Raw genomic sequence first — 54,098 nt, 5'->3', positions numbered from 1 at the left:
CCAAGGTAGGGTGTCTAGGGTTTAGCAACCTCACCTTTGCCACAGCGCAGGTCGCTATCCACCCTCCTCATAGGATCTTGTGGCCGTACTCGGTGTCGCGGCTGCCTTTGACGATGATATCGGCATGCGGCTCGAACAGGCTGACCAGCTTCTCGCTGGCCGGCACCGGCTCGCCGGCCAATACCCGCCGCTCGCTCTGTCTGATGATGCGTTCGACCAACGGCCGATAGTGACGGACCTGGGCCTGCCACAGTGCGATGAGCGGAGTGCTCACTGCTGCCAATCGCTGGGTCGCCTGCGTCAGATAGGCCAAGGTCGTGCGGGTGATTGCGATCAGCTCGCGGTAGAATTGGATCCGATTGGGTCGACCGCGCGTGAACTGGATCTTGCGAGCGCGCTTCTTGGCTGCGCGGCAATGATCGCGCCATGATGAGCCGGCGCCGCCGGCCAAGGTATCGGCCCGCTTCAGCAGGCGCACCATGACCCGCACCGCATCCCAAAGCAGGCTGCTGTCGCTCGGCTCGTGCATGAGTGCCGAGGTCGCGGTGCTGTCCAGCCGCACGACCGTGCCGTCTTCGAGCTTCGCCTCCCGAGCGCCCGACAGCAGTGTCCGATTGATCTGTTCCCAAGTCTCGGGCCGGATCGCGCTAATGGTCTTTTGTAGTACAGACTTCTGGGGGCTCCATGACCACGGCAGGCGGGCAAAGGCGCGAAACGAGGCGGAGTCCTCGAGGTGGAACGCCAGTTCCTGGTAGCTCAGTTGCCGGTACTGCTTGAGGATCGCGCAGCGCAATACCGCTTCGCCCGGCAAGCCCTGCCGCCCGGTGGCCTTGACGCCGACCCGAACCAAATCGCGAGCCACCAAGCCGAGCAGATCGCGATGTTCGTCCAGCCATTGCGACATCGCCTTCAACTCGTGGCCGATCTCGTGCGTGGCGAAAACATCGAATATGCTGGCTTGGACGGTGCGTTCTTGGCGCATTGTCGGGCTCCGGCGGTGACAGGTTTTGGACTCAGTAGCATGATCCAAGATACCTGAAACCGCCGGGCCTTGCTCGCGCAAAGCTACGATTCAATCAATAAAATCAAATATTTGCCCGTTTGTGGACGGAAACTAGTCTAGAACGAGATGGATTATTGTGGGCGCGCGATGGCCACCAAGCTTGGCTTCCCCTTTGGGTATCACGCCAGGTCTTGTATTTCACCGACTTGCGTCGTGCACCTGCCGGAACATTGCGAAATTGGGGCCCAATTGAAGTGCTGGACGAAACCGGCGCCGGCACCGAATCGATGATCCGTCCGGTCTCATAAGTCAGGTCGCGCCCGCCCTGGCGATTTCGCCTGCATCGGACGGCGTCGAGAATCTTTTGCGCGACATTGATAACAGCGTGCGCAACGAGTCCTTGCACTACTTTGGCAGGTTTTTAGCGGCGGGCGAGTTTTTGGAATTCCCAAGAGAGAGTTTGCGTGATTCATAGGAGGTCGGCTTGTGGAGGGCCGATCAATGGATGTGGACTGGCAAGCCGATCTCGAGCACTGGCTTCAACCGTTTTTGGCAGGTCTTTCGCATCCAGCTCGGCGCCGGATGTGTCCGCTGTACATTGCTGGTCTGATCGGGCCGGGCGACCGTAAGAGCGTACAACCGATGGCCGCGCGAGCGGGCGATGTAGGCTACGATCAACTGGGAGATCGAGCAACAATATGACGAGATGGTCAAATATGCCGTCGCCATGCATGGCGGGATAGCCGATCCCGAAGCGATCCTGCGGCGCTTTGTCCGCGCCGAGATGATGCACCCGACCTACAAGGCACCTCGCCGAGCTTGGCCGGGCTATCGAGACGATCTTCCTGTGCAGGTATTTGCGCCACGAGGCGTTTCGCCGCGAAATCCACGAAGGGCTGAACGTCGTCGAGAACTGGAACAGCGCCACCAGCTTCGTATTTTTCGGCAAGGGTGGCGAGATCGCTTCCAACCGGCTCGACGATCAGGAGATATCGGCGATGGCCCTGCATCTGCTGCAGGCGTCGCTGGTCTACGTGAACACGCGCATGATGCAGTCAGTGCTCGCCGAGCCGAACTGGTCGGCACGGCTGACGCCGGAAGACTACCGCGGCCTGACGCCGTTCATCTACGCCCATGTCAATCCTTATGGCCGCTTCGATCTCGATCTGGATCGCCGGATCGATTTCGAGCAGAAACAAGCGGCGTGACCCATCGAAGGGAATGTAGAAATGCCTGTATCGAAGAAGCCCCGAAAAGGCAGTGGCGAAATCCAAGCAGCCGGAAAATGACAATACTCTGCCTCCGATGCCGGACGGGCGCGGCATGGAGGGGTTCATGACAGGTCTTTTCGGCGGACAACGTGGGAGCGACCCGACCGACGCCGCGCAAGACGTCATGTATGAGGCCTGGGAAGCGACCAGTCGTAGCAAGCGTATCGCGCTGGCCAGGAAAGCGCTCAAAATCTCGCCGTTGTACGCCGACGCTTATGTGTTGCTCGCGGAGGAAGAGGCCAACTCCGTCGAGGAAATGCTGGATTGCTACCAGAAGGGGGTCGAGGCCGGAGAAGAGGCGCTCGGACCGGAAGGGTTCGAGGAATATGCCGGTCACTTCTGGGGTTTTCTCGAGACGCGCCCCTACATGCGGGCACGGGCAGGTCTTGCCGCCGTACTCTGGCGGCTTGGTCGGCATCAGGAGGCCATCGACCATTATCAGGCGATGCTCGAGCTCAATCCGAATGACAATCAGGGCATCCACTACGTGCTGGCCGGGCATTTGCTGGCACGCGACGACATCAAGGCCCTGAGGAAGCTGCTCAAACGGTACGAAGACGATTGCGCTGCTGCATGGCTCTACACGCGGGCCCTTCTTGCCTTTCGTGAAAGCGATCCGGATGCCGGGAAGGCTTGCCGAGGAGGCCTGGCTCGCGAACAGCCATGTGCCGGGCGTCCTGTCCGGCAAGCAGCCTCTCGTCGCCTCCACGGAGGGATACATCACCATGGGCGGTGAAGACGAGGCAGCTGACTACGTCGAGGAAAACGGCAGGGCTTGGCAGGCCACTCCCGGCGCATTCGCGTGGCTGGCGGAAGTTACCAGAAAGCTGAAACAACGAAGACGGCGTAACTGACCGCCCGAAACCGATGTATACCCGGCCTAAACATCCGCCATGAACACGTCGCGACCGGAAAAGTCCGTAGGGCTCAATCTGCGTTAATGAACAGATCGTCGCGTCGGCACACCCAAAATGAACAGTTTGCATGACCCGCATCGGATACGCCCGCACCTCCACCACCGACCAGAACCTCGCCGCGCAAATCGCCGCGCTCAAGGCCGCCGGCTGCGAGGTCATTCGGGAGGAGCAGAAGAGCGGCTCTACTCTGGAAGGCCGCCCGCAGCTCAACACCATTCTCGACTTCATTCATGCCGGCGAGACGCTTGTCGTCACCGGATCGACCGGCTGGCCAGATCGCTGCGCGACATGCCAGGTGATCGTGGACAGGCTCAAAACGAAGGGCGCGCATCTCTTCGCGACAGAACAGCCTGTTGATACGTCGACCGCCGCCGGTAAGGCCTTCTTTGACATGCTTGGTGTCTTTGCCGAGTTCGAGACCAATCTGCGGCGCGAGCGCCAAGAGAGCCGTTGCGCCCCGCTTCCTGGGCTCGTTGAGCCAGCCCCGAAGGGCTTGCTGTGCAACCTTGGTGAGTGGCGTACTTCGCTCCTTGCGGCCCTTGCCAACGCATCGCACGTGGGCACCGTGCCCCAGCATCATCGAGTCCCGGTCGAGATCGATGATCTCCAAGACCCGCAACCCGTTTGCGCGGCCAGCAAGAGCAGTGTGTGATCACGCCGTCCCAACCATGTGCTGCGATCCGGACAGGCCAGGATCGCTTCAATCTCGGGCCTGGTGAGAAACTGAAGCTGTCGCTTGTCGCATCGCTTGCTCGGGATCGCGAGCACGCGTTGAATCTGGGCGCTATGGGCCGGCTCCTCGAACGACGCATATCTGAAGAAAGACCGGAATGGCCGTGAGGCGGAGATTCCGGGTCCTCACTGAGGCGGATCGCTGTGTCTCGAGGTCCTCCAGGAATGCGCCGATGAAAGGCGCGTCCAAATCCCGCAGTGTCAACTGCGACGGAGACCTGCCAAGGCGTGTCTGCGCGAATGCAAACAGGAGCCGGAAGGTGTCGCGATAGGAGGCGATGGTGTTGGAGCTTACGCCTCGATGTCGCATGAGCCGATCGGTGAACCACCGCTCGATCAGCACGGCCAGATCGTTCGGGGCACTCATGAGCGAGCCTCCCACCGCTTATCCAGCAGTCGCGCGGCATGAGTCATTAGCTCCGGCGCGGCGGATAGATACCAGTAGGTGTCGCGAACATTGGCGTGGCCGAGAAAGGTCGAGAGGACCGGCAGTTCCCGCTCGACCAGTTGGTCAGGGCCTGGACGGCGAAACGGTGCCGCTAATTCCGAGCTCGGAATTATCGTCACACGGCCGCCGTGCACCGGGTGATTGCCTGGTCGCTCCGGTCAAGACCTGCAACGGTTGCTCCCGCAACTCGCAACCTACCTTGGCCACATCGATATATGTTCAACGCAGCGCTATTTGCACATGACGCCAGATCTCCTCGATGCAGCCAGCCAGCGCTTTGCGCAATAGTGCAATGGGGGCCGACCATGAAGGATGAGAGTCTCCTTGGTCCGTGGATCCGTCGTTTCCTGTTGGAGAACCCTGATTGCCGCACGCATTCTTTCCCGCAACACCCAAGCCAGCTACCGCGACACGCTTACACTGCTGCTGCCGTTTGTCAGCAAACAACGAGGTTGCGCTATCGATCGTATTGTGGAAGAGCGCGCCGGCAATTGTCCGCAAATTCCTGGACCAAGATCCGTGCACCAACGCCGGTACCCAGCCAGCTATTCTGACTCATTTCTACAACGACGAGCACAGTGCGAGCTTGATCCAATACAGTTATTGAGCGGCTGAGATCTTCGACTTTGGACACGATCGTCTACGACGATGGTGCCACCTCGCCGCTTTCCCGCATAGCTTCTCATGTCGCTTTGTCGGGTCCGCGACACAGGCTGTTGAACCAATCTCTTGTTGGGCCTCAGGCTAAATAGCTGAATGCGATCACAAAATGCTGTTTCTGGCTCGATCGGCCAAATTGGCACGAGGTTTGCGACGTTGGTTTCGATGCTGCGGAAGCTGCCGACTAGGGCATTCATGTTGTGGCTGGTATCGCAATCAATCGAATGAAAGGAACATGTTAGGTCAGCGACGGATCTTATTCTACGGGAAAGAGGCCATCTGCGGACCGGCAATGGCCTCCGCCCCATAACTGGCCAACCTGCGCCTGACCGCGATCTCCGTCGTGACCGCGATCCCTTCTTAAAAGCCATTCTTCGACCTATCGCAGCACATCGATCAATCCCCGTCTCTGGGACTGAGACACTGCAGTCCCTCGTTGGGGCAGTGGTCCATAGAAAGAGGAAACCTGTAGATGAGAAAAGTCGTTGCCGCAAAACTTCATGGCATCACTGTAACCGACGCGGATCTGAACTACCACGGTTCAATAACTCTGGACCCAGATCATTGCGAAGAGGTGGGTATTCTTCCGCTGGAATTCGTTGAGATCTGGAATAAGGCATCAGGCGCGCGAATCAGCACGTACGTCATTTACGGTGAGAGGGGTTCTCGTTGCTGTGTGCTGAACGGAGCCGCTGCTCGCACCTGCCAGGTCGGAGATGAGATAATCATTTGCTCCTCCGCATATATTGAGCAGCATCGGATCGTAGAGATCAAGCCGCGAGTGCTGACATTCAGCCCGGACAATTCTGTCCGCGACCGCATGTTCTACGATGGTGGGATCAATGAGGATGGAACGATGACGTTCGCGGTTCGCGACGGCTCTCCTGGCACAACGAATCACTGATAGCTCATCGGGTGCACCCACCAGACGGTGAAAGATACGAAGGGCAGAAGCGTCTCGTTTAATCCAGCTGTTTGTTCGTGGCCCAAGCGCAACAACTACCTTCGACAGGCCCAGCACATCGAGGCCGTGCGCGCCATGGCTGCAGGCCAAGCCGCAACACACTGTCCTCGACGGGAGACAAATCACAGTGGCTACATTCATCGAGATACGAGAACAGCCGGACGATTCGGATCGGAACGTCATCTTCGACGCTTTAGAGGTTTATAACTCAAGAATGGCCGGCCCTTACAATCCAGAGTCTGTTGCAGTTCTCATCAAAAACTCCGGAAACGGCCGAACGGCAGGCGGCCTTTGGGCAAGGTGCTACTATGACTGGCTGTACATCGACTTAATATTTGTCCCGGAACAATTCCGCAATCGGAAAATCGGCACACAGCTAATAGAATCTGCAGAGAAGTGGGCTCTTCGACGGGGATGTGTCGGAGTGTGGCTAAATACTTTCGAGTTTCAAGCGCCGGGATTCTACCAGTCTCTCGGATACGAGATCTTCGGTTACCTACCAAACTATCCACGCGGATTCGGACGATATTTCCTTCGAAGGTATTTTCCGTGAGCGGTTTAGTTTAGGGCCTAGGAGGGTTGCTGTGGCGAAAGTCATGGACTAATCGTTCGCCTAGGGATCGGGTGACCTGTTTCGCAATATGCAGGTATCGAGGTTTGCGTAAGCTATCCTCGCACAGAGCCTTACGCATAGAAGACGGACCATGGACGATAGCATCACGTATGTTGGTTTGGATGTTCACAAAGAGACGATCGCGGTGGCACTTGCCAATGCCGGTGGGCGCGACGGGAGTGCACGGATCATTTAGCGATCGTGGTGTAGGCGAGCTGCAATCTTAATAGCCGGCGCCGCAGCGATGCCCTTCAAGCACAATTCTTCCCGCCGCCATCGTATAGGAAAGATGAAATTCAAGGTGACGAACTGGCCCGACGGGGCTTAGCCAAGTGACGGAGTTTCGACCGAGAGGACGTGAATAGTCTTTATTGTCGGACGATCAAACTATGTACCCGAAGATTTCAAAAAAGGGACAAAGGGTAAACAACATGCAATTAGAAATCGATGGTGGTTTAACGACGTCGGAATTCCAGGCCCGAGTCTCCCGCGCTCAGAAACTGATGGGCGAATATAAACTCGACGGGCTGCTGCTCTCGTCCATGGATAACATCCGATACATCGTCGGTATCGATTCCACCTTTTGGGAGAGCTACACACGTCCATGGTTCGTGCTCGTGCCCGCAGAAGGAGATCCGACGGCGATCATTCCTGAGATCGGCCGCTCTATTATGGAAACGACCTGGGTGAAAGAGATACGGTCGTGGCCGTCGCCCCGCCCCGAAGACGAAGGTACTTCCCTTCTCGTGAATGCGATCTCCGAACTCCCACGTCGTCACGGACGCGTCGGGGCCGAGCTGGGAATCGAACTAAGGCTGGGAATGCCCGTAGCTCAGCTGTTGGATGTCATCACCAAGCTGAAGGGCATCGAGATCGTCGACGGGGCAAATGTGATCTGGCAGCTGCGCATGATTAAGAGTCAGGTAGAGGTCGCACGGATCAAGAGAGCCATAGACATCACGGGGACTGTCTTCGAGGCCGTGCCAGACTTTGTTAAAGTCGGCGATACGGAGCGAACCATTCAGCGGGAGTTTCGCGCACGTCTGAATTCCGGAGGCGCTGGTGCAATACCTGCAGTTATTTGCAGGTCCGACGTGGGAGGACCGTTTGAGATTACAGGCGGTCCTCGTGACCGTCCGATCGTCGATGGCGATCTACTGTTTATCGACACTGGCACGACATATGATGGCTATTACTGCGACTACGACCGGAATTACCGGGTTGGGAACGTGAGCGATGCGCTGCTGCAAGCACACGAGCGTGTTTGGCAGGCTAATGAGATCGGCCTCGCGGCCGCGAGGCCAGGCGTCACGGCGGCGTCGGTGTTCGAGCAAATGGCAAATGTTCTTTCTTCAGGCGATAAGAACCTTAACAGCAACGGACGGATGGGACATGGGCTCGGGCTCCGCGTAACCGAACCGCCGTCGATCCGGCTAGGCGACCAGACCGTGCTCGTGCCTGGCATGGTGCTCTGCATTGAGCCAGGCCTTGAGTATGAGGCCGGCAAGATCGTCCTTCATGAGGAGACAGTCTTGATCACTGAAGATGGGGCGCAATTGCTTACAAAGCGCGCACCTCGGCAGCTCCCGCGAATCGGCTGATACTAGTTCCTCGACACAGAGATTATGACTCGTTGAAGGTCGGCGTGGGATAGGCATTGGCCATCTTGGCGCAGGCGGTCTGAGTGGAGCCATTTGATGCGAGCACGGCGGTCGTTTCGCCGGTTTGCCAGGCGGCGAGTTCGGCGGCCAGGTGCTGGAGATTATCGATGCGGCGATCGAGGCACTGTCGCTCGAGGACGCCGATCTCGATCTCGACCATGTTGAGCCGACTGGCTTGCTTGGGCGTGTAGTGGAATTCGATGCGCTTGAGCAGGCGGCGTGTTTCCCACGGCGGGAAAGCTGTGTAGAGCGCGGCGGGCGTGTGGGTCGACAGGTTGTCGAGAACGACTCTGATGCATTCGGCCTTCGGGAAATGGCGATCGACCAGCTCGCGCATGCAGAGCGCGAAGTCGTCGGCGGTTCGCCGCTCGGTTACCTTGACGCTTCGCCAGGGGCGATGGGCATCGAGGCCGACGAAGAGATTGGCGGTGCCGTTGCGACGATACTCGTAGTCGATACGTTGCGGCTGTCGCGGTGCGGCGGGGCTCGGCTGGCGGACCTCGCCGATGAGTTGGGTCGGGCTCTCGTCGAAACAGACCACCGGTCGCTGAGGATCGGGAGCTTCGGCGTAGAGGTCGAGCACGTCCTCCATGCGCGCGACGTACTCGGCATCGACCTTGGGAACGCACCGTCGAAGCCGTCGAGTTCGCGCACGAACGGGAACTGCGCGATCTTGCTCGACATGGAGATGCTCCGCTCGTCGCGCCGTGCGATCTCGCGCGACACCAGGAAAGCCAAGGCCTCGCGCAAGGTCATCTTCGAACGGGCCGCTTCGTCCAGCAGCGTGTCGAGCTGGTCGCGGATCGCCGTCAACTTCAGCCGATCCAGGGTTGCGATCAGTACGTCATGATCGAGGGTCGTCATCACCAGCCCCCTCCGACCACCGCTTCGTACTCGGCGAGTGGCCGCAGCAAGGTGGCCGGGGCGATCTCGATGCGCTCGGCGCGCACCGGCCCTTCGAAGCCGGCAACGCCGACAAAATGCATTCGGTCCACGATGCGCTGTCGTCGCCCGTCGAAGACACCCGGCAACAAGAGGCACAGCCTTCGCTATGGCGGCGATGTTCGCGAAGCGCTGGTGGTGTTGTGGGAGGCATCGGAGCGCCTGTGTTCCAAACGGCTGCGGCCGTTGATACCTGTCTTGTTGCCAGCGCTTGAACGGCATGGCCGGCTAGAACCTCGATGCCGCGCTCCGCGGCAAGCTGCTGACGATGAGCCCGGCGACGATGGATCGGCTTTTGGCGGAGGTACGTGTTGTGGCTCGCGGCGGCCAGCGCCGGCGAGCAGGAATGAGTTCGGCGGTTCGCCGATCGGTGCCGGTGCGTACCTTCGGGGACTGGAATGATCCGCCGCCCGGTTACGTCGAGGTCGATTTCGTGGCGCATTCCGGCACATCTTCGTCCGGCAGCTTTGTGCAGACGATGGTGTTGACCGATATTGCCACGGGGTGGACCGAATGCGTTCCAGTCCGCACGCGCGACAGCGGCAATGTGATCGTGGCGATCAAGCAGGCCCGCTCGTTCTTTCCCTTCCCCCTGCTGGGCGTAGATTTCGACAACGACAGCGCCTTCATGAACGAGTTCGTCGTCTCCTGGTGCCGAAGTGAGGAACTGGAAGTGACGCGCTCTCGTGCCTATCGAAAGAATGACCAGGCGCATGTGGAGCAGAAGAATGGCGCCATCGTGCGTCGCCTGGTGGGGTATGGTCGGTTTGTCGGCGCGGAGGCAACAGCCGCTCTTGGCCAACTTTATGCTGTGGTGCGGCTTTACGGCAATCTGTTCCAGCCGTCATTCAAGCTTCAGGAGAAGACGCGGATCGGCGCTCGTGTGATCAAGCGCTATCATCCGCCAGTTCCGCCTGCAGCCCGTGTCCTTACACATCCGGGTGTGGCCGAGGCCAACAAGCAGCAGCTACAGGCGATGATGGAAACCGCCGATCCCGTGCTGCTGTTTGCTGGTCTCCGCGCCGCGCAGGCGGAGCTTGGACGGCGGGTCGATCGTCGTGGCCTGAATGCGAAGATTGAGGAGGCGGCCGTTATCGATCTCCAGCGCTTCACCGCGAATCTGAAGACGGCCTGGAAGAGTGGCGAGACCCGACCAACGCATCGGCGGCCGTATCGGCGGACCAAACCCTATCCGAAGAGGCCCAGCATGTACGAGCCGTTCGAGGCGCAGATCAAGGCATGGCTCGAGGAAGAGCCGGCGCTGTCGGCAGCAAGTGTGTTGCTACGCCTGACAAAGATCGACCCGTCGCGCTTCAAGGAGAGGAACCTGAGAATGGTGCAACGGCTTGTGAAGGCCTGGCGGATGGAATTGGCTGGGCTGATCATCCTCGATGGCGGCTGGATGAAGAGCTGGCCGCTATCTCCCTCCGCCGCGACGGAGGGAGATAGGGGCCATGTCGGCCCCATCGCGCTCGGTAACATTCCTCGCTGAGGCAATAGGGGGGTCAATTGTGCATGTCGCCTGACACCGGCTTCATCAAGCGCAGTCCGGGCGTCGCACGAAGCATCGAACTGCTGATTGATCCAGAGGACCTCCCGGTCCTACGCTAGCGCCAACTCGTCAAAACCTCTGTGTCGCAGAACTAGTTGATCGATGGGCGGGAGGCTACATCCAGCGCGTCGCATAGCCAGATGAGCGGATCAGAAATAGCTCCAGTGAACCGATTTCCCGCCGAACGGCTGGATGTTCCAGTGCTTCGCAAAAAAATGCTTTCCCTCGCGAAGAAGCTATGTTGATGGGGCGTTGGTGCACGGATCATTTAGCGATCGTGGTGTAGGCGAGCTGCGATCTCAATAGCCGGTTGCCGCAGCGATGCCTTCAAGCACAATCCTTCCCGCCGCCATCGTATAGGAAAGATGAAATTCAAGGTGACGAACTGGCCGGAATATGAGGCGGGGCTACGCGAACGCGGCAGCCTGACCCTGTGGCTGACGCCGGAAGCGGTTGCTGGTTGGGCTGCCCCACGACGCAAGACCCGCGGCGGTCAGCCGCGCCATTCCGATCTCGCGATTGAAACCGCCTTGACGCTGGGCCTGGTGTTCGGCCTACGACTGCGCCAGGCCGGTGGCGACCAGCCCGACGAAATTGAGCGCATCGATGCGACGGAAATATTCGGCGTCGCTCGATCGGCTGCAGGGTCACTTCGACGGCAAGGTCTGGGTCATAGCAGAGATCCAGGAACGAACCGGCCCGTCTGCGTGTCTCCCTATATTCCGGCAGATAGCGCCCGGCCTGACGCATCATCCAGAGCGGAGGCGGAAAATGAGCCTTGCCCTTCAGGACGTCCAGCATGATCCGGTTCTGGGGCATCGAGCGCTCGCTTCTCCTAGCCTCTTCTATAATCAAAGATTCTTATATCTAAGATTCTTCTGATTCTAAGAGTCTGTAAGGCTTCCGGCATCGCTGCTGCAATTGATGGGGCTGGCGCTCGCCGTCCCCGACCATACCGCGCTCAGCCGACGGGCGCGGACGTGGCGACGCCCAACAGACGGGTTGATCGACAGGGTCCACCAGACGCCAACCGCGATGGGATTTGGCGCTATGGTTCTCCTCCAGCACTGGGCCGCGCCATAGACTATCGCCAAGAACATGCACCGGGCCGTAAGTTGCATCTGGCACTGGACGCGGATAACGGCGAGATCATCGCCCACACGATGACCGACCAGGACACTGGCGATGCCTCGCAGGTGGGCCCACTGCTCGATCAGATCGGCGGCCCAATCGGACGGTTCAGCGCCGATGGCGCCTATGACGGGAGGCCCACCTACGACGCGATCATCGGCCATAGGGCCGATGCTGCCATCGTCATTCCGCCACGCGTCAACGCAGTCGAACCGAACGGCGATCAACCGCCCGACCAAAGGGATAAGCATATTGCGGCAATCATCAGAGACGGCCGGATGAAATGGCAAGCCTCCACCGGCTACGCAGGCGCGCGCTGGTCGAGACCGCCATCGGGCTCGGTCTGCCTCACGCTCAGCAGACGGAAGTCGCCATCGGCTGCGCCATCCTCAACCGCATGCTTGGCTGCGCACGTCCAAAATCCGTTCCCGCAAGCCAAGTCGTATAGCCAACATTATCAAAGATCGATATTCGCCATCCTTCAGATCCCTGCACCAACGCCGTATTCAACCCCAGAGAAATTATTGGTCTCCTGCATTACGCCGGTGTGACGAAGGGCGTAATGCACATGGCGCCCAACCGGCATGCAACTTGCTGCTGTAAATTTTGGGCGTCCGCGGTCTCTCGGAGATCAGTGGCTGGATGACAGCCTTGTCGAAGCTGAGACCGGCGAGCTAGCCACGGCGACTCCTTGGGATTCGAAAGACGACTAAGGGTGCTCCTTCGCAGCTACTGATCAGGTGTTGAATGGACAAATTTGGCAACGACGAGCTGCAAACGGATGATGATCAAGTACTGGACGAACCATGTTTTATGAACCGGCAGTTCTTGGCCCTCAGATTCTGAGGTGGCCTGCTTGCATCTACTCCACTCGGAGGAATATATGGACACTTTGGCCGGACAGAACGCACTTCGACAAGCCCGCAAAAAGCGGATCAAGGCGTCACATGCGCTCGACGGTGACGCCGATCGCTTGATCCAATATTATCGTGAATGGGCCGGTTCCTACGAACTGGACGTCGAGCGCGAACACTACCGCGGCCCCTTGATTGTGGCGGAACTGGCGGGCGCCGTGCAAGCGGCCTATATCGGCAGAGAGCGAGCAGCCATAGCAATCCTGGACGCTGGCTGCGGTACAGGCCTAGTTGGCGTTGAACTGGTTCATCTCGGCTTCCGCTTGATCGACGGCTTTGATCTCTGCGAGACGATGGCCGAAATGGCGAGGCAAACCGGCACCTACCGCAATGTACAAGGCGATGTTGACCTCAAGAGACCGCTCTCGGACTATTCCAGCGCGAGCTATGATATGACGGTGTGCTGCGGCGTCTTTACACTCGGACATGTCCGCCCGAATGGGCTGCGCGAGTTGGCCCGCGTGACGCGCCCGAACGGATTTGTGGTGGTAAGCACTGAAAGGAGCTATGCGGTCGCAACATCGTTTGAAAATGAGGTGCTGCGTCTCCAGGAGGCAGGCGTCCTTACACCAGTACAATATCTGCGCAACGGCAGATACATCGGGGATGAGGACGCGCACTACTGGGCTTTCCAAGTCCATCAGTCGCCCGGCGGCAAAGGCAATTATCTCGCGTAGAAGATCGGCACCCGCGCTCTTCCTTCTCTTCCTCATGAGCGCGAAGGTTCATCATGGCGTCGGGTGATCGGGTGGTCTCTCTGCATTCGGGCTGGCTTGGATAATCATAGAGCGTACCGGAAAGAACGATGACCACCGTGCTGTTGAGCCACCACCCGTCCCGTGACGTCACCTTTGTGACAGCCCTGTCCGGTTGAAGACGTCCATGTTGGGACCCGACACACCGAGGCACAAGTAATCCGCCGTAACGGCGCGAAACACATGGTGTCACGCCGCTTGTTCGCACGACCTCTCGTGGCACGCCGATTGCATGGAACACGGTGAAGCAACTGTTATGACCATAGCGGTCTCGCAGTCTCAGCCGAGGAGGTCTACATGAAGCTTGCTCGAACAATCCACATCAACACGACAGATGCTGCACTGTTGAGTGCGGTCCCGTCAATTGAAGCTTTGCCGCGTGCCCGTCGCGGCTGCCGCTGTCATTCCCCCAGCAGCGGCTTTGGTTCCTGTCACGTCCCGAGGGCGCGAGCGCGGACAATCGCCACCACCATCGCGAGCGGATCAGCAGAGAGGCCAGCGCGTCGACGACTGTGATCTACAGGCAGAGCGTCAAGCCCCCGAGGACGGCGGGTCACGCGGCCATGATGCAGGCAAGAAAGTCAAGTGCCGCAAGCATCGCGCCATGGTCGACACCGATACGCGAGCCCTGTTTCGATGATCTGGGTCTCGTCTCTTAGCGGCAAATCACATGTTAAAGAGCCTGAAGGGAGGCGATATGTCGATCCAGAATCCGACCCATTCCATCGGCCCTGCAGGAAGCAGGACGAGCAAGACTGCAGAACTCAAAAAAGCAGCAGCCGATGAAGTCTGGAAGCCCTACATGTATCACCAGACGTTCGATGGCGAAGGTACGGCCGAAAGCCTCGCCGAGGATGGGCAGCCGCCTGGGAATCATTCCGGCGAGGGTAGCGCTCTTTGCTGCGGCACATTCGGCGAGTTGCTGCAAGGCCAGTTGCCGATCGGCTCCGTTCCCCGTGACTGCCATTTCTTGGTTACGATGCCCATCGCGCTCTTTGCGCGGGCCCACTTTATGCCGATTGTAGGCACCCGATCTGTAACCGTTTATCCGCCACATAAAGTCAAAGCCAAACGATTGGGTGAAAAGCTCGTGGTCGCGCTCGGCGTCTCAGGAGGAACCCTCCTTTTGCAATCGGAACTCCCCGAAGGCAAAGGCCTGGCGAGTTCGTCTGCGGATCTTGTTGCGACTGCACGGTCAATTGCCTCATGCTTTAAACGTAGAGTCAGGACATCCTTGATCGAGAATCTCATGGCGGAAATCGAGCCATCCGACGGGGTGATGTACCCCGGCGTGGTCGCATATCAACAGCGATCGTGTAGCCTTTTCTCCTTCCTTGGGCAGATGCCGCCGCTTGCTATTGTTGGCCTCGATGAAGGCGGAACGGTCGAAACCGTAGACTATGATCAACGGCGAGGTGAAATCTCCGCTACTCACAGAACCCAGTATTACGAACTGCTCGACCGCGCGCGGATAGCAATTCCGAGGGGTGACACGGCCACAATAGGCAGAATAGCTACAGCCAGTGCGCTCCTGCATCAGGAGCGCGCTCCGAAGGAACATCTGAACGCGATGCTGAAAGCATCCCAGGACACTGGCGCGCTCGGCGTCATAGTCGCTCACAGCGGTACGATGATTGGCATCCTGCTCGATCGAATGGCGCCTGACTTCCCACGAAAGCTTCGGTCGGTGGTCGAGCATGTATCGCTGTTCGACACCTCGCCAAAAATATATCTGACCATGAATTGATGCTGATGAGCTAGTCATATGGACACCATTCGCAAACACCTACCATTCTCCGGCTATTCTGCTGCCTATGCACTCCCCCGCATTATTAGGTGTGGAACAAATCTTTATCTCGCGCAGTTCGCATTCATGAAGCTTCTCCCTGCGAAGTACATTATCGAGCAAGCATTGGCTCGAGGCACTCTGACGCCTGACGCGAAGGTTCTGGAGACGTCGAGTGGAACCTTCGCGCTGGGATTGGCTGTAGTTTGCCGGGAATTTGGGTTGCAGCTTGAGATTTTCACGGACCCAGTGATGGATAAGGGACTGGAAAACAGGCTGAAATCCCTAAATGCGGAAGTTTTCATAGTAACTGAAAAGGCAAGGGAGGGTGGGTATCAAAGAAGCCGCCTGGACGCGTTGCACACTCGAATGAGACAATTAGACCAATCCTGTTTCTTACCTCGTCAATACGAAACCCCGGACAATCCGGCAGCCTACAAGTACTTCGCCGACCAGATCTCGGAGATGCTTGGCGCCGAGGGGACATTGGTAGGCTCTGTCGGATCAGGCGGCTCTACTTGCGGAACAATAGAGCGCCTCCGCCAAAAAGCGCCTGGTGCCCGCCTGATTGGAGTGGACACCTTCAACAGCGTCATTTTTGGCCAGCCGGACGGCGAACGGAAATTGCGGGGACTGGGGAACAGTCTTGTCCCCAAGAACGTCAAGCATGAACTATATGACGAGGTGCATTTCACATCGGCTTCGCTCGCGTTTGCTGCAACGCGTGCGCTCCACGAGCGACATGGCATTTTTGCCGGTCCGACCTCCGGCGCGAGCTACGTCGTTGGGCGCTGGCGCGCTCGGCAGTTCCCAAACGAAACCGTAGTCGTCATATGTCCAGATGAAGGCCACCGCTACCTCGAAACTGTTTACGACGACGAGTGGCTCAAGCAGAACGGATGTTTTGATCAAGGTGTTCTTCTGGACGCTCCGGCTAGCGAGGAGCATCCCTCGACTGCTCTCCCGCCATGGAACCGATATTGTTGGAGCCGGAAAAGCCGGGAAGCTGTCCTAAACGCGTTGGAGGTGTTTGATGAACCGAGGTAGCTTCCTCTTCGTGGAAAGCAACACCACAGGGACAGGCGAGCTATTGCTGAAGCGGGCCAGAGTCCTAGGGTTTGAACCGTATCTCGTTACGCGCAATCCTGCCCGCTATCCCTTTCTTAAGGGGTCTGTCGGTCGAGTGGTCGAAGCTGAAACACGGAATCCGGATGAACTCATCGAGGTCGCCGCCAAGTTACCAAGACTGGCAGGAATATATTCGTCGTCGGATTATTTTGTCGAAGCAGCGTCAAGGGCCGCGAAGGCGATCGGGTTCCCAGCGGCGAGTCCGGAGGCCATAGCTACGTCCCGGAACAAATGGAAACAAGCGACCGAGTTGCAGCGACAATCAATCTCGGTCCCGGAAACTCGGCTGGCCACATCCTTCAGAGACATGGAGACCATTCTTGCCCAAGCTATTCTCCCCGTGGTCGTGAAGCCGGTCTCCGGGAGCGGCAGTAGCGGTGTAAGGCTTTGCGACAGTGCCGCAGCCGCCATCAAGGCGTTTGAAAGTGCAAAGGATGTTCTGCTTGATCAAGTAGATTGGCGCAGCCCCGACATCCTCATCCAGCAATATATAGAAGGTAAGGAATACTCTGCAGAAATTATTGCGTACGATGGGACGCTGCATTGCCTTGGAATTGTTGCCAAGCACAAGGGGTCGCCTCCCTGCTTCGTCGAGGTGGGGCACGACTTCCCGGCCCCACTTCCCGAGTCGTCCCTACACGAACTGGCTTCCTTTGCCGCAGGCGCGGTATCGGCTCTGGGCTTGGAGTTCGGACCGGCTCATGTAGAGTTCGTCATAGCGGAGTCGGGTCCTGTCGTCATTGAGGTCAATCCCAGACTGGCCGGAGGAATGATTCCAGTCATGCTCTCGCACGCGTTGGGCACGTCAATCCCTGACATGGTGCTCAAGCTTTACGCGGGTGAGGCGTTCGTGCCTCCACAAGCCAGCTCAAGGGCGGGAGCCATCCGTTTCCGACTTGCCCAGGAGTCTGGGAAGCTCAAACGTCTGGGCTTTTCTCGAACCCCGGAGCCAACCGTGCCCGACGTCGGTCTTCTGAAATCTGAGGGGGAGGAATTACAGATCAATGGCGACTTCAGAGACCGAGTAGCCTATGCCGTAGGCGTTGCTGATGAACTCGATGCCGCTGTCACGGCAGCTGAACGGATGATCGATTCCGTTGTGATCGACATCGATCCGACTGCTAGCGCATCGGACAGCAAGAAAGACCCTGGGCCCGGCGAGGGCATGTGGACCTTGCATCCCGATGCGATGAAGCTGCTCGCTCCGCCTATCGAAATCTCGCGGGACGGTCGCCTTCTGCAATTCCAAGCGGCCATAGACGAAGCTCATCTGGTGATGCTCGTCGACAAGGCCCTGGTCAGCCGATCGGTAGCTGCAGACCTGCTCACGCATATCCTGGACCTCCAAGGCGAGGGCTTTCAATCTTTGGACGGCCGTGATGCTCCGCGTGGCCTCTATCTGGCCTATGAGGCCGAACTTGTCGCCAGAGCAGGCCCGGAAAAGGCGGGCTGGCTACACCTGGCGAGGTCCCGGAACGACTTGAACGCGACCATCTCTCTCCTCGCTCTTCGAGACGCCGCGTGTTCCATCTCGCAAGAAATAGGAATTGCACAAGATGTCCTCCTTCAGCGAGCCGAAGAAACGTCAAGACTTGTGGCTCCGCTGTACAGTCAATACCAAATCGCACTTCCAGGGTCGCCAGGGCACTACCTCCTCGGAGTCTTCTTCGCTCTCGACCGCGAGCGCCAGCGGCTTCATCGCCTCCTGGAAGACGTCAGGCATTGCCCCATGGGAGCCGGTGCCGGCGGGGGCACCAGTATACCAATAGATCCCCTCGAAACAGCACGTCTTCTGGGATTCGAACTGCCGTCGTTCAACTCTCTTGATGCGGTTGCGAGCCGTGACCATCACCTGCAGGCGCTTGCACTTTTCACCGGTGTGTCAATCTTGTTAAGTCGTGTGGCCCAGGACCTGCAGGTTTGGACGACGCGCGAGTTCGCCCTCATCGACATTGCTCGCAATCTTGCCGGCGGCTCTTCCATGCTGCCTCAAAAGAAGAACCCGTTTCTGCTTGAGCATATCAAGGGATCGGCAAGCACCGTGATCGGCTTATACGTGTCTGCGGCAACGGCAACCTGCAAATCGCCTTTCAGCAACTCGATCGAAGCAAGCAATTACGGCTGCTCTCCTCTGGGCCTTGCGGAAGATGCCCTGAAACGCGCGATCACCCTCACGTCGCTCATCGTTAAGCTCATGTCGTTCAACGCGACATCGATGCGGGAAAAGCTGGAAGACGGCTTAGCGATGACGACCGTCGCCGCCGAACGAATGGCGTCGCGAGGCGTTCCTTTCAGGAAGGCTCACACACAAATTGGCGAGATCGCCGCGCGCGCGTCTCGGGATAGCTGCGTTGCGAAGCGCCGAAGCGAGCTGGCCACCCACCTCGCTGATGTGATGCCGGCGAGTCCTGAAGAGTGCAGGGAGGCTCTGCAGTTCGGCGGAGGACCCGGCACAAGATCAACCGACGCCCAGCTTTCCGCAGCAAAAACGCTCTTTCGGGACACGCAGCTGAAATGCGCGGACATACGGGAACGCTGGGCGCGCGCTGAGATGCACCGCAAACAGAGAGTGAAAGAACTCATTGACAGGCATTAAGCCACCTGACGGAGCGGATATATGGTCGACATTTATACCAAGCGGTGATCAACGCCGCGTGGGATCTGGGGAGTTCGCCAACCTCGGTCAGCACCTCGTCATCTAGGCGGTGTGGACTCTTAGGATTGAACGAAGCCGCTGACGCGGCATTTGGTGCGGGGGTTTGCGGTTGAGGCTTCTGTTTTGAAGGATTGCGGCTGTTGAAGCGCAATCTTGAGAACAGGAGATGAGCGATGGCCGATTTGAGCCCTCTGCGCCGGCGCGTGATCGAGGACATGACGATCCGCAATCTGTCGCCGGCAACGCAGCGATCCTACATCCATGCGGTGGCGAAGTTTTCCCGGTATTTCGGCCGCTCGCCGGAGCGGCTTGGTCTGGAGGACGTCCGGGCCTTCCAGGGGCATCTGGTGTCGACCGGGATATCATGGCCGGCGTTGAACCAGACAGTATGCGCGCTGCGGTTCTTCTATGGCGTGACGCTTGGCCATGCCGAGATCCCGGAGCGGATTGCCTATGCCCGCGCGCCGCGCACGCTGCCGGTGGTTCTGAGCGCCGACGAGGTTGTCCGCTTCCTGGAGGCGGTGCCGAGCCTGAGGACGCGCACAGCCTTGACCACGGCCTACGCCGCTGGCCTTCGTGCTTCGGAGGCTGTCGGCCTAAAGGTCGACAGTATCGACAGCGAACGCGGTGTCATCCGGGTCGAGCATGGCAAGGGCGGGAAAGACCATTATGTCATGCTGTCGGTGCAGCTTCTGCGGATTCTGCGGGTCTATTGGCGGTTGGCAAAGCCGAAGGACTGGCTGTTCCCCGGTCGCGACGCAACCGCGCCGATCGATGTGCAGGTCCTCTATTCGGCCTGCCGCTCGGCGCGTGCCGCCGCCGGCATCGACAAGCGCGTGACAGTCCATACGCTTCGGCACAGCTTCGCCACGCATTTGCTGGAGAACGGCACCGATATCCGGATCATCCAAGTTCTGCTCGGCCACAACAATCTGTCGAGCACGGCGCGCTACACGAAGGTCTCGAACGGCCTCATCCGGCGGACGGAAAGCCCGCTCGACCGGCTGCGGCTGGAGGTCGTGCCACCCGGCTGAGCTCGCCTCGCCATGTCGGCGAGACTGGAGGTGGCGGATATCTTTCGCCGCCACGCAGAGGCGTATCGGCAGGTCCATGACGGCCATCCGGGCGCGTCGAGCGGCGGGTGATGAGCGCGATCGAGCTTTGCCGGACGGCCGAACTCGGTGGCCATGTCCAGGGATGCCGATCCTGCGGGGCGATCAGCATCGCCTAACAACTCCTGCCGCAACCGGCATTGCCCGAAGTGCCAGGGACAGGCCTGTCGCGAATGGCTTGCCGCGCGACAGAACGAGCTTCTGCCGGCTGCCTACTGCCACGTCGTCTTCACGCTGCCGGCGCAGGTCGCGGCGATCGCCTTCCAGAACAAGGCAGCGCTCTACGCCATCCTGTTCAAGACTGCGGCCGAGACGCTGCGAGTGATTTGCCGCCGATCCAAAACATCTCGGCGCAGAGATCGGGCACATCGCGGTGCTGCACAGCTGGGGCCAGAGCCTGCACTATCATCCCCACATCCATTGCATCGTGCCGGGCGGCGGGATCTCCCTCGATGGAAAGCGTTGGGTCGCCTGCCGGCCAGGATTCTTCCTGCCGGTGCGCGTCCTGTCGCGCCTGTTTCGCCGGCTCTTTCTGCAGGAATTGCGAGCAGCTTATGACGCGGGCAAGCTGAGCTTCTTCGGCGATCTCGCCCACCTGGCGGCGCCGGCTGCGTTTAACTGCAAGCTCGCCGAGGTTCGTCGCCTCGAATGGGCCGTCTACGCCAAGCCGCCATTCGGCGGGCCAGACCAGGTGCTGGCCTATCTCGGCCGCTATACCCACCGCGTTGCCATCGCCAACTCTCGCCTGATCAGCATGGCTGACGGCAAGGTCGCGTTCCGCTGGAGGGATTATCGCCAACGCGGCAAGTCGAAGGTCATGACGCTCGATGCGCACGAGTTCATCCGACGCTTTCTGCTGCACACCCTGCCGGATGGCTTCCATCGTATCCGCCACTACGGCTTCCTCGCCAACGGCCATCGTGCCGCAAAGCTCGAATTGTGTCGCAGGTTGCTGGACGCTCCGTTGCAGAAGGATGCTGCACCTGGAGACGAAGGCGCCGTCGCCAGCGCCCTCTGTTGCGGTGGCCAGATGGTCACACTGGGCATCTGGCGGTGCGGACAAGCGCCTCCTCGCCCCTTCTGGAACGACACGTCATGATCGCGCCCAACGCGTCTAGGTCACTGCGTACAGCATCGGCCGCAATGCGCGCCGGCATGCGGGGTTTTGACCCGCCTCATGCAGGTGGACACTGCCGGCCTGATGACGGCCAGCGTTGCGATGACGCTGAGCCCAACCAACGCCAAAACTTCCTTGCCTATACGGTTGTGACCCGCCACCATCCCATCCGGGGGGACCTTCGAGAACTCATCCGTGACGATCCCGACTGCCCCTCCAGGCTACAATCCCCATAGCGCCAGATCGCCCCGCGGCTTCGCTCAATCCGGCTTGCAATGAGGTCCGCTGCCGAGCCCGCATGCCACGCTCGTGCCCACGGACCTCACAGAAGCCTTCAGATTCCCTTTTTGCTCGTAGCGTGATTCATGTGTGGACGGCCCCCGTTGAGCAAGAAGATTCTGACAATGGCAATACTGAAGCGGTCAGGTTCATTCATGTGTTCGGCCTGTTTTTGTGCGGCCTCAGGCCGCTGGCCATGATGGTGTCGGTGGATCGGGCCCTCATCAAGCTGCCGCGCTGCGATGCGCGTTGAATCTCTCAGGTTCTCCCGATCCCCGGCTTGACCGGATCTGCATCACTGATGTCGTTCTCGCCTGCCCAAACTGGATGTCATTTCGCGCGACCGTCGTTACCCTCGAGCCATTGACGGCGTCGCGCGGTAGTTTTCCTCACGCGCCATCACCGCCCAGGCGATCCGCGCTACCTTGTTGGCGACAGCGACTGTGACCAGCCGTGCCGGCTTACGCTCGAGCAACTGGTTCGCCCAGGTGCTGACGGTCGTCGCTTTTCGCCGCGTGTATCGGATGACCGCCGTGGCGCCGACGACGAGGAGATGCCGTAGATAGCGATCTCCCATCTTCGAGATTCCTCCCATTCTGTCTTTGCCACCGGAGGAATGTTGTTTTGGAACAAGGCCGAGCCAAGCAGCGAATTGACGACCGGAGCGGAAGACCTTTGCGTCGACGACGGTGGCAGCGAGGGCGGTCGCCGTGATGAACCCGATTCCGGGAATGGTTGAAAGCCGCCGGCAGACCTGGTTCGTGCGATACCACGCCAGAAGCTCGATCTCGATCTTCCGGATTTGCGCGCTAAGCCCCTCGATCGTTCGGGCGAGGAGGATAAGAACCTGTCGCGCCATCGCGGGGAGCGGCCCATCGCCCTTGTCAAGAGCTTCGATTAGACCACGGACATGGGCCCGGCCCTTCGGTGCGACGACGCCATATTCGGCCAGATGCGCCCGCATCGCGCTGATTTGCGCTGTGCGCTGCCGAACCAAGAGGTGGCGAGCCCGATGAAGCATCAGAATGCTCTGGGCATCCGCCGATTTGACAGCCACGAACCGCATTGTCGGTCGCGTCACCGCCTCGCAGATCGCTTCCGCGTCGGCCGCATCGTTCTTGTTGCGCTTGACGTAGGCCTTTACGTAAGCCGGCGGCATCAACTTGACCACATGCCCGAGTGCAATCAGCTCCCGCGCCCAATGGTGCGCCGTCGCGCAGGCCTCCATGCCGATGAGGCACGGCTGCATATCGCGAAGCAACGGGATAAGCTGATCGCGCCGAACTTTTCGACGGAGCACCGCGTTTCCAGCATTATCGACGCCGTGAACTTGAAAGACGTTCTTGGCGATATCCAATCCAATCGTGATAACTTGCATGCGGACGGTTCCTTCCCTCTGATGGTCCTTTGACAACGCCATCTTGGCACATTGCGATGCCGCTGGGTCGGGGGCCGTCCACCCCATCAAGACTGCTTTTTGGAGGCAGCCTTGGGTGTGATGGATCGGTTGGTATTGAGCGACACGGCGTGGGAGCGGATGGCGCCGCTGATCATAGGTCGGCCTGATCAGAAGGGTTCGACTGGCCGCGATAACCGGATGTTCGTCGAGGCAGTGCTATGGATTGTCCGAACGGGCTCCCCTTGGCGCGATCTTCCCGATGTATTCGGCGATTGGAACAGTGTCTTCCGCCGCTTCAGTCGGTGGAGTAGCAAAGGTGTCTGGTGGCGTATCTTCGAGGCGATGTCCGATGATCCGGACTTCGAATATCTCATCATCGATTCCACCATTGTGCGGGCCCACCAACATGCGGCCGGCGCCAAAAAAGGGGGTCTGAAGATCAAGCCCTTGGTCGTTCCCGCGGCGGTCTGAACACCAAGATACACATGGCAGTTCGCGGCTTGGGCTGCCCTGTGCGGTTCACGCTTACCGCAGGTCAAAAGGGCGATGCGCCGCAAGCCGCCGCCTTGATCGAAGGACTGCCCGCCGAAGTGGTCATGGCCGACACCGCCTATGACGCCGACCACTTACGCCAAGCCATCGCCGCCAAGGGCGCGATCGCTGTCAGACCCAACAACCCATCGCGCTCGCTTAAATATTCACTCGACAAGCACCTCTATGCCCAGCGTCATCTCGTCGAATGCTGCTTCTCCAAGCTCAAGCAGTTCCGCAGGGTCGCAACCCGTTTCGAGAAAACCGCCCGCAACTACCACGCCGTTGTCACCCTGGCGGCAATCGTCCTATGGCTTCGCTAAGTGTCCACACCGCCTAGAGCACGTCCTGTTTAATCCGGGTCATATCCTGCGGCTTCGAAGTAGTCGGCACATTCGGCTGGGGTGAAGAGGTCGGACGACCGCGCCGACCGCATCCACAGAGCCTTGATGGTTCTCTCGGCCTTTGCTCGCAGCAGCGCCTTGAGTTTGGCGAAGGCGTTCTCAATCGGATTGGACCTGGCGAAGAACGTGTTTCAGGCGCACGGCTCGGATGCGTCGGGAGCCACCCTGTTCCGCAAAAAGTTGCGCCGCGATCACGTGCTTCGGTTCCTAGCTGAGCAGCCGGCTTGCACGGTGGCGATGGAGGCGTGTGCCGGCAGCCATTATTGGGCGCGGGAGATCGCGAAGCTGGGTCATGGCGTCCGGCTGATCGCTCCGGGCTACGTCAAGCCTTTCGGTGCGCCCCGATGGCGCGTATTACCAGTGGAGGAAGGATCCACCCAGAGAGTTGTCGATTGATCTGGTAGCTGACGAGCGGTTTGGACGAGCAATCGGACGGATCGAAGCCTCGTGACAAAGGTCGCTATAGGTGGCCGAGCAATCCAGCGGGCCGTAACGTGAGTGAAGCCTGAGCACGCCTCGAAAGTTACGATGTGAACGCCGACCCGGTCGAATGGGGGGGAAGGCCGCGCAGCCAGGGAAGCAATCGACATGTGCACCTTGCTGGTTCACCGGGGTAATGGGCATGGCACGTTGGAAAGGTAATGCGGGTAATCGGGGGATACCCGTCCTGGTCGAAGGTCGCGCCTTCAGCATCGAGTACGTCGATGGACCGGACGGGAGTCGGACAGGGTTGTAGTACCGACGAAGCCGGGTAATTCCGGCGGAGGAAAGGACCCTGACTTCAGGTGTGCTTTTGAAGATGGCAAGGAAAGGGTAGATTGGCGATGAGCCTGGAAACGCCCGATAAAATCAGGAACCTTCAGAGAAAGCTCTATTGCAAGGCGAAGGCGGAGCCTGCTTTCCGCTTCTATGTGCTCTACGACAAGATCTGTCATGAAGACATTCTGAGTCACGCCTTTGCGTTGGCCCGCACAAAACGGGTGCGCCGGGAGTGGACGGAATAACTTTCGAGCAGATCGATGCGTCGGGACGAGAAGCATGGTTGGCGGGCCTGCGCGAAGAACTCGTCACGAAGACTTACCGGCCCGATCCGGTGCGGCGGGTGATGATCCCGAAGCCCGGCGGTGGCGAACGACCGCTCGGTATCCCGACAATCCGGGACCGGGTCGTCCAAGCTGCTGCAAAGATCGTACTGGAGCCAATCTTCGAGGCGGATTTTGAGGACGGCGCTTATGGGTATCGGCCGCGTCGCAGCGCGGTCGATGCAGTTAAGCAAGTACACCGCTTGTGTGCCGGGGCTACACGGACGTTGTTGACGCCGATTTGTCGAAATATTTCGACACGATCCCGCACTCGGACCTCCTTAAATCGGTGGCCCGCCGCATTGTCGACCGGAAAGTTCTGCGGCTGATCAAGCTGTGGTTGAAAGTGCCGGTGGAAGAGCGGGACGGCAAAGGGACACGGCGTATGAGGGCGGTAAGAGCAGCACGCGTGGCACTCCGCAAGGCGGTGTGATCAGCCCAATGCTTTCCGTCATCTATATGAACCGCTTCCTGCAGTACTGGCGTCTCAGCGGACGATGCGAAGCATTCCGTGCGCAAGTCGTCTCATACGCCGACGATTTCGTCATTCTCAGTCGTGGATATGCGGCGAAGGCTTTGACGTGGACGAAGGCTGTGATGACAAAACTGGGGCTGGAGCTCAATGAGGCGAAGACCTCTTTGAAAGATGCCCGGTGGGGTCATGCTCCGACGCCGATTCACACTATCTTATGGCGATGTCCTCGACGGGACGCATTCAATTGCTCTTTCTGACATAAAAGGAAATATTTCGCGGACCGTCAGCTGGAAAGCTCCGGGGACGGATTGCTCGCTGCAGGCAGCGATCAGATAGTCCTCCTTCGGCCGGAGCTGCCAGAATTTCCAACGCGTCGGCGCGTCTTCAAGTTCTTCACGCGCGCTCATCGTGATGGTGTTTGTTGGGCCGAAGTGAAAACTGAACAAGTGCAAAGGAATGGCCAGGCCAAGTCCGCGCGCTTTAATGTAAGCTTCCTTCAGGGTCCAATATTCGAAAAAGCGGCCATGTTGTTGGCTACATGGCTCCGCTGCGAGTGCTACCACCTCTTCTGGCGAGAAAAACTGATCCGCGATATCCAGCAGAGACGACCCCAGTCGTACGTTCTCGACATCGACACCGAAAAACTTTCCCCCCACGATTCCAACAACAATGAGCCCTTTCGTATGGGAAATGTTAAAATCGATATCGGGAACGCCGTTCGGCAAGTTCGCAATGCTCGGACGTCCGAACGCATTTTTTCGGAACCGCCAGTCTTGCGGTTCGACATGGACATAGCGGGACAGCACCGAACGCACTGCTGCCCGCGTCACTAGATAACGACGGCGGTGATACGAAAAATGGAACCGCGACTCCTGACCGCGTTCGTCCTCGGTGAGGACATTTCTGTAGAAGCTCAAAATGTCCGGCGCTGATATTTCGTCAAAATAAGTGAGCCACAGATCCACGCCATTTGGCTCAAGCTCAAGCAGCACAATGTCATCCTCCTTCACAAAGGCCGGTAGCACCACGCAGGATGTATTGCAACAATTTAGGCGTCCACGCCATGCCCGTTGATAGGTTCTATCGCAAACCGGACTGTGGTCACGATGAGACTCTTTAGCCTTCTGCGAGATCAGCAGATGAGGACAATTGACCCGTCCGCGATAGTTCCCTCGGTGTCTCTGCTCCAGCGCGATGATCTCCGGCGGGAGCGGGAGCTGGCGTCGGAACGGCTCGGTTTTCAATCCTGGGCACTCGCAACGCGGATCTCCGTCGTCAGTTTCTTCGATGTCTAGCCAGTGAAGAGTTTATCCCACCACGGGATCGAGGTCCCTGCTTGAATGAGTTGGCATGCAGGAGTGCGGCCTCGCCACGACGCGGCCGGAAGATTTCATAAAGGTCCTCCATCAGCGACGGCCACGCACGGACCGGCGGTGCTGGCGGCTCGGCGGTTGGCGCGAGCTGCCGGTACAGCGCGTCAAGCCTCAGGAGCTTGGCTTCGATCGCCAAAGCCCGCGCTCTGGATGCGTTCCTGGCAAATCGAAGCACGTGGGTCACGAAGCTGACCGCAGACGTCCAGGGGGACGTATTGTCGACGTTCGTGACATCGACCTCGTTGGGAGCTGTGCGAGGAATCCCATGAGGCAATGCTCAAGTGCGTCGGCGTCGGCCTCGGCGATCAGACGGTCAAGGCAGTCACTGCCACGCTGGCGCTTAACGACCTCGTACAGCCGATCCAGCGCGGCAATGTGGCGCGACATATGTGGAACGTATATGGACCCCCGCCCGATTGCAACAGGTCGGCTGGATCAGGATCGTTGGTCACAACTGCTGACGTATATCCGGCTTCCCTGATGCGGCTGGACAACGTCTTCGCCGCGAGCCCCGATGGATTTTCGCGCGCTCCACCTCATCGGCCCCTAGACATTGGCCGAAGCCAAGCCGGTCCACACACCAGGTTCGGGAAGCGACGGAATGACCGTTTCACCATCTCCTACCATTTTGCTGCAATTGCTGGGGTGAGACCTCCTTCTGTTATTCCTTCGTTTGCCGCTTCGCCTTAAGCTGCTTTCACCGATGGTGCGTGCTCGTAGACTGTGCTGCCCGAGAGCATGGCCCACACGATCCTCGCATTTTTGTTGGCGAGCGCGACAGCCGCGACATTGGGATGCCGCCTTTGCCGCAGCTTACCGAGCCAGAGGCTTCGGGGATCCTGCTTGCCGCCTGCTTTACCGAGCGCAGCGCGAGCGCCATGGATCATCAATGTGCGCAGATAGCGATCGCCGCGTTTGCTGATACCGAATAGGCAGGCTCGCCCTCCACTGGATCGTTGTTTCGGCACCAGGCCGAGCCAAGCCGCGAACTGACGGCCGTTCTTGAAGCAGGTTCTATTGCCCACGGCAGCGATCAAGGCGGTTGCCGTTACGGGGCCGATGCCTTCGATTTTTCCAAGCCGCTGGCACTGCTCGCTGGTGCGGAAGATCTCTCGTATCCGCCGGTCATAGGTTGCAATGCGATCATCGAGTTCGGCCATTTCCGCCCGCAACTCCCTCATGAGCGAACGGACCATGTCGATGAGGCCGTCAGCGTGGTTCCCGACGATGACGGCAAGGCTGCGTCGCAGCTGCGAGATGTCACGAGCAATGACAATCCCATGCTCGGAAAGGAGGCCACGAAACTGATTGATGAGTCTGACCCGGTCGGCGACCAGACGCCGACGAATGCGATGAACGGCCTGGATTGCCAGCTGATCAATCGACTTCGGCGGCACAAAGCGCATTGATGGCCGGCCGACCGCCTCGCAGATGGCTTCCGCATCGTTCCGGTCGTTCTTGTTCGACTTGACGTATGGTGTCACGAACTGAGGGCTGATCAGCTGAACCTCATGGCCGAGATCGGAAAGCACCCTTGCCCAATAATGCGCTCCGTTCGAGGCTTCCATGCCGACCAGACATCGCGGCAGATTGGCGAAGAAGCGGGCTACCGCATCGCGACGCAACGTCTTTCGCACGACGACTTTTCCGTGGCTGTCGACGCCGTGAACCTCGAAGACATACTTCGCAAGATCCAGACCTATTCGAACGCCTGCATGACATCCTCCTTCGTTGCAGTTGGCGTTCGAGATTTCACCTCGCCTGGAGGGCGGGGTCCATACCATTGGCCACGCGGGCAAGCGCTTTTTTAGACATTTCATCCAGCGGGATATGTGCGGTCATATGTCCGGTCTTTCAGCGCGGTCTAAGACCACTGGCCTCGATGACATTCGCGATGCGAGAGGCTGATCAATCTGACGCGCTGTAAGCGCATTGTCGCGCCGGCCTCTCTCGCCTCGGGATTCGTCCCGTGGGTCATCGTCTAATTGTGCACTTCGCCTCTGTCCGGCGTCGCGCCGGCCAGTCCGTCGTGGTCGCCCGTTCGGCTCAGGCTCGTGCTGCCGCTTGCCGCACCAGTATTTCGATATTTCCCGCCCTTGATGAGCAGTGCCCAGATAATCCTCGCCATCTTGTTGGCGAGCGCAATCGCGACGACCTTGAAAGACCGCCGCGCTAAAAGGGCGACTAGCCATCGCGGCGCTTTGTCGTTTCCCTTAACGCGCCGCAAGACCGGATTCGCCATATACGAGCAGCGAGCGGAGCATCGGATTGCCCATTTTCGATATGCCGCCGAGCCGCTCCTTCGAACCGATCAAAATGAGGAGGTTTTTCGAGGCCTCCACGTGACAGTTCCTCGTCGCCTCAGCCAGAACGATTGTCATAACCATTCCTCGGCGATGATCAGCGCTTCTCGGCCGTCGACCACCGCCGCCGCCGTTGCTCGCGACCGTTCAGGATCTCAATCTTCGGGCTACGATCATACACGACATTACTCCTATCCCTTATCAAGATGGAGATCGTGTCCGATTCATTCGGCGACTATTTCAGATTGTACCTATTCGTCAAGGGTCCGAAATGGCGTCAACGACCAATTTATTAAGTCGACGGCACGCTGAAGTTTCGCCTCGGTCTGAGCAAGGCTGGGTGAAACAGCCAGGATATGTCCAATGCAGTCTCGGTAATCGCCTTTCCTGACGATCGGCGTCCCGGGTTCAACATACAATTTGGCCTCGACGACACCAGATACAGCAGCAGCCTGACTGTCGCCACCAATCCAATCGAGGATGCCGTCGCGATCAGGAATCAGGAACCGCGCGGCCGCAGTGTGCGAATGCCTTCTGCGTAAATCACATTCCTCGCCGATGACAAGCTTGATGTGCTCGGCGATGAGGTCAATACCGCAAGCCAGATGGACCAGCTGGGGCTCGAGCGCGCCAGCAAGACGCGGATTGACTTCGATGACGACCGGGCCACGCTTCGTCCACCGGAGTTCAATGTTCGTTGGCCCCCAGCCAAGACCGAGAGCTCCCAAACAGCTCAGCGAAACTTCGGCGATATGTTTATGCTCGTGATCACTCAGCGAGGCCGGAAAGGTCGTCTCGCGGAACACGAAATGCGGTGGGGCGCCGAAATCAGCGGCGACAATCCCAACAACCTCATTTCCCATTATCTCGACGCTATAAAAGGGGCCTTGTGCGAATTCTTCGACCAGTATCCTCGGCGAAGATCGCCATATGTGCTTCCCGCCCAACAGATAGGTCGTGTGTTCGGCCAACTCATCGGCGTTTCGGCACAATCGGACACCACTGCTACCGCTGCCCACGGCTGGCTTGACAATCACCGGCAGCCCGATCTGCGCGGCAAAGCTTTCCGCCTCCGTCGCATCCGCCGCCAAGCGATAAGCAGGTACTGGAACGCCGGAGTGCGCGAGGAGCTGACGTTGAGTGAACTTATCGCAGCATCGTTCAATGGACGCGGGGTTCGGTCCCGGTAGTGCGAAATGCCGGCAGAGTTCAACAACTCTGGCATAGACCGACTCGTCGAAATCCGCAAAGCCAGTAATGCCGGCAATATCATAGGTCGCACGGAGCCCGGAACATTCACGAATCAGCGCATCGAGATCGTCTGTATCGACACGCACTGCCTCAACACTTTCCGCCGCAAGATAGTCGTAGAAGGCTGGATCAGCTGCCAGGGTAATTGGATGAAGCCCAAGGCGCTTGGCCGCTTGGACGTAGAGCAGGCCACTTGTCCGGTGACCTTCAAGCAGGATGAGCGCTTTTCTTGCCATTGGCTTTCCCCCGTAGTGGTCTGAGCGTAAATCCGCGTCATTTTTTTGCCGTGCCTGACCTCAGACTCTGCGGTCATCGTACCAGTGTCGGCGATTTGCGGTCATGAAGATTCTATGAATATAGTTGAAAGATCTATTGCAGCGTTTTGAAGTCAGATAACAAATTTCTCTCTCTGGCTCGATCGGCCAAGCGAGTTTGGATGCTAGGCTGCGTAAGCTGCCGACCTGGCATTAATGTTGTGGCTGACATCGCAATCAGTGGAGTGAAAGAAACATGTCAGGTCAGAGACGGATCTTCTTCTACCGGAAGAGGGCATCTGAAGACCGGCAATGGCTCCGCCGGCGATATCACGTTGTCTGGGTAAGAACGCAATAAGACCCGCTCCCGAAGGTCTTGTCGATCAATGGTCACCTGGTCCGCCGTCGCGTCTGTCGCCCGACCAGCAAGCCGACCTGGCCGCAATCGTCGAAAAGAGTCCGGACTGTACTGTTGACGGCGTCGTGCCGTCGCGGGCGTCGGAGTTGAACCCGGTCGAGAACGTCTGGCAATACCTGCGCCAGAACTGGCTCTCCACCCGTGTCTTCGACAGCTATGAGGCTATCATCAACGCCGCATGCGAGGCTTGGCACAAACTCCTCGCCGTCCCAGATGCCATCACTTCAATCGGAATGCAGGAGTGGGCCTATATCGGTCAAATCCCATGACTCCTGGCATAAGCATATTGCGGCAATCATCAGAGACGGTCGGATGAAATGGCAAGCCTCCACCGGCTACGGCAGGCGCGCTGGTCGAGACCGCCATCGGGATCCGGCGCGTTGTGTAGGCCTTAACCGGGTCGGAATGTATGGCAGTCCGGGCAAATCCGACGGAAAAGCACGTATATCTGTGCTTCGTGCTGCACGACCGCGCTCTGCAGCGCCGCCATGATCTTCTTGCCCTGCTCAAGAGAGAAGCCTATCTCACCGTCGAACAAGCGCCCCCAGCTCCTGGCAATCCGGACTTCCTCACGACAAACGTCGCCGAACTCGTTATTCCCCTCGATCGTGATCGTCCACTCCAGCGCCACCATCGCCTCCTTGAACAAAAACGATGGTTGGACCGATCGGACCTAACAAGCCGTGTTCGACCCCAGAGAAATTGCCGGTCTCGTCGTCGAGCACGGTGAGCGGATGCAGCCCCGGTCCGCAAGGCGACATAGCCCTTGAAATCCATCTGCCACAGAACGTTGGGCGCATCGTGCTCGAAGCGGATGAAGGGCTGCGTGGCGCCGCCGTCTGGGCGGCCGAGCTCCAGGCCGTTGCGGCGCAATATGCCGGTGATGGTCGAGGGCTGGCCCTTGTCCTCCCGCGCGCGTCCGCCCAGGCCGGATGCGCGCGCCGCACCGAACCGCCGCCGCCTCGATCGCTTTCTGCATCGCTTCGGGCTCATCGCGGCTGTCGCGAGCGTTCGGCAAGGCCCGCAACCCCTTCCGCCCGGAAGCGACCGATGAGCTTGTAGCCACAGGTTCGGCCGATGCCGAAAGGCTGGCACAGCGCGCTCACATTGGCGCCCTCCGCCAGCGCAAGCCGCACAAACTCCTCCTTCTGCATCATCGCGCTCCTGCCCTTGAATGGCATCCCGAACCCCCGACGCAAAACTCGCCAAACTGTTCGATGTCTTTCAGGGCATCCTTACTGCCTTAATAACAGCGTTGAAACGTCTCCTCGAGCTGGAGTGCGCCCTTTCGGGTGGACAGATTTCAGGCCGCTGATTTGCCAGTGTGTCGGATGTTTTGATCCTCGAATTGCTGCGGGCTGAGATATCCCAGCGCCGAATGGAGCCTGCGTTTGTTGTAGACCTCCTCGATGAAGTGGGGAAGTTGCGCTGTAACGTCCTCGAAGGTTTCGAGCGCCATCGGGTAGACCGCCTCGACCTTGAGGGTTTTCATAAAGCTCTCCGCCTTGGCATTGTCATAAGGGTTGCCTCTGCGGCCCATCGAGCCCGCCAGACCATGGCCGGCCAGAAGTTGCCGGTAGGCCTCGGCGGCATACTGGGAGCCACGATCGGAGTGATGAATGCAGCCGGGCGGCGGCGTTCTGCGCTCGACTGCGGCGCACAAGGCAGCCATTGTCAGGCGGGCATCGATCGATCGGCCAATGGCGTAGCCGACGATCATGCGTGACCATGCGTCGAGGACGATGGCGACATAAACGAAGCGAGCCGGCAGCGCGACATAGGTGATGTCGGCCACCCAAAGCTGGTTCGACCCCATCGGCACGACGTCCTTGGCCAGGTTGGGGAAGATCGGGCTGTCATGATCGCTGTCGGTGGTGGCGACGTATCGGTGCCTCATCCTGGGCTGCAGGTCATGCTCGACCATCAGGCGGCGGATCTTCTTGTGGTTCACGACCACGCCTTGCTGACGCAGCGCCGCACCCACACGGCGATAGCCGTAGAACTCGAACTCGTCGCAGATCGAGACCATCGCCTCGACGATGGCGGTGTCGTCGGCCGGCCGTTCGGGACGGTCATAGAAGCTCGAACGTGCCATGCCCATCAGCCGGCATCCTTCGGCGACACTGAGGCCACGGGGCCGGTGATGACGGATGTAATCCCGCTTCTCGGCCGCGGAGCGCTTTTCAGAGCCCCCTTTAGAAACTCCAGTTCCAGAGCCTGTTTGCCGACAAGTCGCTCAAGCGCGGCAATCCGCGCCTCGTATTCCGTGATCAGAGCCGCTGAGGCCACATCCTCATCCAAACCGCCAGCTTCATACTTGCCAACCCAGATCCGGATCAGGGTGCGGGTGATGTCGTGCCGTTGCGCCAAGCTGTGAAACGTATCGCCCGACAGATATTCCTGAACAACCTGACGCTTGAACGTGATGCTGTAGCTGCGGTGTCTTGCCATGGTTCTCTCTCCGAAAACCCGACAGCACGGGTAAATCCTTCAAACCCAATCTGTCCACCCGCAGGGGCGCACACCAAGCCACAGTCAGGATTTGCGACAAGCGTTGGGGCATGAACAATTATCCCGTGGCATGGTGACGACTGGATTCTAGCGCTCGTGAACAAAGGGCGTCCATAGTTTGATTGCGGCGATAGCGACAAAGCCGAGACAGGATTCCTTGGTCTTGTCATAGCGAGTAGCGACACGCCGCCAGTTTTTGAGCTTGTTGAAGAGCCGTTCGATCTGATTGCGCCATTTTGTATTTCGCCTTGTCGTGGGCAGCGGGCTCGCGGCGATTGCTCTTTGCCGGGATGACAGCCTCGATGTCGGCGTCGGCGATCTCCTTGCGAATGGCATCCGCATCGTATCCCTTGTCGGCAAGGAAAGCCCCGATGCGGTCGGTGATCATCCGGAACAAAGGCGCAAAGCCTTGCGTGTCATGGGTCTGTCCAGGCGTCAGGACGAAGCCGAGCGGCCGGCCTTTCGCATCACAGCGCGCATGGAGCTTGGTGGTGAAGCCGCCACGCGATCGGCCAAGCGCCTCGATCGTCTGAGTCCCTTTTTTATGCCGACTGCACAATGGTGTGCCCGGATGACGGTGCTGTCGATCATGTCGACGCTTCGATCCCGCTCGACCAATTCGGCCAGCGTTTCAAGCATCGCTTCGAACACGCCGGTCTCAACCCATCGCTGATATCGCCGGAAGACGGAGTTCCACTTGCCATACTCGTCCGGCAGATGTCGCCATTGTGCGCCCGTGCGCGCCATCCACATCATGCCTTCGAAGTAACATCGATTGTCTTGAGCCGGACGGCAGCCGCGCCCTCGTTCAGCAGGAAGAAACGGGCCGATCAGCGCCCATTCCTCATCCGTCAGACCAATCCGTTCGCCCAAGGCTACCTCCAAATGGAAGCCTTGAATCAAAACAGGATTCCTCAGTCAACCTTTGTCCACGAACGCTAATCACCGAATTGTCCCATGAAGGTACGAAGTTAAATGCGGTCGCACAAATGCAATATAGCTTAACAAAAGCTTTATGGAATTAACCTTGATCGAAACAAGGGCATCGTACATTATGGCCGGAGTGAGACGTTAGATTTGAGTTAAACTCACCTGCAGCGCTGGGGTAGTGCCGCAAAAGCTGCCAACGCTTTCCGAAGCTCGAAGATCAACGCATTTCTATCGGCAGCAGGCAGCAGGAAATGATCGCCAAGCGTCCGGAAGCGATCGGACAGATAGATGCAGGCCAAGCCGCGACTGAGAACGACGCCGTCAAAAAAAGAGTGTTGGCGATAGTTCCAGCATCAGTCTTTGTTAGTATGAGGTTACCGGAAATGAAACAGGTTCTTCCTGAGGTCAAAACTTTTCTAAAGGTCGTAAAGAGTGCGCTCGAGCCATCTTATCGGATATTTTGCTTCCCGCATGGGGGTGGGAGCGTCCAGTCATTCCGTAACTGGCCGGACTATCTCCCCGACGACGTTGAGCTAATTTGCTTGGATCTTCCCGGGCGCGGCAAACGATCAGCGGAGCCCGCCATTCGCAGCATGGACGTACTGGTACCCATGGTCATTGAGGCGCTCCAGGCATACAGCGATAGGCCTTTTGTTTTCTTCGGTCATAGCGCAGGTGCTCTCGTGGCGTACGAGATTGCCCGCTCCCTGGAGGAGGCCGGTCGGCCATCTCCCTTTCATGTTGTCGTGTCTGCTCACCCGTCTGCGGATTTGCCCCCAGAACAACCGCCGATGTATAGATACGCAGATGATGAGTTGACCGATCTGGTCCGGACCCAGGGCATGGTCCCCACGGAGGCGCTGGCAAACAAGAAACTGCTACTGGAATTCATATTGCCGCCCTTGCGGGCCGATCTCGAACTTGTGGAGACTTACGACCGAAACCTGCCAACGCCTCTCAAGGCGGCAATCACCGCTATGGGGGGAGTTCAAGACGAAACGATCAATGCCAATGACCTAGAGGAATGGCGCCGGCTTACAACGTCGCGATACGCCCGGATTATGTTTGATAGCGATCACTTTTACACCCATTCCATGACAGAGGAGGTGGTGTATAGCCTCCTGCGCGAAGTTGGCGAGGTGGAGGGACAACTTCCAGCTTCCATCCAACACGGCGAGGTCTGCCCTTATACTGATCTAACGCTGCATGAGCAATTCCGCAAACAAGCGACCCTCACCCCCGACAGTCCTGCCATCGTATCAGAGGCTGCGACCATCACATTTCGTGAACTCGACGACCTTAGCGAGATTCTATCCAGGCACCTGCTCGGATATAGTCAGAGCCGAGGTTCTCGCGTGGGTATCCTGATGGATACTTCACCTGAATACGCTGTCGCCTTGTTCGGCATTCTTAAGACAGGGGCTGCCTGCGTCGTGCTTGACAAAGCGCAGCCCATGGTTGCGCTACGACGGATACTTGAGAAGGCAAGTGTTGAAATCGTTGTCACCAACAACCGTTTCGCACCTAAGCTTCCGCCTGACTGGTCTGGTATTGCGCTGTCGCTCGACGAGGGCTGGGAAACAAAACTCGGCAAGGCCAGTCCGGCCAATCCCCAAGCGGTGGATCTCGATGCGCCGGCCCTGATTGGATTTTCGTCTGGCACGACAGGCGAACCAAAAGGGGCCGTCTGTCCTCACCGAAGCGCTGTATCCGCTTACCAGTGGCGCTATTGCGCGCTGCCATATGCGCCTGATGAGCACGAGGCGGTCAATCTCTTCTTGGTCGGGGAGATAATGCGCCCAATCCTCGCCGGGATTCCGGCCTATCTGATCCCTGACGACGTCATCTACGATCCGCACCAGCTAGTCGACTACCTGGAGCGAAATCGAATTTCGAGAATATTGCTAACCCCTTCACTGTTGGATGTGCTTCTCAGCAGCGGCTTGCTCGACGTCCCCTCCCGCCTTCCGGATCTCCGATTCATTTACCTATCAGGCGAGGTACTAACAGCAGCGTTGCTTGCGGGTGTGAGGGATGCGCTGCCGCACGTCAGAATCATCAATCACTACGGCGCAACGGAGGCACATGATGTCACACATATTGACTTGAGCGAAATCGATCCTGCGAAAATACAAAAGGTCGCGCCGGTCGGTCCGCCTCAGTACAATGTCAGTGTCTATATCCTCGGGGAGCAACGCGATCCCGTCCCACTGGGCTTCTTGGGCGAGATCTTCGTCGGCGGCGATGTCTTGGCTCATGGATATCTCGACAGCCCGGAGATGACACGAGAAAGGTTCTTTCCCGACCCGTTCCGAGCTGGTGGCACGATGTTCCGCACTGGCGATCTCGGTCGCATGCTGCCAGGTGGCCACTTGGAAATTGTCGGGCGCTGCGCTTTCATGGTGAAGATCCGAGGTTACAGCATCGTCCCCGGGTCTGTAGAAGCGGCTTTGCTTCGGCACTCCGAGGTCTGCTCCGCCGCCGTCTTGCCTGAGCTCGATCCCACGACAGGCCAGCCGGACCGACTAGTCGCCTATGTAGTCTTGCGCAATGTGGCAAAGGGCTGGGAGGCTGCATTGCGCGCGCATTTGAAGTCTGAGGTGCCGCACTACGCTATGCCGTCGGACTTTGTCGCGGTGAAGGAATTGCCCATAGCAGCCAACGGCAAGCTTGATCGGTCGCGCCTTCGGGACCTCGCGAAAGAGACGCACACTCCCGTAACAGACAGCGATTCAGTGGCTGATGCCGACGAAGTCGAACCGGCGCTTCGCGCAGCTTGGCGCGACCTTCTCCAGGCTGAGGCTGCCGATCCGGGCGACAACTTTTTCGACTGCGGCGGACACTCCCTCCTGGCTGCGCGTCTCTGTACGCAGCTTCGCAAAAGTCTGAAGGTGGAGCTCCGCGTAGTGGAGGTCTTCCTCAATCCGAGTTTTGAAGAACTCGCGGCTCTTCTCCGCAAACGCATCGGCGAGCAGGGACGTCCCCAAAGCGGCAAGCTCCCCAAAACACCGCCAGTCTTGCCGGGTAGGCCGCATGTGAAGGCGTTGGACCGACGGCGCAGCCCCGGGATGGACATTGCGGTGATTGGTATGGTCGCGCGTTTTCCTGGCGCGGAGACGGTGGACGCGCTGTGGGAGAACCTCTGCCATGGGGTGTGCTCGATCACCTCGCTCTCCGAGCAGGAACTCAAGGCCCGGGGTATTCCGGAGGCTGTCCTGAAGCGCCCCGATTATGTGCGTGTGGGCGCCCATCTCAACGATGTGGACCTTTTCGATCCGGATTTCTGGAACCTTTCGAGGCGTGAGGCAACGCTAATGGACCCGCAGCATCGCCTGTTTCTCGAATGCTGCTGGAAGGCACTCGAGTCGGCCGGATATGCGCCAACCCAGCATGAAGGCCGGACCGGAGTGTTCGCAGGTTCTTCTCTCCCGCTCTATCTACTGCACCACTTGAAGGGCGGCGGCCTCATCGATCCCACCAACGCGCCACTCGCGTTCCTGACGGAGCTCGGCAACCAGCCGGACTACCTTGCCTCGCGCGTGTCCTACATGCTGAACCTCAAGGGCCCAAGCATTGCGGTGCAAACCTCATGCTCAACTGGGCTGGTGGCGATCGCGGTTGCCGCTCAGTCGCTCGCGGCCGGCTATTGCGACATGGCGTTGGCAGGGGGCTCGAGTATCGGCTTCCCTCAAGCGGGGTATCAGTTTGTCACGGACTACATTAATTCTTCGGACGGTGTATGCCGAGCCTTTGATGCCGATGCCAGTGGCACGGTGCTCGGAGACGGGGTAGGGGTTGTCGTTCTCAAGCGCCTTGAAGACGCACTTGAGGCGCACGACCCAATCTGCGCTGTGGTAAAAGGATGTGCCATTAACAACGATGGCCGCGCCAAATCATCCTTCTCGGCGCCTGGCGCGCGAGGCCAGACCGAAGTTGTGCGCCAGGCACTTGCCTCCGCGGCACTTGGCCCTGAAGATGTCGAATACATCGAAACTCATGGGACCGGCACCAAGCTTGGCGACCCGATCGAGGTCCGCGCTCTGGCAGAGGTCTTCGCGGCGGCGAAAACGGGCAACGCCTGTGCGCTTGGGTCAATTAAACCGAATATCGGCCATGCAAACATCGCCTCAGGGGCGGCGAGCTTTATCAAGACAGTTCTCACCCTTCAGCACGGAGTAATCCCCGCGACAATCAATATCAACCGGCTGAACGAAGATCTCGGTCTGGAAGACACGCCCTTCTTTATTAATGAGAAGCTTAGACCTTGGCCCCGCCCGCCGGGACGGCCGCGCACTGCCGGAGTCACGGGACTCGGTATGGGCGGAACCAATTGCCATGTCGTTCTGCAGGAATGGACTGGCGAGAATGCAAGGGATTGGCCCGGATCGATCGAGCGAGGATCCTACGCCCTTTGCCTATCTGCAAAGACGCCGTCGGCCTTAAGCCGCGCCTGCCGGAACATGGCCGCGTTTCTGCGGCGCAACAGGCATATCAATCTCGGTGACGTCGCTCACACGCTACGGGTGGCGCGATGCCATTTCGATCATCGGACGGTTGTTGTGGCGCGCAACTTGGATATGGCCATCAAGAGATTAGAAGAAGAGCCTGATCGCGCGGCTGATCGAATTCTCTTCTCGCCGTCGATTGCGTTCATGCTGCCGGGCGGCGGAGCGCAGCACGTGCGGATGTTCAAGGACCTATTTGATCACGTGCCAGATTTTCGCGTGGCGTTCCTAACTTGTGCCGCCACTAGTCGCCAGATCCTCAATCGTGATCTGGAGTCACTCGTGTTCGGCGAAAACGATGGATACGCGGCTGCTTCCTTTGAAGAAATAAACGTCATGATCTTCTCCGTGCAGTATGCCATGGCACGTCTGCTACAAGCGTGTGGCGTGCGTCCCAACTATCTTGTTGGACACAGCATGAGCGAATACGTCGTGGCCACCTTAGCGGGCATTCTGAAACTGGAAGATGCTATCGGGCTAATGGTCGTTCGTAGTCGCGCGATGGCGAATTTGGGTGTCGACGGTGCTATGCTTGCGGCCAAATGCAGCGCGGACGAGGCTGAGCACATTCTTAAAACGGACGCTTGGCGCGATCGAGCTGAAGCTGGCGAGATCAGCGTCGGCGTCGTGAACTCAAAGACGAGTGTTGTGTTCACCGGTAAACGGGAACTGCTTGAAAGGCTTCAGCAGGAGTTCGAACAAGCAGAGGTTCCCAACCATAACCTTAACACAGGTGGCATCGCCAGCCACTCTCCGCTGATGAAACCGGCTGCTGATATCATCGATGCGCAAGTCCGCACTCTTGAGAAGCAAGTTCCGGATTTAGCCATCGCTCTGAATTCAGGAGGATATCTGCACCGGGCGAAAGTGCCTTTGGCAGAGACCTACTGGAGCAGGCAAGCAATCGGGCCGATCCGATTCGATCGCTCTCTCGCAGCCACCATAGCGGCCGGTGCCACTGCGCTTATCGAGCTTGGGCCATCATGCAGTCTGGGACGTTTCGCACGTGAACTGATCAGTCCAGAAGATCATAAGACCAGAATTCCAGCGATTATACCAGCCGCGCGCGACAGGAACGACGAGGAGTTCACCGACCGCCACGTCCTTCTGGAATGCCTCGGGAACCTCTGGGTCTTGGGTGTTGCGGTGGATTGGAAGCGAGCCAGTGATCAATTGGAGCCGTTTGGTATTCGCCGACGTATTCCCCTTCCGACGTACTCGTTTGACGGTCACCGTTGCTGGCCGGAAGGTGAACCTGCGGGCTTGATGGTTCTGCCGCAGATCGGAGAGCGAAAAAAGCGCAGCAGATCTTCGTCCGAAGAAGCCCTGGAACATAAGGAGAGCGGGCTAAGCGACAGTGATCTCAGAAATGTCTTCCTCGGTGTAATCAAGTCTCTCCTGAAGGTTACGGAAGTAGGATTTGACGATAACTTCTTCGATTTGGGCGGGGACAGTCTTCTCGCCACTGCACTTCAACTTCGTTTGAGGAATAGCGGTCACTGGAGGCAGGCCCGATTGGACGAGATAATTGAGGCGGCGACATTCGGCGACCTGTATGACCGAATTTCCAGAAATAACGGTCACCAGTCGAAATGACCGCGAAGAGCTGGAGTAGGCTATGTCACGATCCCGAGTTGGCCCTTGTGTATTATTCGGACGCAGATTCATGGTAGGCGTGCAACGGTCAGGGGCGAGCGGTCAGTTGGAGTGGCATCAGCCCGTCGGCATCGAGTTCAACGCCGTCTGACCAAATGTAATCGCCGGTGAGATTGACGCGATCCTAGCGGCGTTCGTGTGCCGTAGTGAAGAGTCAGCAAAAATTTCAGAATTACTCGACATTGTGTACAGTTATTTCTGCTAATACAATTCAGTTACCATTTGAAGGAACGAGACTTGATGATGCGCCCCGATCCGACAAACGTTAGACATGTCGCTTGCATAGGAGCTGGTACCATCGGAGGCGGAATGGTAGCCCAGTTTCTAGCAAGTGGATATGACGTAATAGCACAGGGTCCGGGAAAGGACGCCGCTGACTCTCTCGAACGTCTGCTAGACCAAGCGTGGCCAGTGTTGGAAAGGATTGGTCTTAAGCCTGGTGCTTCACGGGACCGGCTACGCTTCACCAAAGACATTGAGGAGGCTGTCTCAGACGCCGAATTTGTACAAGAGAGCGTGCCAGAGAATATCGATCTGAAGATTAGCGTATATGAAAAACTCGATCAGCTTGTGCCACCTAGCATAATCATCGGTTCAAGCACTTCGTCATTTCCAATGACAGAAATTCAGAAGCGCTGCCAATATCCAGGACGCACTGTTGTGGCTCATCCTGTTAATCCGCCTTACCTGATTCCTTTGATAGAGATTGTAGGAGGTGAAAAAACAGACCCTTCTGTGCTGGATTGGGCAGCCGAGTTCTTTGACGCGGTTGGCAAACGGGTTCTCCGCATGGAAAAGGAAATCTATGGCTTCATGATCAACAGACTTCAGATTGCGCTATTTCGCGAGGCTTTACATATGATATCGGCAGGTGAAGCTACGGTTTCGCAGATCGATGATTGTTTGACTCATGCCTTGGGACTACGCTGGGCATGCATGGGACCCTTTGCAACGTTTCACCTGGCTGCAGGGGATAGAGGCCTAGGGGCCTCCATGGACGTTCACGGAGACGTCGAGTGGCGGGCGCCGCTTGTCACAGAACGCCCGCTTCCTGACTGGACGCCAGAACTGCGCGCGCTTATACTAGGCCAAGCTGAGGAGGTGATTGGGGGCAGAACTATTCCCCAGATGATCGAAGAGCGCAATGAGACGATCATAGGCCTGTTGAAGCTGCGGGAAACGAGCCGTATCAATGCCTCGAAGAATGTAGCGTAGTCTGGGGGCGTCCGTGTACGGATCGTTTAGCGATCTTGGTGTAGGCGAGCTGCAATCTAAATAGCCGGTTGCCGCAGCGATGCCTTTCAAGCACAATCCTTCCCGCCGCCATCGTGGCCCCTGTGCATTATTGGGGTACAGATTCACGGTAGGCGTTTCGCCGCTACCTGATCGGCAAGGTTCGACCCTCTCTGCCTTTCCGCGGCACAGCCTGAACCGGAAGTTCTGGACCCAAAGACGACTGACGTCTGCCGTGACGTGGACGGCAGCTTCGCGCCCAATGTCTCCCATCGAGATCAGTTTTGCCGTTGCTCAGAAGCAGACATCTCCGGCTAGACGCAGTGTCGTCCGCGAGAACGATCCGATCCCGATGGTGCCTCCGCGCCCCAAATACGGTCATGTCGGTCCCGAACTGATCCTCAAGGAAGGACAGGACTACGTTTTTCTGGATGCCTACGACGCCGACCGGCTGTCGATCGGCGATCTCTGGCGCAATTTGGGGGACGTCGAGCTCAAGGACCACAGCATGGAACTCTACCTGACCAACATGCAGGGGAAGATCCAGGGCGGCGCGCAGCAGGTAGCGTACAATGTGAATTGATACCTCGGCAAGTTCCGCCGAGCGCTATGCGAAATGACACAAACCGCGACCTACTGACAGGCTGGTGAACGAGCCGGAGTCGATCGGCCCGCTCAAGGGCAAAACCGGGCTGCTTGCCGGGCGCTCGGAGCGCGAGGAGCGGCGCGTCGCCGAGATCAACGTGCCGGCCTTGCGCCGCGACATCGAGCACCAACTGTCGCCGCGCCAGTCGGTGGGCGACAAGATCGCGGCCGAGGAGCAGGCGCTGCGCCGCCGTGCGTCAATCGACATTCCGGCACTCTCGCCCGAAGCCTATCGGGTGCTCGAACGGGTGCGCGACGCCATCGACCAACGCCCTGCCGGCAGCTCTCGGCTATGCGGTCAGCAACCGCGAGATCAAGGTGGAGATCGACGGCTTCAACAAGGCGGTGGCGGAGCGCTTTGGCGTACGCCTCCGGCGAAGACCGCCTTGCGCGAGCATGGCACGGTAGCGAGGCTGCGCTCATAAGGTCGTCCTTACGAGCGTAGTTAGCAGCACAGCATGAGCCATGTGACATTATTGACTGGGCCGGAGCGGCGGCGTCGTTGGAGTGAGGAGGATCAGTGCCGGATACTGGCCGCGGCATTCGCGCCCGGGGCCACGGTGGCGGCGGTTGCGCGTCAGTACGATGTCGCGACCAGCCTGATCTGGCGCCGCACGATGAGAGCCCGCGAGACGGGCTTTGCCGAAGTTGTCGTGGCTCCCGATGAGCCTGTCGCCGTTTCGGTGCCGGCGGCAGCCCCAGCGGTGATCGAGCTGGAGGTCGCCGGCAAGGTGCGGCTGCGGACTCCGCTGACCACGCCGCCGACGCTGGCGGCGGCGATGGTGAAGGCGCTGGGCGTTTCATGATCCCGGTTCCGAGCCAGGTGCGGATCTGGTTGGCAGTCGGCCGAACCGATATGCGTCGCGGAATGCAAGGCCTCGCTCTGCAGGTTCAGGAGACGTTGGGCCGGGATCCGCATGCCGGCGATCTTTATGTCTTCCGCGGCCGCAGCGGCAATCTGATCAAGATTATCTGGCATGATGGGCTCGGCATGTCGCTGTATGCAAAACGGCTCGAGAAGGGCCGGTTTCTATGGCCGTCGCCGGCGGACGGCACGGTTTCCATATCACCGGCGCAGCTCGCCTACATGCTCGACGGGATCGATTGGCGCAACCCGCGCCACACGTTCCGCCCGCAGCGCGCGGGCTGAGTTTTTCTTTGAGTTTGCGCCATTTTCCGCGAGTCAGCGGACGCGTTTTATGATTCACTCCAGGGCATGGTTGCCACCGCCCTGGATGCTGTTCCGGACGATATTGGCGCGCTGAGAGCAACGCTGACCGCGGCGCTGGCCAGAGCCGAAGACGAGGTCGCGCGCGCTGCGCTGGTCGAGGCCGAACTGGCGGTCGCCAGGGCCAAGGCATCGGATGATGCGGCGCTGATCGCACATCAGGATCTGACTATCCGGAAGCTGCAGCGGGCGCTGCATGGTCAGAGTTCTGAGCGCTCGGCCCGCCTGCACGACCAGATGGAGCTCACCTTCGAGGAACTCGAGAGCACGGCGACGGAAGACGAGATCGCCGCCGAACAGGCCGCGGCCCGGACCACCGAGGTGGCGCCTTACGTGCGCAAACGACCGGCGCGCCAGCCATTTCCCGAGCATCTGCCGCGCGAACGCGTGGTCGAGCCGGCGCCGACCGCTTGCCATTGCTGCGGCGGCCATCGGCTGCGCAGGCTGGGTGAGGATATCACCGAGACGCTGGAGGTGGTGCCGCGGCAATGGAAGGTGATCCGGCACGTGCGGGAGAAGTTCACCTGCCGAGACTGCGAGGCGATCAGCCAGGCTCCGGCGCCGTTCCATGCCACCCCGCGCGGCTGGGCCGGTCCCGGCCTGCTGGCGATGGTCCTGTTCGAGAAGTTCGGCCAGCATCAGCCGCTCAATCGCCAGGCTGAACGCTATGCCCGCGAAGGCGTGCCGCTCAGCCTGTCGACGCTCGCCGACCAGGTCGGCGCCGGCGCCGCGGTGCTGATGCCGCTGTTCAAACGGCTCGAAGCCCATGTGCTGTCCGCTTCACGTCTGCACGGCGACGATACGACGGTTCCGGTCCTGGCCAAGGGCAAGACCGCCACCGGCCGATTATGGACCTATGTGCGCGATGACCGACCGTTCGGCGGCGCCGATCCGCCGGCGGTCGTGTTCTACTATTCCCGCGATCGCCGAGGCGAACATCCCGCGGCGCATCTCGCCGGCTGGAGCGGCATTCTGCAGGCCGACGCCTATGGCGGTTATGCCGATCTCTATGCCGTCAGCCAGCGCCTATTCTGGAAGCCAGCTGTTGGGCTCACAGCCGGCGCAAAGTGTTCGAGGTGGCCGATATCGAAGCGGCGGCGCGCAAGAAGGCGCACGGCGAGAAGCCCAACCTGGTCTATCCGCTAGCGGTTGAAGCCGTGAAGCGCATCGATCCCTTGTTCGATATCGAGCGCGCGATCAACGGCCTGTCGCCAGGCCAACGCCACGCCGTGCGCCAAGCGCGGAGCGCGCCGCTGGTCACCGAGCTCGAGCGCTGGATGATCGAGACGCGCGACAAGCTCTCGCGCGGACACGATCTGACCAAGGCCTTCAACTACATGCTGCGCCGCTGGTCATCCTTCACCCGGTTCCTCGACGATGGGCGGATTTGCCTATCCAACAATGCAGCCGAGCGAGCCCTGCGCGGCATCGCTCTCGGCAGAAAGTCCTGGCTGTTCTGCGGTTCCGATCGCGGCGGACAGCGCGCTGCCGTTCTCTACAGCCTGATCGCCAGCGCCAAGATGAACGATATCGACCCGCAGGCCTGGCTCGCCGATATCCTGGCGCGCATCGCAGCCCACCCAGCACAGCGGATCGACGATTTGCTGCCGTGGAATTGGAGGTCCGCAAAACTGCGGACCCAACCAGCGGCGGCCTGATCATGCAGCGCAATAAGGTGCATCACGTCTACACCGTCGAACGTGTCGCCAGGAACCTCGGCGTCAGCGAAGCGCTCATCCAGGACCTGACCCTCGGTCTCGAGCCCGAGGACGGCTTCATCTGGGTCTACGGCGCCAACGATGACGACGCGATCTTGGCCTTCACCGATGAAGGCATCGAGGAAGTCAAACTCCTCCTCGAAGAATATCATCGCGTCTCCCCATCGAAAGCTTGACCCCAGCACAGCAGTGCTCAGGTGCTCATGGCCGCCGGATACGCACGTCTGCGGTCTTCACCGGACGGGTACGCTTTGGCGAACGCGGGCTTTAGGTCAACGAGGCGCGCGGGCCGTCCAGCAAGCTCTTCGAGCGGGCGGCAGAGGACATGGCGCCGGCCGACCGGCAGAAGCTTGCCGAGGCCTGGCCTGTGATGCGCGCCGCACAGCAGCTCGCCGCCCATGAACGGACGGTGGAGGCGTTGAAGCAGACCGAGGACCTGCGCCTGTCTCAGCGCCAGAGCCCGACGTTGAAGCAGTGAACCGGCGCGCCGCGATCCGGATTGTCGGCGCGATAGCAGGCGTTGCTGCCATCGCTGTGGCGGACTGGCTGGGCGGCTACCGCATCAACACCACGCCGAGCTATCCGCTCGGTCTGTGGCGCATCGAAGCGCTCGACCGCCCGGTTGCTCGGCGATCTTGTTTTCATCTGCCCGCCGCTGAAGCCGCTGTTCGAGCTAGCGTTCGAGCGGGGCTATATCCGCCGCCGGCCCTGCCCCGGCCGGCTCAGCCCGCTCATAAAAACGGTAGTGGCGACCGAAGGGCAATCCGTCGACATAGGCGAGCATGTATCGGTCGAAGGGCGTCCACTTGCCCATTCCAAAATTCATCGCGTCGACGCCGAGGGCAGGGCGCTTGTCCCCTGGCAAGGAGGGATCGTTCCGCCGGGATACGTCTTTCTCCATTCCGATTTTGCCGGTTCCTATGACTCGCGGTATTTCGGGCCAATCCCCGCCGCCGGGCTGCTCGCCGCGCCATCCCAGTCCTCACGTTCACGCCATGATAGACTCCGATCCTGCGCGCTGATCGGGCTCGCCGCAATGATAGGAGGCGTCGGCTGGAGCGGATATGTTCTCGCCCTTCCGGCAGTGTTTGCCTTTCCCGCCTTGTGGGCGCTCGCGCCGTCGCGCCTTGTCGCTGCTGCGGTCTCGGCGGCTTATTTCTTGGCGGCGTCGCTCAGCCTGCCGCAGGGCGTCGCCAACTTCTACGGCGCCGATCCGTTGCCCCGCATCGCGCTCTGGCTTGCCGCCTCAACCGCCTTCGTCACGGTCCATGCAGCGCTATGGACAGGGCAACCGGGAGGGGCGGTGCGCCATTCTGTGGCGGCCGCGCTGACGGGGCTGCCGCCCCTCGGCATCGTCGGCTGGGCGCATCCGCTCACCGCTGCCGGCGTGCTGTTTCCAGGATTGGGATGGTGGGGCGTAGCGGCCGCCGCCGCCGGTCTCATCGCCATGACGAGGAAAAGGTGGCCGGCTGCGGCCATAGCCTTGGGAGGCTTTTGGCTATGGTCCGCCGCAACGTGGACATCTCCGCCCCTTCCGGAAGGATGGGCGGGCGTCGACCTCAAACTGGGGCAAAGCCTCGGCCGCGACGTCTCGCTCGAGCGCCATCGCGAACTGCTCGCCGCGGTGAGACGGAAAGCGGGCGAGGGCGTCCATGTCGTCGTTCTTCCCGAAAGCGCGCTCGGCTTCTGGACGCCGACCGTGGAGCGACTATGGCGCGACGAGTTGCGTGGCAAATCCGTCACCATGATCGCCGGCGCGGCGATCGTCGACAATGACGGCTACGACAATGTCATCGTCGCGGTCTCGGGCGAGGGCGCGGCGGTCCTTTACCGCGAGCGCAAGCCCCGTTTCCATGTGGCAACCATGGCGCGGCTGGTTCGGAGGGGCCGGAGGGGCCAGGGCGGATTTCTTCGCCAACCCGGTCGTCGAGCTCGGCGGCAAAAAGATCGCTCCGCTGATCTGCTACGAGCAGCTCATCCTCTGGCCGGTGCTGCAATCGGCGCTGTATTCGCCGGACGTCATCGTTGCGAGCGGCAATGGCTGGTGGACGAAAGGGACGTCGATCGTCGCCATCCAGAAGGCCAGCGCCGAGGCTTGGGCAAGGCTCTTCGGCAATCCGCTCGTTGCGGCCTTCAATCGCTGAGCGGGGGACTTCCCAAATGATCGACGCAGCCCTGATCCAGAAATGCGCGGACCCCGCCTTGAAGCCGGCGATCGTCGAACGCTTCATCGCCGAGGCCGGTTCGTCCGATCCGCTGACGGTCACCGTCCGGTCGGGCGATCGCGTTGTGCTGGTTCCGAAGCCGACCTCGCCGGACGACGCCATGACCGTCATGCGGCAGTATGTCGGCAAGGCAGTGGTTCGCGTGGCATCACGCAGTACCCTGTGGGCTTCGGGATCTCGGACCCGTCCGAGCTGAAGCCTGACCTTGTCGGCGCCTGCGAAAACATCCGCATGAGCACGGCGCTGTTCGGCAAAGTCTATCGCATCGTCACGAAATGGTACGGCAACGCCGTTGACGCGGCGTTCGACGACGCGATCTATGCCCGGCGGACGGGCTATTTCGAGCGGAAGGCGGTCTTCTCCGAACCCGATCGGTCTCGGAGAGTTGGCGTCGAGCTTTCACGCCGTGAGCGTTATTGAACGAAACAAATCAGGGAGCCGACCATTTTGGTGTGATTGCTTCCATCCTAAGCGACAAAATTGAGCCATTCATAATGGCCGTGCCGGCGACAGGTTGGTGAACAACAATGCGTATAGCTCAGCAAGTTCTGGACCTCGATCATTCATTTGGGGCGGCCCAAGTCCTGAGTTGGGGAGTGACGAGATTTGTGATGAAGTGGACAAGGAGCCACTCTTGCCTTGTGATTGGAGCGGCATCTACCCTGGAAGCGCACGTGTAAGGAAACTCAGCGTGCCCGGGGCTGTCAAATCTCGTTGGAGACGGCGTTGTTCTCGATGGCTGAGTGCCATGCATTCCGACCTGTATGCGAGAACCAGTCAATCGTGTGTGCAATCGTCGAGGGCCGAGACGTCTCAATCGCTGCTCCCGTTAGTGCTCTTTTCCCTTAGGGAGTACACCTTGGCGATTCCGATCCGCCGTATCCCGTCTACAATTCGCCCGTCAGGAGCATCGCGAAGCGCCATGACGACTCTGGCGGGACAGGCCGAAATCGGGGCAGTCCACGAGCGTGAAAACGTTGCAGCCCGCAAAGCGGTGTCGCAGCGCGGCAACTGACGCAGGCGGGGATAGAACGAACTGGACGTCGAAGTCAGTACGTCTGTGTATGCAATATATAGTGAAATAGGAGCACTTGATGGCAGAGAAGGTTATCGTCACATGCGCAGTCACTGGGGGTGGCAGTGCAGTGCTCGCGAAGCACCCAAACGTTCCGAAGACCCCGTTGCAAATAGCGGAGGCGGCGCTTGAGGCCGCGAGGGCAGGTGCCTCAGTAGTTCACATTCACGTTCGCGATCCGGATACAGGCGTGGGATCCAACCGCTTTGACCTTTACGAGCGGGTTGTTAAGCAAATACGCGACTCCGAGGTTGATGTCATCATCAACCTGACATGCGGAATGGACGGAGAACTGGTGCTGGACTCTGTCGACCCGATCAAGGTCGGAGCAGCCACCACCCTTAAAAGTCCAACGATCCGCTGCCTACATGCCGTCAAACTTCAGCCAGAGCTGAGTACTCTGGACTGCGCCACGATGGCGTTCGATGAACATATCTACGTTGGGCGGATGTCCGATCTACGAGCGATGGCACAGCTTATGCGAGAGGCAGGGGTCAAGCCTGAGCTCGAATGCTTCGAGCTTGGCCACGTTGAAACAGCCAAAAGGTTGATTTCAGAGGGTTTAATCGAAGGTTCGGCTCTTTTCCAATTCTGCCTTGGCACCGGCTATGGAGCTCCGGCTACGCCTGCCGCTTTACATGCTATGCAGGAGCTGTTGCCTTCCGGTGCGATTTGGGGCGGCTTCGGTTGTGGAGCCAGCGAAATGCCCATGGTCGCACAGATTGCCTCATTGGGCGGCCATGTGAGAGTTGGTTTAGAAGACAACATTTATCTTCGACGGGGTGTACTGGCCTCTAACGCAGAACTCGTTGACAATGCAGTTCAAATTATAGAGCGGCTCGGTGCCAGTGTAGCGAGCCCTGCTGAAGCCCGGGCAATACTTGGCGTTGTAAAACGCGGATAAAACATACTGTACGTTATGGTCTGAGGCGTCTTCATATTAAGCGGTATAGTTGGCACCAATTTATACCGCCCAGGACAGACTGGTCTCTACGCCTGACGTCGACGATGAAGGCATCTGCATTCATTCGGCCAAGTCAGCGATAGGACTTTGCAATTCATCCTCATTTTTTGCAGTCGTCATTTCAACCGTCGCTTATTTTTGATGAAATTGGCTTCAGCGGAGGTGGTATCCATAGTGTATCGCTCTCGGCCTATGCGATCCTCAGCGAGAAAATTGCGTTGCTCCTACTCTGGCCGACGGGTGCTGGGGAGCGTGACTAAGAAGGAAGTTTGGAATGATCTCAGAAGCTACGCAGAAATTTTGGCGCGAGAACCTTGTTTGGGACATGCTTTACCCTCTGGATCCGCAGGATCAGTCTTACGGGTGCCCTGCAAAGTATTTGGATGATTATATCCAAGCTGGCGTCAGCTTCACGGCCATTGGCGTGACGGAAGATTCGATGAACATCGAGTCTTCGATGAAGGCCATTGCGTGGCAAAGGAAGTTGATCCACTCCCGGCCAAACGTGTTCATCCATGCCCTCACGGTGGAAGATGTGCTTCGCGCCAAAAAAGAGGGCAAGTTGGCTGTTGGGATGCAGACCCATGGCACTGCTTGGTTTGGTAAGGATCTAGGAGTTCTGGAGCCTTTTCGCGAGCTTGGCGTGCGAGTGGTTCAGCTCGCCTTCAATGCGTCGAACTATGTGGGTGGTGGTTGCTCAGACAGGGCAGACGGCGGCCTTACCACATTTGGAACGAAGGTGGTCAAAGAAATCGAACGACTGAAGATGATTGTCGATCTGGCGCACACCGGCTACCGGACGACGATGGACGTGTTCGAGATCGCGGCCCGGCCAGTCATGATTTCCCACGCCGGCATAATGGGCGTGCATGAGCACTACCGGAACATTCGCGACGATCAACTCCAGGCGTTAGCTAAGAATGGTGGTGTTATCGGCCTTTCAGGCAATAGCGCTTATATCGGTGATGGCCTTGGCGCAATGTCGGCAATCTTCAAGCATTTGGATCACGTTGTCCAGTTGATCGGGCCGGACCACGTAGGATTTGGTTTCGATTTCGTCTTTGAAACGGACAAACTCGACGAATGGGCTCGGAATATTGGAGCCGAATGGCCGGACTTCGATAATTCAACCTTCAAGGGTTTCCGCTTCCAGCGTCCGAAAGATGTGATCACCCTGGTTCAGTTGATGTTCGATCATGGATACCCAGAGGATGCGGTGAGGAAGGTGATGTCTAGTAACTTCCTCAGAGTCTGTAAGGAAGTGTGGTGATGACTGAAGTCGGCTTCATGTCGCAACCTCGAGCGACGGTTCTCTTCTGGGAGGCGCGCAGACCCATTCCTCCCCGATGAGCGTGCGATAGCAGATCCACCAAGGAAGTTGTCTGGGACTTCATCGCAGGCAACTCATTTGTATCCCATGCTGTCGCGCAAGATTTAGGTCCCTTTTGGGAAATTATTCATCTTACCTTTGGCGAATGACATGACTGAGAGAGTACCAACTTCAACGCTTGGGCAGGTGTTTGCTCAACTACGTACCGCATCTGCCACGGGAAACCCCGCTGACTGCATCGAGGTGATGTCAGGAAAAACTCAGCAGGTAGTCGGATTGAGGTCGGAGTCGATTTTTAGTGGCCATAATCTCGTAATCGACGAGCCCATTAGCTTTGGTGGAACGGGTACAGCGCCGAATCCGGCCGAAGTCTTATTGGCCGCAATTGGTGCCAGCATTGAGGTTACTGCTCGCGTCTACGCAGAATATATGGGGATCGATGTTACTTCGATCGGTGTAGATTTGTCGGCCAAGTTAAACTCGCAAGGTTTCTTCGGGACGAAAGAAGGAATCCGATCTGGATTCCACCATATATCCGCGAAGGTGAATATCGTGAGCAATGATAAGCCAGAAACAATCGCTGAGTTGCTCGAAATTGTTCAGCGATGCTGCCCAGTTCTCGATAACGTTAGAGCGCCGACTGAGGTCATGGTAACAATCGACCACAGGACGCCGGGCAGCGAGGCGTCCTAGCCAAGCTGTGTTTTGCTTGCGCGTTTCCAATACTTGGAGGCGTGGTTGACTGGATTTGAAATGGAATGCGAACCCAGGGATCTGTGATCTCTCGACTTGCTGGGAATGCCAGCTAGATTCACAAGGAGGAATAACCGATGACACGGCCCGATCCAAAAAACGTTAAACGCGTAGCTTGCATAGGCACGGGCACCATCGGCGGTGGGATGGTCGCTCAGTTTCTTGCAAGTGGATATGACGTCATAGCACAAGACCCAGGTAAGGACGCCGCCGGTTTCCTCGAACGCTTGCTAGATCAGGCTTGGCCAGTACTGGAGAAGATCGGCCTTCGACCTGGTGCTTCGCGGGAGCGCCTGCGTTTTGCCACAGACATTGAAGACGCTGTGTCGGATGCCGAATATGTGCAGGAGAGCGTGCCAGAAAATCTCGATCTAAAGATAGGTGTATACGAGAAGCTCGATCGTCTCGTGCCTGCCGATATCGTGATCGGTTCAAGTACCTCCGGATTCCCGATGACGGAGATCCAGAAGCGTTGCAAAAATCCAGGGCGTACCGTGGTCGCGCATCCAGTAAATCCACCGTATCTCATACCGTTGATTGAGATTGTCGGGGGAGAGAAAACTGATACGGCAGTTCTGGATTGGACAAGCACCTTCTTCGAAGCGGTTGGTAAACGTGTCCTCCGCATGGAAAAGGAAATCTACGGCTTTGCGATAAACAGACTTCAAATCGCGCTGTTTCGAGAAGCTTTGCATCTTGTCGCAGCTGGCCAGTGCACGGTTGCGCAGATTGATGATTGTCTGACTCATGGCTTGGGACTACGCTGGGCATTTATGGGGCCATTTGCAACCTTTCATCTTGCAGCTGGCGACAAGGGCCTCGGAGCCTCCATGGACGTCCACGGGGCCGTAGAGTGGCGGGCGCCATTCGTTACCGAGCATCCTCTGCCTGACTGGACGCCTGAGCTTCGCGATCTCATCGTAAGTCAAGCTGAAGAAGTGATTGGCGGCAGGACGATTCCCCAGATGATCGAAGAACGCAATGAGACGATTATTGGCCTGCTGAAGTTGCGGGAGGCAAGTCGCGCTAACGCCGCCAAGAGCGTCGCCTAGTCTGGCGGTACGAGGGCGGGCTGAGTGTGATCTTCAGCCCGCCCCGAGCGCTGCTTCTGGCCGCAAGCTGCATCCGATCGTGTCAACCGACGGGCAGGGGGGATCGCGGGGGTCAGAGTTACGCTGTGCGAGATCCGCGCTTATGACAGCGATCCCGTCCGCCGGCGCTGCACGCAAACTTAGGTGATGTTGGGTTTGCAGCCCACTGCATTGGTGGGCTGAGCCCATCGCCTTTTCTCGCTTCAAAGCCGGTACTGCACACGGTTCTCCGTTTCAAACCTGGTTATGAGCGGGAGAACCAGGAGGCCCCCGCTTAGAAAACCTCCGTCCATCATCAGGCACGGTGCGCCGCTGTATCGAAAGTGCGCGGAGAAATCCTAAGATGGTGCGGAACGTATGCTGTGAGGTGGGCGGTTGCGAAAAAGAGTAAATCTTCGACGCCTGAAGAACACAGAGACGGCCCTCTGAGGTCGACACCTCCCTAGCGGTCGACATGTTGCAAATCGCGCATGTGGTATGTGCCCTACGTTTCAGAGGTGCGTCGGATTTGATGAAAATCGCTCTCCACCGTGTCGTATCGTTCACAAAAATTAAATTCGAAACGAGCTCGTTCAAGAGTTCAAGGGAACAAGTGCTGAGTTCGTTCTTCCTACAGTCGTGATGGCAACTTGACGGTGTCAGATGGGATTCCATCCCGGCGAATTGTGGGGAAGCTGCAGACGAATGGAGGAGAAGACATGTCTACGACACGCCTTGCTACAGACAGGCATACAGGCGCATCGTCAGGGCAGCCTAGATGGTCTGCGGAAGCGGTACGCGCTGAAGCGCAACCAGATTCAGCTGAAACGGCGCAGGATGTGCTCGATACTCTAGTGGAGTTCGCGGGAGTCCAAAAGACCTACGACGGCGAGACGCTAGTCGTTAAGGATCTCAATCTGACAATCCCCCGTGGCGAGTTCCTGACCATGCTTGGACCGTCAGGCTCCGGCAAGACGACGACGCTCATGATGCTGGCAGGCTTCGAGGTGCCCACCCGGGGTCGGATCCTTTTGGAGGGGCACTCCATTAACAATAGGCCGCCGCACAAGCGCGACATAGGAATGGTATTCCAGAACTATGCGCTTTTCCCGCATATGACGGTA

At 58.8% G+C, this 54,098-nt stretch carries 38 protein-coding genes and 19 pseudogenes; 39 read left to right on the top strand and 18 right to left on the bottom strand.

What is annotated here, in order from left to right:
* Positions 1 to 73: 73 nt before the first annotated feature.
* Positions 74 to 982 (bottom strand): annotated as a pseudogene (locus NKJ77_RS30310) (transposase); the annotation flags it as partial.
* Between the two features lie 485 nt (positions 983 to 1,467).
* Between NKJ77_RS30310 and NKJ77_RS30305 the strand changes: the two are divergent.
* The 4 genes and pseudogenes from NKJ77_RS30305 to NKJ77_RS30290 form a co-directional block, all read left to right on the top strand.
* Positions 1,468 to 1,684: pseudogene (locus NKJ77_RS30305) on the top strand (transposase); the annotation flags it as partial.
* Positions 1,677 to 2,211 (top strand): annotated as a pseudogene (locus NKJ77_RS30300) (Tn3 family transposase); the annotation flags it as partial. The pseudogenes NKJ77_RS30305 and NKJ77_RS30300, both read left to right, overlap by 8 nt.
* Before the next feature lie 52 nt (positions 2,212 to 2,263).
* Complete coding sequence (locus NKJ77_RS30295; RefSeq protein ID WP_352536240.1) at positions 2,264 to 3,010, top strand: tetratricopeptide repeat protein; 747 nt, start codon at positions 2,264 to 2,266, stop codon at positions 3,008 to 3,010.
* 248 nt (positions 3,011 to 3,258) lie between these two features.
* Entirely contained in the window at positions 3,259 to 3,843 is a 585-nt protein-coding gene (locus NKJ77_RS30290) for a recombinase family protein (RefSeq protein ID WP_352536239.1), read from the top strand.
* 132 nt (positions 3,844 to 3,975) lie between these two features.
* Here the strand turns inward: NKJ77_RS30290 and NKJ77_RS30285 are convergent, their stop codons facing one another.
* A complete protein-coding gene (locus NKJ77_RS30285) occupies positions 3,976 to 4,290 on the bottom strand; it encodes a site-specific integrase (protein WP_352536238.1) in 315 nt (104 codons plus the stop codon).
* Positions 4,291 to 5,503: 1,213 nt separating this feature from the next.
* Between NKJ77_RS30285 and panD the strand changes: the two genes are divergently transcribed.
* The 3 genes from panD (at position 5,504) to NKJ77_RS30265 (ending at position 8,209) form a co-directional block, all read left to right on the top strand.
* Positions 5,504 to 5,935: an aspartate 1-decarboxylase gene (panD, locus tag NKJ77_RS30275; RefSeq protein WP_352536237.1), complete on the top strand. Its 432-nt coding sequence runs from the start codon at positions 5,504 to 5,506 to the stop codon at positions 5,933 to 5,935.
* A 274-nt stretch (positions 5,936 to 6,209) separates the two neighbouring features.
* On the top strand, positions 6,210 to 6,548 hold the full coding sequence (locus tag NKJ77_RS30270; protein ID WP_352536245.1) for a GNAT family N-acetyltransferase: 339 nt from the start codon (positions 6,210 to 6,212) through the stop codon (positions 6,546 to 6,548).
* Positions 6,549 to 6,997: 449 nt separating this feature from the next.
* Entirely contained in the window at positions 6,998 to 8,209 is a 1,212-nt protein-coding gene (locus NKJ77_RS30265) for a M24 family metallopeptidase (protein ID WP_352536236.1), read from the top strand.
* A 22-nt stretch (positions 8,210 to 8,231) separates the two neighbouring features.
* Here the strand turns inward: NKJ77_RS30265 and NKJ77_RS30260 are convergent.
* The 3 pseudogenes from NKJ77_RS30260 to NKJ77_RS30250 form a co-directional block, all read right to left on the bottom strand.
* A pseudogene (locus tag NKJ77_RS30260) lies at positions 8,232 to 8,897 on the bottom strand (IS630 family transposase); the annotation flags it as partial.
* 2 nt (positions 8,898 to 8,899) lie between these two features.
* Positions 8,900 to 9,133: pseudogene (locus NKJ77_RS30255) on the bottom strand (ATP-binding protein); the annotation flags it as partial.
* A pseudogene (locus tag NKJ77_RS30250) lies at positions 9,133 to 9,285 on the bottom strand (IS21 family transposase); the annotation flags it as partial. The pseudogenes NKJ77_RS30250 and NKJ77_RS30255, both read right to left, overlap by 1 nt.
* Before the next feature lie 272 nt (positions 9,286 to 9,557).
* On the opposite strand from NKJ77_RS30250, the gene NKJ77_RS30245 reads away from it, so the two are divergent.
* A complete protein-coding gene (locus NKJ77_RS30245) occupies positions 9,558 to 10,703 on the top strand; it encodes an integrase catalytic domain-containing protein (RefSeq protein ID WP_352536235.1) in 1,146 nt (381 codons plus the stop codon).
* Between the two features lie 425 nt (positions 10,704 to 11,128).
* Positions 11,129 to 11,341 (top strand): annotated as a pseudogene (locus tag NKJ77_RS30240) (transposase); the annotation flags it as partial.
* A 49-nt stretch (positions 11,342 to 11,390) separates the two neighbouring features.
* Here NKJ77_RS30240 and NKJ77_RS30235 read toward each other — a convergent pair.
* Positions 11,391 to 11,582 (bottom strand): annotated as a pseudogene (locus tag NKJ77_RS30235) (uroporphyrinogen decarboxylase family protein); the annotation flags it as partial.
* A 90-nt stretch (positions 11,583 to 11,672) separates the two neighbouring features.
* Between NKJ77_RS30235 and NKJ77_RS30230 the strand changes: the two are divergent.
* The 7 genes and pseudogenes from NKJ77_RS30230 to NKJ77_RS30195 all read left to right on the top strand — a co-directional run.
* A pseudogene (locus tag NKJ77_RS30230) lies at positions 11,673 to 12,342 on the top strand (transposase); the annotation flags it as partial.
* 435 nt (positions 12,343 to 12,777) lie between these two features.
* Entirely contained in the window at positions 12,778 to 13,485 is a 708-nt protein-coding gene (locus NKJ77_RS30225; RefSeq protein ID WP_352536234.1) for a class I SAM-dependent DNA methyltransferase, read from the top strand.
* A gap of 775 nt (positions 13,486 to 14,260) precedes the next feature.
* The gene (locus NKJ77_RS30215; protein WP_352536233.1) at positions 14,261 to 15,310 is read left to right on the top strand and encodes a GHMP family kinase ATP-binding protein; all 1,050 of its coding nucleotides are present in this window, start codon (positions 14,261 to 14,263) and stop codon (positions 15,308 to 15,310) included.
* An 18-nt stretch (positions 15,311 to 15,328) separates the two neighbouring features.
* Positions 15,329 to 16,396: a cysteine synthase family protein gene (locus NKJ77_RS30210; RefSeq protein WP_352536232.1), complete on the top strand. Its 1,068-nt coding sequence runs from the start codon at positions 15,329 to 15,331 to the stop codon at positions 16,394 to 16,396.
* Positions 16,383 to 19,073 (top strand): lyase family protein, encoded by a 2,691-nt coding sequence (locus NKJ77_RS30205; protein ID WP_352536231.1) that lies wholly within the window; start codon positions 16,383 to 16,385, stop codon positions 19,071 to 19,073. The genes NKJ77_RS30210 and NKJ77_RS30205 overlap by 14 nt, the downstream gene beginning before the upstream one ends.
* A gap of 233 nt (positions 19,074 to 19,306) precedes the next feature.
* A complete protein-coding gene (locus tag NKJ77_RS30200) occupies positions 19,307 to 20,167 on the top strand; it encodes a site-specific integrase (RefSeq protein WP_352536230.1) in 861 nt (286 codons plus the stop codon).
* 12 nt (positions 20,168 to 20,179) lie between these two features.
* A pseudogene (locus tag NKJ77_RS30195) lies at positions 20,180 to 21,344 on the top strand (IS91 family transposase).
* Positions 21,345 to 21,990: 646 nt separating this feature from the next.
* Here the strand turns inward: NKJ77_RS30195 and NKJ77_RS30190 are convergent.
* Positions 21,991 to 23,019, bottom strand: a complete 1,029-nt coding sequence (locus NKJ77_RS30190) for an IS110 family RNA-guided transposase (protein ID WP_352536229.1) — start codon at positions 23,017 to 23,019, stop codon at positions 21,991 to 21,993.
* A 111-nt stretch (positions 23,020 to 23,130) separates the two neighbouring features.
* On the opposite strand from NKJ77_RS30190, the gene NKJ77_RS30185 reads away from it, so the two are divergent.
* Positions 23,131 to 23,894, top strand: a protein-coding gene (locus tag NKJ77_RS30185) for an IS5 family transposase (protein WP_352536228.1) whose coding sequence is annotated in 2 segments (ribosomal slippage) — positions 23,131 to 23,466 and positions 23,469 to 23,894 — 762 coding nt in all. Because the reading frame shifts where the segments join, the coding sequence is not laid out codon by codon here.
* 29 nt (positions 23,895 to 23,923) lie between these two features.
* Here the strand turns inward: NKJ77_RS30185 and NKJ77_RS30180 are convergent.
* Positions 23,924 to 24,085, bottom strand: a pseudogene (locus NKJ77_RS30180) (IS630 family transposase); the annotation flags it as partial.
* Here NKJ77_RS30180 and NKJ77_RS30175 point away from each other — a divergent pair.
* The 4 genes and pseudogenes from NKJ77_RS30175 to NKJ77_RS30160 form a co-directional block, all read left to right on the top strand.
* Positions 24,021 to 24,308 (top strand): annotated as a pseudogene (locus NKJ77_RS30175) (hypothetical protein); the annotation flags it as partial. The pseudogenes NKJ77_RS30180 and NKJ77_RS30175 overlap by 65 nt on opposite strands.
* Before the next feature lie 485 nt (positions 24,309 to 24,793).
* Positions 24,794 to 24,979 carry a hypothetical protein gene (locus NKJ77_RS30170; protein ID WP_352536227.1) on the top strand — a complete coding sequence of 62 codons (186 nt, stop codon included), beginning with the start codon at positions 24,794 to 24,796 and terminating at the stop codon, positions 24,977 to 24,979.
* Positions 24,967 to 25,386: an RNA-dependent RNA polymerase family protein gene (locus NKJ77_RS30165; protein WP_352536226.1), complete on the top strand. Its 420-nt coding sequence runs from the start codon at positions 24,967 to 24,969 to the stop codon at positions 25,384 to 25,386. Before NKJ77_RS30170 ends, NKJ77_RS30165 begins: the two co-directional genes overlap by 13 nt.
* Positions 25,387 to 25,393: 7 nt before the next feature.
* Positions 25,394 to 25,789: a reverse transcriptase domain-containing protein gene (locus NKJ77_RS30160; RefSeq protein WP_352536225.1), complete on the top strand. Its 396-nt coding sequence runs from the start codon at positions 25,394 to 25,396 to the stop codon at positions 25,787 to 25,789.
* On the opposite strand, the gene NKJ77_RS30155 is transcribed toward NKJ77_RS30160, so the two are convergent.
* The 4 genes and pseudogenes from NKJ77_RS30155 to NKJ77_RS30140 form a co-directional block, all read right to left on the bottom strand.
* Positions 25,745 to 26,524 carry a 4'-phosphopantetheinyl transferase family protein gene (locus tag NKJ77_RS30155; protein WP_352536224.1) on the bottom strand — a complete coding sequence of 260 codons (780 nt, stop codon included), beginning with the start codon at positions 26,522 to 26,524 and terminating at the stop codon, positions 25,745 to 25,747. The two genes, NKJ77_RS30160 and NKJ77_RS30155, sit on opposite strands and share 45 nt — an antisense overlap.
* 1,067 nt (positions 26,525 to 27,591) lie before the next feature.
* Positions 27,592 to 28,656 carry an IS110 family RNA-guided transposase gene (locus NKJ77_RS30150; protein ID WP_352536244.1) on the bottom strand — a complete coding sequence of 355 codons (1,065 nt, stop codon included), beginning with the start codon at positions 28,654 to 28,656 and terminating at the stop codon, positions 27,592 to 27,594.
* A gap of 329 nt (positions 28,657 to 28,985) precedes the next feature.
* Positions 28,986 to 29,214 (bottom strand): annotated as a pseudogene (locus NKJ77_RS32455) (IS110 family transposase); the annotation flags it as partial.
* Between the two features lie 245 nt (positions 29,215 to 29,459).
* Positions 29,460 to 30,695 (bottom strand): ATP-grasp domain-containing protein, encoded by a 1,236-nt coding sequence (locus NKJ77_RS30140; RefSeq protein WP_352536222.1) that lies wholly within the window; start codon positions 30,693 to 30,695, stop codon positions 29,460 to 29,462.
* A gap of 501 nt (positions 30,696 to 31,196) precedes the next feature.
* Here NKJ77_RS30140 and NKJ77_RS30135 point away from each other — a divergent pair.
* A pseudogene (locus tag NKJ77_RS30135) lies at positions 31,197 to 31,400 on the top strand (IS630 family transposase); the annotation flags it as partial.
* A gap of 122 nt (positions 31,401 to 31,522) precedes the next feature.
* Here the strand turns inward: NKJ77_RS30135 and NKJ77_RS30130 are convergent.
* From NKJ77_RS30130 to NKJ77_RS30100, 6 genes are all read right to left on the bottom strand, one after another.
* A complete protein-coding gene (locus tag NKJ77_RS30130) occupies positions 31,523 to 31,765 on the bottom strand; it encodes a hypothetical protein (protein WP_352536221.1) in 243 nt (80 codons plus the stop codon).
* A 355-nt stretch (positions 31,766 to 32,120) separates the two neighbouring features.
* Positions 32,121 to 32,288 carry a helix-turn-helix domain-containing protein gene (locus NKJ77_RS30125; protein ID WP_352536220.1) on the bottom strand — a complete coding sequence of 56 codons (168 nt, stop codon included), beginning with the start codon at positions 32,286 to 32,288 and terminating at the stop codon, positions 32,121 to 32,123.
* A 146-nt stretch (positions 32,289 to 32,434) separates the two neighbouring features.
* Positions 32,435 to 33,283 carry an IS3 family transposase gene (locus NKJ77_RS30120; RefSeq protein WP_352536243.1) on the bottom strand — a complete coding sequence of 283 codons (849 nt, stop codon included), beginning with the start codon at positions 33,281 to 33,283 and terminating at the stop codon, positions 32,435 to 32,437.
* Positions 33,232 to 33,582, bottom strand: coding sequence for a transposase (locus NKJ77_RS30115; protein ID WP_352536052.1), 351 nt, complete (start codon positions 33,580 to 33,582; stop codon positions 33,232 to 33,234). Before NKJ77_RS30115 ends, NKJ77_RS30120 begins: the two co-directional genes overlap by 52 nt.
* Positions 33,583 to 33,808: 226 nt before the next feature.
* Positions 33,809 to 34,168, bottom strand: a complete 360-nt coding sequence (locus NKJ77_RS30105; RefSeq protein ID WP_352536241.1) for a transposase — start codon at positions 34,166 to 34,168, stop codon at positions 33,809 to 33,811.
* The gene (locus tag NKJ77_RS30100) at positions 34,078 to 34,515 is read right to left on the bottom strand and encodes an IS5 family transposase (RefSeq protein ID WP_352536219.1); all 438 of its coding nucleotides are present in this window, start codon (positions 34,513 to 34,515) and stop codon (positions 34,078 to 34,080) included. The genes NKJ77_RS30105 and NKJ77_RS30100 overlap by 91 nt, the downstream gene beginning before the upstream one ends.
* Before the next feature lie 308 nt (positions 34,516 to 34,823).
* Here NKJ77_RS30100 and NKJ77_RS30095 point away from each other — a divergent pair, with 308 nt between their 5' ends.
* The 17 genes and pseudogenes from NKJ77_RS30095 to NKJ77_RS30015 form a co-directional block, all read left to right on the top strand.
* Positions 34,824 to 40,673, top strand: a complete 5,850-nt coding sequence (locus NKJ77_RS30095; RefSeq protein WP_352536218.1) for an alpha/beta fold hydrolase — start codon at positions 34,824 to 34,826, stop codon at positions 40,671 to 40,673.
* 300 nt (positions 40,674 to 40,973) lie between these two features.
* Positions 40,974 to 41,948, top strand: coding sequence for a 3-hydroxyacyl-CoA dehydrogenase NAD-binding domain-containing protein (locus tag NKJ77_RS30090; RefSeq protein ID WP_352536217.1), 975 nt, complete (start codon positions 40,974 to 40,976; stop codon positions 41,946 to 41,948).
* Positions 41,949 to 42,228: 280 nt separating this feature from the next.
* Positions 42,229 to 42,549 carry a hypothetical protein gene (locus tag NKJ77_RS30085; RefSeq protein ID WP_352536216.1) on the top strand — a complete coding sequence of 107 codons (321 nt, stop codon included), beginning with the start codon at positions 42,229 to 42,231 and terminating at the stop codon, positions 42,547 to 42,549.
* Between the two features lie 58 nt (positions 42,550 to 42,607).
* A pseudogene (locus tag NKJ77_RS30080) lies at positions 42,608 to 42,980 on the top strand (BID domain-containing protein); the annotation flags it as partial.
* A gap of 89 nt (positions 42,981 to 43,069) precedes the next feature.
* The gene (locus tag NKJ77_RS30075; RefSeq protein ID WP_352536215.1) at positions 43,070 to 43,417 is read left to right on the top strand and encodes a transposase; all 348 of its coding nucleotides are present in this window, start codon (positions 43,070 to 43,072) and stop codon (positions 43,415 to 43,417) included.
* Positions 43,414 to 43,761, top strand: a complete 348-nt coding sequence (tnpB, locus tag NKJ77_RS30070) for an IS66 family insertion sequence element accessory protein TnpB (RefSeq protein WP_006201720.1) — start codon at positions 43,414 to 43,416, stop codon at positions 43,759 to 43,761. Before NKJ77_RS30075 ends, tnpB begins: the two co-directional genes overlap by 4 nt.
* 66 nt (positions 43,762 to 43,827) lie before the next feature.
* Positions 43,828 to 45,497: pseudogene (gene tnpC / locus NKJ77_RS30065) on the top strand (IS66 family transposase).
* Positions 45,498 to 45,499: 2 nt separating this feature from the next.
* Positions 45,500 to 45,733, top strand: coding sequence for a hypothetical protein (locus NKJ77_RS30060; RefSeq protein WP_352536214.1), 234 nt, complete (start codon positions 45,500 to 45,502; stop codon positions 45,731 to 45,733).
* 149 nt (positions 45,734 to 45,882) lie between these two features.
* Positions 45,883 to 46,035 carry a hypothetical protein gene (locus tag NKJ77_RS30055; protein WP_352536213.1) on the top strand — a complete coding sequence of 51 codons (153 nt, stop codon included), beginning with the start codon at positions 45,883 to 45,885 and terminating at the stop codon, positions 46,033 to 46,035.
* 42 nt (positions 46,036 to 46,077) lie between these two features.
* Positions 46,078 to 46,461, top strand: a pseudogene (locus NKJ77_RS30050) (S26 family signal peptidase); the annotation flags it as partial.
* 132 nt (positions 46,462 to 46,593) lie between these two features.
* Positions 46,594 to 47,701: pseudogene (locus NKJ77_RS30045) on the top strand (conjugal transfer protein TraB).
* Between the two features lie 16 nt (positions 47,702 to 47,717).
* Positions 47,718 to 48,154: pseudogene (locus tag NKJ77_RS30040) on the top strand (lysozyme family protein); the annotation flags it as partial.
* Positions 48,155 to 48,876: 722 nt separating this feature from the next.
* The gene (locus NKJ77_RS30035; protein WP_352536212.1) at positions 48,877 to 49,761 is read left to right on the top strand and encodes a beta-keto acid cleavage family enzyme; all 885 of its coding nucleotides are present in this window, start codon (positions 48,877 to 48,879) and stop codon (positions 49,759 to 49,761) included.
* A gap of 334 nt (positions 49,762 to 50,095) precedes the next feature.
* A complete protein-coding gene (locus NKJ77_RS30030; RefSeq protein ID WP_352536211.1) occupies positions 50,096 to 51,091 on the top strand; it encodes a dipeptidase in 996 nt (331 codons plus the stop codon).
* A 210-nt stretch (positions 51,092 to 51,301) separates the two neighbouring features.
* Positions 51,302 to 51,844, top strand: coding sequence for an OsmC family protein (locus tag NKJ77_RS30025; protein ID WP_352536210.1), 543 nt, complete (start codon positions 51,302 to 51,304; stop codon positions 51,842 to 51,844).
* A 137-nt stretch (positions 51,845 to 51,981) separates the two neighbouring features.
* Entirely contained in the window at positions 51,982 to 52,956 is a 975-nt protein-coding gene (locus NKJ77_RS30020; RefSeq protein ID WP_352536209.1) for a 3-hydroxyacyl-CoA dehydrogenase NAD-binding domain-containing protein, read from the top strand.
* Between the two features lie 737 nt (positions 52,957 to 53,693).
* On the top strand, positions 53,694 to 54,098 hold a 405-nt coding region (locus tag NKJ77_RS30015; RefSeq protein ID WP_352536208.1), incomplete at its 3' end, for an ATP-binding cassette domain-containing protein.

Origin of the sequence: Mesorhizobium sp. M0052 (assembly GCF_040323255.1) — a bacterium.
GTDB lineage: Bacteria > Pseudomonadota > Alphaproteobacteria > Rhizobiales > Rhizobiaceae > Mesorhizobium.
The sequence above is the reverse complement of the archived record's forward strand: the minus strand, read 5'-3'. Positions and strand labels throughout refer to the sequence as shown.

Excerpts from the sequence above, each read along its gene's own strand:
- NKJ77_RS30290 (WP_352536239.1), top strand. The coding sequence starts at position 3,259 with ATGACCCGCATCGGATACGCCCGCACCTCCACCACCGACCAGAACCTC.
- NKJ77_RS30285 (WP_352536238.1), bottom strand. The coding sequence starts at position 4,290 with ATGAGTGCCCCGAACGATCTGGCCGTGCTGATCGAGCGGTGGTTCACC.
- panD (WP_352536237.1), top strand. The coding sequence starts at position 5,504 with ATGAGAAAAGTCGTTGCCGCAAAACTTCATGGCATCACTGTAACCGAC.
- NKJ77_RS30270 (WP_352536245.1), top strand. The coding sequence starts at position 6,210 with ATGGCCGGCCCTTACAATCCAGAGTCTGTTGCAGTTCTCATCAAAAAC.
- NKJ77_RS30265 (WP_352536236.1), top strand. The coding sequence starts at position 6,998 with ATGTACCCGAAGATTTCAAAAAAGGGACAAAGGGTAAACAACATGCAA.
- NKJ77_RS30245 (WP_352536235.1), top strand. The coding sequence starts at position 9,558 with ATGAGTTCGGCGGTTCGCCGATCGGTGCCGGTGCGTACCTTCGGGGAC.
- NKJ77_RS30225 (WP_352536234.1), top strand. The coding sequence starts at position 12,778 with ATGGACACTTTGGCCGGACAGAACGCACTTCGACAAGCCCGCAAAAAG.
- NKJ77_RS30215 (WP_352536233.1), top strand. The coding sequence starts at position 14,261 with ATGTCGATCCAGAATCCGACCCATTCCATCGGCCCTGCAGGAAGCAGG.
- NKJ77_RS30210 (WP_352536232.1), top strand. The coding sequence starts at position 15,329 with ATGGACACCATTCGCAAACACCTACCATTCTCCGGCTATTCTGCTGCC.
- NKJ77_RS30205 (WP_352536231.1), top strand. The coding sequence starts at position 16,383 with ATGAACCGAGGTAGCTTCCTCTTCGTGGAAAGCAACACCACAGGGACA.
- NKJ77_RS30200 (WP_352536230.1), top strand. The coding sequence starts at position 19,307 with ATGGCCGATTTGAGCCCTCTGCGCCGGCGCGTGATCGAGGACATGACG.
- NKJ77_RS30190 (WP_352536229.1), bottom strand. The coding sequence starts at position 23,019 with ATGCAAGTTATCACGATTGGATTGGATATCGCCAAGAACGTCTTTCAA.
- NKJ77_RS30140 (WP_352536222.1), bottom strand. The coding sequence starts at position 30,695 with ATGGCAAGAAAAGCGCTCATCCTGCTTGAAGGTCACCGGACAAGTGGC.
- NKJ77_RS30130 (WP_352536221.1), bottom strand. The coding sequence starts at position 31,765 with ATGGTGGCGCTGGAGTGGACGATCACGATCGAGGGGAATAACGAGTTC.
- NKJ77_RS30125 (WP_352536220.1), bottom strand. The coding sequence starts at position 32,288 with ATGATGCAGAAGGAGGAGTTTGTGCGGCTTGCGCTGGCGGAGGGCGCC.
- NKJ77_RS30115 (WP_352536052.1), bottom strand. The coding sequence starts at position 33,582 with ATGGCAAGACACCGCAGCTACAGCATCACGTTCAAGCGTCAGGTTGTT.
- NKJ77_RS30095 (WP_352536218.1), top strand. The coding sequence starts at position 34,824 with ATGATCGCCAAGCGTCCGGAAGCGATCGGACAGATAGATGCAGGCCAA.
- NKJ77_RS30090 (WP_352536217.1), top strand. The coding sequence starts at position 40,974 with ATGATGCGCCCCGATCCGACAAACGTTAGACATGTCGCTTGCATAGGA.
- NKJ77_RS30085 (WP_352536216.1), top strand. The coding sequence starts at position 42,229 with ATGTCTCCCATCGAGATCAGTTTTGCCGTTGCTCAGAAGCAGACATCT.
- NKJ77_RS30075 (WP_352536215.1), top strand. The coding sequence starts at position 43,070 with ATGAGCCATGTGACATTATTGACTGGGCCGGAGCGGCGGCGTCGTTGG.
- tnpB (WP_006201720.1), top strand. The coding sequence starts at position 43,414 with ATGATCCCGGTTCCGAGCCAGGTGCGGATCTGGTTGGCAGTCGGCCGA.
- NKJ77_RS30060 (WP_352536214.1), top strand. The coding sequence starts at position 45,500 with ATGCAGCGCAATAAGGTGCATCACGTCTACACCGTCGAACGTGTCGCC.
- NKJ77_RS30055 (WP_352536213.1), top strand. The coding sequence starts at position 45,883 with ATGGCGCCGGCCGACCGGCAGAAGCTTGCCGAGGCCTGGCCTGTGATG.
- NKJ77_RS30035 (WP_352536212.1), top strand. The coding sequence starts at position 48,877 with ATGGCAGAGAAGGTTATCGTCACATGCGCAGTCACTGGGGGTGGCAGT.
- NKJ77_RS30030 (WP_352536211.1), top strand. The coding sequence starts at position 50,096 with ATGATCTCAGAAGCTACGCAGAAATTTTGGCGCGAGAACCTTGTTTGG.
- NKJ77_RS30025 (WP_352536210.1), top strand. The coding sequence starts at position 51,302 with ATGACTGAGAGAGTACCAACTTCAACGCTTGGGCAGGTGTTTGCTCAA.
- NKJ77_RS30020 (WP_352536209.1), top strand. The coding sequence starts at position 51,982 with ATGACACGGCCCGATCCAAAAAACGTTAAACGCGTAGCTTGCATAGGC.